A 57,671-nucleotide genomic window follows, 5' to 3' on the forward strand; every position below is an offset into this window, starting at 1 on the left:
CCAGATGGTCTATGTCTTGTACGTCTATCTCTGGCATTTGGCTATTTTGATTGCTCTTTATTAAAAATACCTTATTTCAAATTTAACCTGCTGAATCTAGGATATATTCCAATTCCAAATTATTAAAGTTCACTTTCCCGCACCTACAGATAACTTTTACCCCTTGTCCTATAGATCAAGTTACCCATTTTTCGGAGATTTAAACCTCTCCAAAATATTCCAAAATATTAAGAATTCTCGTTTTTAGATTGATCACATCTCGCGCATTACAAAACACATTAGTCTTGAGACGGCGATCGCTACATAGCCCAATCACTAAAACATTAATATGCTCAATATATGCAGCATTAAGAGCAGCCTTGCCCACCTCATACACAAGCGGGATACCTGGTTGAATGATGGCGAGTTTTTGAAAAAATTGATTGGTACTAGCAAAACAACGATCTATGTATTGACTTAGCAAATTAAAATCCACATCGGTCTTGCCTTGAATATCGCCGAGGGTGTAGGCAATCATGTCAATTGGGGTGCGATCGCTAATAAAAGGGCTAGCCGATTCTTGCCAAACCTGCTCGGCAGCATCCAAAACATGATTCTGCACAAACAGTCTTGTTTGAAAGTCCATTGGTTCGGCAGGATCTAAGCCAAGCTGGGCAAAAACTTGGCTGGTCGTAGTGCGGACAAAGGGGATATTTAGGTGCGAGGATATCGCGATCGCTAATGTTGTTTTGCCAGTCCGATGTGCGCCACAGAGTCCCAGATTGCCTTCAAGTTTAAACATCGTCTGGATCGATACCTAAAGCTCGTAAACGCTCAGCAAGACGATTAGCACGTAGGCTTTCCTGCTTAGCACGTAGACTTTCTTGCTCAGCGCGTAGGCTTTCTTGCTCAGCGCGTAGACTTTCCTGCTCAGCACGTAGGCTTTCTTGCTCAGCACGTAGACTTTCTTGTTCAGCGCGTTGCTGTTGTGTTTCCGCACGTCTACGCTCTTGGGCGGTGCGTTGCTGTTCTTGCCAGACTTGGATTTCTGATTGCTGCAAACGTTGGCTTAGTTCCACAGGCGACAAAAATCTCTGACCGTCGGGACGCGAGATAATTAAATCCTGTCCCATTGCCCAATCAAATCTAATTCCTAACAATGGACTGACCCAATTCAGCATTGATGGAATTTGGACGAGGCGATCGCCAACTCGCTGCCAGCCTTCTAAGATCAAATCATCAGGATCGTAAATGTAATATTCCTGAACCCCATAGGTTTGATAAAAGTCAAACTTATCTTCAAGGGAATCTTGCCCACGCCGATCTTTATTACTGGGTGACAGGATCTCAAAAACTACTTGTGGCGCAATATTATCCTCTAGCCATTGTTTATAAGAGCCTCTGCGACCTTTGGGACGACCTAGCGCCACCATCACATCAGGTGCAACTCGTTTTTGAGTACGGCGCACAGGATACCAAAGTAAATCTCCCGCTACAAATACATTTGGGTCTTCGGCATACATGATCTCTAGATTTTCTTTGATGATCACAATCCAGCGATATTGTTCGGTATTGTCAGCCATAGGATTGCCGTCACTGTCAGGATAATCGATCTCTGGAGCGATCTCTTCTTCAGATGTTAGAGGTTGCAGAGTCATGGATTTACCCTCACCGAAACCTGTGCATGATTTATCCATTAAAACATAATCGCTAAACATGAAAGACGATGTTTTGTCGCCTTTCATGTTTAGCGTTAAGCACCCAATACCCGCTTAGCTCTGGCTAAATAGGACTGACGATCAGCTAAGCCATTTGTGCCGCCGTTGATGATACGGGTAATAGTAAGGACATCATCGCGATCAGCATGTCCATTAAGTTTCCGAGTATCCCAAAACCAGCCTGCACTGAGACAGGCTAGATCGAAATCTCCTAAACGCTGAGGATTGTTGATCAAATCCACGCCCAAGGCTCGACCACAATCAAGATAGTTGGCTCTTCCAGTAACTTGGATCAAGCCACGCCCCTTAAACCTCACACCGTCACCAGCCTGAGTATTACCAAGATCCCTCCTTCCTTCATAGGCTGCACCAGAGGCATATTCCTCGTTAGTGTTAAATCCATCGCTTTCATGACCCAATTGAGCGAGGAAATGCGCTTTACGCAGGGGTGTCGTGATTGCATAACGCTGCATTGTGTTATTCAAGTGGGGCAGGAGCTTCTCAAGGCGATCGCGTCGGGAATAGGGGGCGATCGCACTCAGTTGTTCTTGAGTAATCAACCCAGAAGCTTTAGTTAGATTGGTCTCAGTAGTTCGGGGATATAAGCCCTCATATGGCTCTTGATCGAGACGACGTGGAGGCAGATTATTGAGAATCCGAATCGTGCTATCAACTAGTACATCCTTGGGGTTGAAATCATCTTTAAGTCCAGTAATCAATTGATCTAAGCGCCGCGCTGCTAATTTGCGGTGCTCAGTCAGATTTGGCGCTTGGTAAAGCCCTTCATAGGGCTTTCGTAAGATAGGGCGCAAAGTTAAGCCACTCATCACCCTGATTAAGTCATCAATTCGACCATCAGCACTATTATGTTTTGGATCGGTGATCTGACCGATCGCTGCTACTAAGGTCTGAGCCGCTTGTTTGCGCCATGTTGATAAATCCGCCGCAGGGAAAAGTCCCGCATAGGGCGATCGCCCTGTCGGACGTGCGGGTAAATTACGTAAAAAACGGATCAAATCATCGATCGCCCCATCAAAAACGCTACCTTCAACATCGGGAATCTTGGGCACGGAAGCCTGAAGAGTTAATGCCGCCCGACTGCGCCATGTTGGTAAATCGGCCGCAGGAAGAATACCTGCATAGGGCTGACGAGTTTCTGGACGTGCGGGTAAGTTGTTTAAAACGCGCACTAGATCGTCTACCAGTCCATCTTTTTCATTGATCGTACTGCCAACAATTTTGGGAACCAGAAATCCAAGGGTTGCGGCTGCTTGCGATCGCCAAATCTCAACTTGTTTCATTGCCTTGATCGGGTAATTTCCACTTTGCGTAACACCATCATCTTATGAAACGCCCAAAAATCAATTTAACGAAGAAAGGATAACGGAAAAAGATTTTGCCTAATCCACTGACAATCCATTGGCGTAAACTAATGATCGCCACAGGCAAATATGGCTCTACTAAAGACTCAAGGGTAACGATGAAGCTATTTGCCCTTGCCTCGATAGGTATAGCAACTCTGATCGTAATCCAACAAAAAATTAAAATGATAACTACCGCGATCGCCACCAGTTGAAAAACTTTACTTTCTAGAAGACCGAGTAAATTTGTGAAAAATTTCTGGCTAGATTTTGGTAGCGATGGCAAGGTCAGATTGAGTTTGGAATAAATCCACCAAATCATTAAGACCACAATCGGAGCAGCGCTCGCCATCGCCCAGCATTGATTAGATAAATAAGCAGTTAAATCGGCTGAGAAACTAAATCTTTTCCCCAGATTTTGCAACGGATCACACCATGTGATTGTTGTTGTAAAAGATACAGTGGCGATCGCAAATGGACGTAATTTTTGCTCAACATAATCAGTGATCGCAGTTAAAAATTGCCGCGAAATTTGACTAACCACAAAACTATGGGTCATTAAAATGCGATCAGCGCGAGGATGATACAAGATCTCTTCACAAACCTTTTGACTAAGATCGCCATCTATATGTATCAAAGTCCGCAATATGAGTGAATCTGTCTCTGTCGTAGACAAATTACCCAAACTACCAATTTTATCTGTGTAATAAGTCCAAATGGCGATCGCCCCTTGTCGTTTTGCTGCCATGCCCACACTAGAGGCTAATACTTTTAGTAAGTCCCGACTATTAACTCTATAAATAATCTCATTAGCCTTAGCTAAACCCTTTGTATCCAGATAAATCTGGTCAATAACAGTGGGATTTAGCCACAAACTAATTTCGTCATCAATAACAGCCAACCAATCAGGCATAGCCACCTTAACTATAAATTATCTGAATTTATAAAGCTTCGTCTCATGGGGACGTAACTTTATAAATTTGAGTTTGGAATTAATTATGTTTATCTACTTACTTAACGGCGCAAAGCGTTGCCACATGATTATTTTGGTCGAAATTGCATCAAGTCTTTGACCAGACTGACGCAAGTTAGGATCAATCCTGACCATTGTTTCTCCGCATTTTCGACCGCTTGATGGTGCAAATCAAAAACCAACTTTGCCATCTTTGGATCAATTTTGCTTCTAGCTGGTACAAATAAATCATCCAAAAATCGATTGGTCAAATCACCATCAAGTTGAAACCTAGTCTGAGCATAGACACGTTCACCATTCAAAATTGATTGCTCAAATTCCCATAACTTGCGGAAGTAACGAATCATTGGCGCATCAGGAATTATTCTTCCTTCGGCATCCTTAGCAATATCTAATTGCAATACCTTGTCCGCTAGTTCCTCATAACAAGCTTGTTCAATCTCAAATTGTTCCTTTTGCCTAGGATCAGTCAAATTTTGACGATTGTTAAAAGATCGCTCTGCTCGTTTATAAATTTCTAAATCACGGTTATATCGATCAAGTTCAGTCTGAGAAGCTGCCGATCCTTGCTTTTGCAGTTCCTTACTACGGTCAAGGAGAGATCTTCTGATGTCTTGCAGCCCCTCCTCTGTTTTGTACATGATGTTTTCAAGCAGATCAGAGTAAAACTGTCTTGCATCAAATCTGGTGATTGGAATGTGGCTGACAATCATGGTGTTGACTTCCAACACCGTAATTTCTTCTAAAACATCTTTGATCGTTTCTCGAAATTTATTAAGGGTAGTACTTTCACCAGCACCATCTTTCTTTGTCGGTGTTGCAGGCTCATTATTGTTAGCAAGTTTTACGCGCCCAGATTTGATCCGAGTCGGTTCATTTTCGGCATTAACTTTGTTGTTTGTAGCCAGATCTTGCATACAGATTCCCTTAGCGACAGGTCGAATAAATTAGACAGGACTAGACTCGACTGAGAAAGCGATCGCTGCTACTGAAATCAACCGCATCTTCTGTCTCTGGCTCACTTTCTCCATTTAACAAACCTGTTACCTTTTGTCCAATATCGACTAGAGTTTTGAGATTATTGGCGATCGTCTCTGCACCCTTCTCCACTTGAATCTCATGGAAGCCACGTAGCTCTGCATAGGGAGAACCCTGCAAAAAGTCTGCTCCCAACTCATTTTCAATATCACCATCAATCAGATTAATCGTTGTTTTTAAGCGATTACCTGCTCTATGGGTCATATCACCTTCATGGGCTACCCAAGTCACAATTTCTAACTGTACAAGGTCAGAGAATATCTCTACCAAAGCATCACCGAAGTTTTTGGTTTCTTTGAGCTTACTTTGAAAACGTACTGACGCTGTGGCTGTAACGGATACCGAAGAACTTGCATACGTCATAACTAATACCTATAAGAATTTGAATGATTTCTGAGTCAAGGCAAATGGCTAGCTAAAATATTAATCACTTAAACAATAAACTTTATTCACAATAAAGTATTTTATAAATCAATTTTTATAAATATCTTATAAATTAGTTTGAGCCAAAGTAACTTAAGCCACTTGAATTTAATATTCATTAAACAGGCATTAAAGCAAGTTTAATGATAATCAGATAGCTCTATTAATTCCATTGGGACAAAGCTCTCTTGTGGTAGCAAAATCAGTTGGGAGTAAATAAGTTTGCCAGTCATATCTATGCGATTGATCGCTATGCCCATCGGACGTGGCAGTTGTGCTGCATAGGAATCAGCATAGTAGCGATAAATCTGCTTCGCAGCTCTGATAATCATGGGATCGACTTTTTTAGCTACAGGTTCTGACTGTCGCTCTGGATATTCGAGGCGTTGGGCGGCATATGACACAATGTAAACCCCTTAAATTTGACTGTTCTTTTGCCTTATAAAAAGCTGCATCAGGACTTTAGCTGACTTTGTTTTTTTTAGCAAGATTTGAGCTTAGGATTATACATGAGTTGATATTTTTTGGGTTGCTATATGAGCAAAAATTAGTAAAAAATTTAATTGCCTTCAGCACTAGCTAATTTGAGTCGAAATAACTTGCTGTAAAAAATTTGTGGAAAATCGACATAGCCTTTGTCGCGAATATTGGAGACAACATCAATTAAATAGCCAACAAATTCTGAATTTTCTAATGTCATTTCATAGCTCATGTCAGCATCACCCTCAAAGGTTAAGCGACATAAAGCCAGATCCGAGGGCAAGTTTGCCACGCGCCATACTGCCATAAAAGAAACCGCTGGACTTCCTTCGATATGCCGTTCACCCGTGATTTCGCCTTGTTTGTATAGGGAAATAGCATAGGGGAGAGCTTGACGCTTGTTTGGCTCTCGGTAATAGGGCATGTAGATGGAAACTTCTTGTGGAGCAGCAGCTTTAAGTTCGATCGCCATAGATATTGCGTCTCTATATGTTAGGTAAAGGCGGAGATTTTTACAGAAAGATTAGCAGATTTTTTGTCTAAATTTAGAGAGAGCGCAAAGCGACCTCTCTAATTTAGTTGATAGTTATACCAAAACACAAAATGGCATAGCCATTTTGTGTTTTTAAAACCCTTTCTGGGTTTGGTTTTTAATTCATAAAAGTGTGACAACACTTTTGTGAATTGGTATTAAGGAGAAACGCGATCAATTACAGTGATTTTGCCGTCAGGTTGGACTTCCCAAACGTCATAGCTGCCTTTAACATCGCCATATTCATCTAGATCAACGTTGCCGCTTGCACCTTGATAGTCAATGTCTGTGCCAGCTTTGACTAGCTTGATCGCTTCACAAACATCACTGACTTCTTGCCCTGGGGCATTGGCTACTTCACGGATTTTACTCTTGATACCATCGCCAGTGCCATCTTTGGCAGCTTCAGCAGCGATCGCCACTAGAGCTGCTGCGTCATAGGAATGAGGTACAAAAGCGCCTAGATCTTGACCTGTCTTTTCTTTGAATCGCTTGGTAAATGTGTCAAGTGATTTTCCATCAGCACCAGGAACCGTACCGATCGCACCTGCCAAAATCAATTTACCTTCAGGGGTACTACCAATTAACTTAGGAAAGTCCTCGGTTTTTACACCATCGGTGAGCAAAATCTTCACATCTTTGGTTAAGCCCTGTTCAAAAGCTGCCTTAATTACCGCACCGCCAGAATCGGGATAGAGAATTGCAGCAACTGCATCAGGTTTACTACCAAATGCGCCTTTAGCCTCAGCTTCAAAAGTGGTTGCCTTAGGATCGTAGCGAGTTGGGTTGCCTTTGTTGACAATTGTGCCGCCGAGTTTTTCAAAGGCTTCGACAAAAGCTTTTTCAAAACCTACGCCATAGTCGTTGTTAATGACGAGGGTGGCAACTTTTCGCGCACCTTTTTTATAGGCAAGATTTGCTAGAGCTAAAGCTTGATAGGTATCAGGGGGAGCGGTGCGATACCAGTAGCCATTAAATTCGCCTTTTTTCGCACGTTCGGTAAAGACGGGACTAGTACTACCTGGAGAAATCATCACGACTTTATTAGGAACAGCGATCGCTAGAGCCGCCGTAGAAACACTGCTAGCAAACGCGCCAACCACCGCACCGACGTTATCAACCTTCACCAGTTTTGTCATGGCTTCAGCACCTGCGGGTGGATCGGTGCGATCATCTTCCTTAAAGAAAGAGATGGGTTTGCCTAGTACACCGCCACATTGATTGACGGTTTCCACCAGAAAATCAATGGATTTGATCATCGGTGCGCCTATTGATGATAGGTCGCCTGTTGCAGGCAGAACTGCGCCTAAACGGAGAGTATCTTTAACGCCACCAGATCCTGAACCTGTTACGGGTGCTGTGGTATTAGCAGTGGGTTTAGAGTCTGTAACTGTAGTACTGGGCTGACAAGCCACAATCCAAATCGTTGTCACTGTTGCCAGCAAGGCTAGGCAGAGTGTAGAGAAAAACCTTTTAGTCATGGTTACGATGGACTACGATCATATTTACAAAGTTGCTGTAATTGTATCCGTAACTGTAATTTTAAGACAGACAAGGGGCTTAAGCCCCTTGTTACTAAATCTCGTTAAAAAGTCTCATGTCATCTACCATTGATCCACGTCGTCAAAGAGAGTTAGTCCGTTTGTTAGAACAGATGGGACTAGAACAATCAAAACTAGAGAGGATTAATCCTCAAGGTTTTGATTGGCTATTGATTGATCAATCTTTGGTACATCCCAGTTTTTCCAATACCTACAACAATGATCAGTTGGAGTTTGTGGGCGATAGTGTGCTGCGTTTATCAGTGAGTTTGTTTTTACAAGAAAGATATGGCGATCGCAAGGTGGGTGACTTAGCGGCTCTGCGATCGCATCTAGTCAGTGACAAAACCCTAGCCGAAATCGCAGGGATTTACGATCTCCAAAAATATGTTGTGGTTTCTAATGCCGCTCGTAATGACTCGCAAGCTCTGCGATCTCTATTAGCGGATGCCCTAGAAGCTTTAATGGCAGCACTATACATTAATACTCAAGATTTAGCTTTCATCCGTAAATGGCTCGATCCACATATGCAGCGTTTTGCTGAGGCTTTGTTGGCGATTCCTGCGCTGGGTAATTACAAAGTGGCTTTGCAAGAATTGACTCAAGGACGATGGAAACGTTTACCTGAATATCGCAATGTTGACACAGCCGCCAACAATCCCAGCAACCTCTTTTCCGTAGAAGTATGGTTTGACGATCGCTGCTGGGGTAAAGGACAAGGCAAAAGCATTAAAGCGGCTCAACAGGAGGCGGCGGCGATCGCCCTTCAAGCAATGTCTCAGCTATGAACAAAATAGGGGCGCAAAGCGCCCCTATTTTGTTTTTTTTTTAAGATTTACGGAATAGGTGTATAAATACTTAGCGTCAAATCGTAAATTTTTCTACAAATACAGGATAAGCGTCGTAATATTTCTTAGTGTACTAATTTCGTTCGTCTGATCAATTTTTAAGATTAGTGCTTCGTGTGGTAAGAAGGAGTCAAGAGTCATTCTGATACTAATATCGATCCTAGCCGCCCTAAATGCTGTGGCAGCAATGTGGCTATTACTTTATGGGCTAAATGCTTATTGGCTCACTGCTGTCCATAAGCCTAAGCTTTCTCTACGGAAAAAACTTGTTTTTCCGCAACTTAATCCTGCACGAGAATACCAAGTTGCTCAAGCCGCAACATCATCACCCAGTTCAGGTGCGATTGCTGTCAATAATTTTGATAACTTCGATCAATTTCGCCTCGACAAACCGCTAATCAATAGCTTTTCCAGTTATGTGTTGGCAGTCGATCCATCTGAGTATCATGCGATCGCCTTAGAAGATTTACCAATTGTCACCATCCAGTTACCAATTTTTAATGAGCGCTATGTTTCGCGCCGATTGGTAGATGCAGTTTGTCAGATGGACTACCCACGCGATCGAATGCAAATTCAAGTACTTGATGACTCCATTGACGACACTCAAGCGATTCTCAGCGAAACTGTCCAAGAATACCAAAATCAGGGCTTTTGGATTGAATACGTCCATCGTGTCAACCGCTCTGGATTTAAAGCAGGCGCTTTGCAAGATGCAATGCCACTCGTTCAGGGAAATTATATTGCCATTTTTGATGCGGATTTCATCCCTTCAGCAAACTGGCTCAAGGATACAATTCGTCATTATGTAGAAAATCCCGATGCTAAGGTTGCCGTTGTCCAAACCCGTTGGGGACATATCAATTCTGAATATTCGTTACTTACCAAGTTGCAATCGACTGGGATTGACGGACATTTTGCGATCGAGCAGCAAGCTCGATCGCAAAATGGCTATTTCCTAAATTTCAACGGGACTGCGGGTATTTGGAATCGTCAGGCAATTATTGATGCTGGTGGCTGGCACGCTGACACCTTAGCCGAAGACATGGACTTAAGTTATCGCGCTCAACTTAAAGGCTGGCAGGTTGTTTATGACAATAATATTGTCGCGCCTGCGGAGTTACCTGTTGCTATGCTTGCCTTCAAATTGCAGCAATTTCGCTGGGCTAAGGGCAGCATTCAATGTGCAAAGAAGTTAGTTGCTCAAATCTGGAAAGCTGATCTGAGTCTGGCTGTAAAATTTCAAGCCACCATGCATTTGACGGGATATTCGGCACATCCTTTAATGCTGCTCTTGGTTTTGCTCTCAATTCCCTTGATGCTGCTTACGCCTGTTCATGCGAACGCCATGCGGATTTCCTTTGAGAGCATTTGGGTGATTTTTATGCTCCCTGCCACCTTTGGCCCCCCATTTCTGTATTTCCATGCACAGCGCGAGTTATATCCTAAGTCTTGGCAGCGCCGCCTTGGTCGGATTTTCCTATTAGCTGTCCTTGGTACTGGTATTTCTTGGAGCAATAGCCGTGCAGTATTTGCTGGTTTATCCAATACAGGAGCAAATTTTCGACGCACACCCAAGTTTGATATTAAGCATAAAAGCGATCGCTGGGAAAATAAGGCTTATAAGATCCCCCTTGATGCCACTGCTGCGATCGAGATTTGCCTATCTGTTTACAGTACGATCGCCGCAATATTGGCACTTAGCAAAGGGCTTTATATAACCCTTCCATTTATGGTTTTGTATGCATTGAGTTATGCCTATGTTGGCGGACTTACTCTCTGGCAATCTTGGCAACAATCCCGTAATTAAAAGAAAAGGACGCGCAAGCGTTCTTTTTTAGTTAAAAAGTAGAGGACGCTTAGCGTCCTCTACTTTTATAATGATCAGTATGTGGTCAATTGTTATCCCAACTTATAATCGCTTACCAATCTTGCAGAAATGTTTGCAAGCTATGGAAGCACAAAACTTTACTCAATCCTATGAGATTGTGGTGGTTGATGATGGCTCTACCGATGGCACGGTAGAATTTTTGCAAAGCCATGCTGATGAATTTCCTCACGTTCGTTTATTTCTGCAAAACCATGAAGGGGCGGCGATCGCTAGAAATACAGGTATAGACTTAGCAAAAGGTGACACCATCGTATTTATTGATAGCGATCTTGTCGTTACGCCAGTATTTTTGTCAGCCCATGCTAAAGCTTTAGAAAAAGCTTCTAAAAGTGGTGATCGCGCCTTTACTTACGGGCTAGTAATCAATACCAGCAACTTTGACAATCCCACCTCTGAGAAAATTAAAATTCAAGATATTTCCACTGCTTTTTTTGCAACGGGTAATGTGGCGATCGCTAAGCATTGGTTACTTGAAGCAGGGAAGTTTGACACTAGCTTCCGTCAGTATGGCTGGGAAGATCTAGAGCTAGGTGTGCGCCTCAAAAAATTGGGATTAAAACTAATTAAGTGTCCTGAAGCCGTTGGTTATCATTGGCATCCCGCCTTTACGATTGAGCAATTACCACGCCTTGTTGATGTCGAAGCCCAACGCGGACGAATGGGGGTCGTCTTTTATCAAAAACATCCAACATGGCAAGTCAGGTTGATGATTCAGATGACATGGCTCCATGTCATGCTTTGGGGCGTATTGTCGTTAGGTGGTCTGCTGAATGAGCGATCGCTACGTCCCTTACTTACATGGCTAATCTCACAAGGCAAGCCCCAACTCGCCCTCGAAATCGCTAGAATTTTCTTAAATTGGTACAACGTCAAAGGCGTATACGCCGCCTATCGAGAGGCACAGCACAGCCTATGAAAGTTTCCCTCGAGTTTCTTTATCACTTTCATTGCGATCGCTGTCGTAAATGGTGGAGTCGTGCGGACATCGAGCCACAAGTTGGTGAACAGGTTTATTGTCCCTACTGCGGTCATGTGAATACTGTCGAAGTTGTGCAAACTTTTCGCAATGCGGCGCGTGGTGGTAGTTGCCTGAGTCAACGCCCTGACGAAAAGTAATATATAAAAAGTGCAAAACACTTTTTATATATTCGAGTATACATTTTGGGCTTTATATGACTACTACCAATATTATTCTGGCGGGATATCTTGCAGGTGCATCTGATTACATACCGATCGCTAAGAAATTAGAAAAGAAGAATTTAGCGGCTACCGTCGTACCCTTGAAATGGTGGGACTGGGTTCCGACGGTGGGCGGTCGGTCAATTGCCCCTATCTTAGAGAAGCTTGACCAAACTGTAAATCTAGAATTAGAAAAATCAGGTGCATCGAAAGTAAATATCATTGCTCATTCCGCAGGGGGCTGGCTCTCACGGATTTATCTAGGCGATCGCCCCTATTACGACAAAGTTTGGAATGCGCGTTCTAAGGTAGCCAAGCTCGTTTGCCTAGGAACTCCCCAACGTAGCCTCGAACCTTGGTCACTGCCAAATTTAGGCTTTGTTAATGACAATTATCCTGATGCCTTTTACGACGATATTGAATATATTTGTGTCGCGGGAAATGCGGTGCAGGGCAAAAAATATACACCAAAAAAATGGCTTGCCTATAGTAGTTATGAACTCACCATCGGTCAAGGGGATGTATGGGGCGATGGCATAATTCCGATTGAGGCTGCTTATTTGGATGGAGCGAAGAATATGGCGATCGATGGTGTGTATCATTCACCGCGATCGGGTAAATGGTATGGCTCACAAGAAGTAGTTGATATCTGGGCAGAGTATCTATAGCAAAGCAAGGTTTGGTTAGGACATAAACCCAGAAGATGAGTTGCGGCGCTTCGCGCCGCAACTCATCTTCTGGGTTTGGGTTTGTACTGGCTAATACCAATTCACGAGAGTGTTGTCACACTTTTGTGGATTGAAAACCAAACCCAGCAAAGGTTTTAAAGCTCAACATGACGTAGCCATTTTGTGCTTTTGTAGAATTTAGAGCGCTATTTGATGATCGCTGATTAAAAAAAATCGCCAGAGAGAATTAATCAAGTATTTCCATTACCTGTAGGCAATAAGATAAGATCCTCGATCGCCTCAAACAAAACTAGCGGCGTAAAGCATTGCCCCAATTAGTCCAACTTCAGGATTAAGCACAATATGGATGGGAATATCTTCTAAAACCGAGCTAACTCTTCCCTTGTTTTTCAGTACCTGTAAAAACGTTCCCTCCTGTAATAAAGGCAATATTTTGGGAGCAATACCACCCGCAATATATAAGCCCCCATTAGGAATTAGTTTCAATCCTAAATTGCCAACTTCGGCAGCATAAGCCTCTACAAACATTTGCATCGTTTGCGTGGCTAGGTGATCAATATTAGTCTCACTATTAACTCCACAATTTGTTAATGCTGCCTCGGCGATCACAGAAGCTGCACCAGAGGTGAGATCCCCTGCTTCCCATAGGCGCACCTTCTCAGCAATTTCTGCCGACTCGGGCGGAGAAACTTGGCGATCGCGTAAAAACTGATAAATCGCCACAATTCCTGTCCCTGAAGCCACGCGCTCTACTGATACTCGATCATGGCGCTTGAGCAGATATTGCAATAATTCAATTTCTAGCGCATTCCTTGGGGCAAAATCAGTATGTCCACCTTCAGTGGGATACACCTCATAGCGATCGCCATTCCATCCCAAATATGCCTCGCCCAAACCTGTACCTGCACCAATCACCCCAATCGGCGCTCTCTCTTTTACTTTCCCTTCTTGCAAAGTATATAAATCATGGGGATGTAATCCTAAAACCCCATAACCAACTGCCACAAAGTCATTAATTAAACTTACTTTGTCAATCTTGAGTTCCTCGGCAAGGCGATCACTATCAAAAAACCAACCGAGGTTAGTTAATTGCGATCGGCGATCGTTCACGGGGCCAGCAATCCCAAAACAAGCTGCTGTTATCTCTAGCCCTACACCTAAATTTATTTTGGCAGTTTCATTAAATTCGCGTAAAACATCTGAGAAATTAGCATAATTAGCACTAGCAAAGCGTTGTTCATATAAAACTCTAAATCCGTCAGCATTTTTTTCAGCAACCCGCACAAGGGTTTTTGTACCGCCAATATCTCCAGCCAAAATTATCGTCATTGCTTATTATTTCCTTGCCTAGTCATCTGAGCGTTCTGCTATTTAATTTTAAAGAACCAAATTTTTAGTAGCGCGGTTTTGCCGCGCTACTAAAAATTTGGTTCTTTATTTTAGGACTTACGCAAAAGGACTTGAAGCTCTCATTTTATCGTAGGTGCAATTCATGAATTGCACCTACGATAAAATGATTTTGCGTAAGTTCTTTATTTTACGAATCGGCTGTAAAGCAATAAATTAAACCGCTTTACAGTTTCTGTACTAATTAGTTGCCAACTGATCGATCGCATATTGAGCTGCTGCTGCTACCTGTGGATGGGCATCTTTAACTAAATAGTTCAAAGCAGAGAGGCTCTTTTCACAATTCAGATGTCCTAAAGCTTCCGCCAAACGTTGTCTGGTTAGCCAATCATCAGACTGGGCAAACCGCAAAATTTGATCGACACAGCGTAAATCGCCTACTTCACCTAAAGCCGCGATCGCTGCTTGATGCAGCATAGTCTCAGGACTATCCAATGCTTGCATTAGAGCATCATAGGCTCGCACATCCCCCAAATTTCCCAATGACACAGCCGCACTAAAACGGACTAGCCACTCAGTGTCTTCATAAAAAGCGCGTAACAATGGCTCAACGGCTCGATTATCTTGCAAATAACCCATTGCTCCAGCCGCATCAGCCCGAATCCCATAGTCATTCTCAGTTTCTAGAATCCTTGCCAACACAGGGAAGCAGTCTTCTGTATGCTTTAAACCTAGCGCAAATACCGCCATCGAGCGAATCTGTAAGTTTTCATCATCAATTACCTTTAAAATCAATGGCACTGCTTCGTCAGGCGACAAATCTCGTAAAGATACCAAGGCGCGAAGGCGATCTCGTGAGTTTTCACTATCCAACTGTTGAGCGATATTGCTTAAATCTGGGATTTGATTGGAGGAAGACATAAAAAGCTCGTATTAAAATTCTAAGTATAGCGATCGCCCTTAACCAAAAGTAACAGAATCCTCCAAAACATTGCTAAAGAATAGCTTGCTGTCAAGATAGCCCGATCGGATGACAAAATATTTAAACTAAGTATGCTAGGATACATTCAGATTGGAATTTTATGTAGCTAATCTAGCAGTATCTAAAGCGATAGACAGTTATTTTGGGTAAGATCGATCCCATGTATCTGCCAAAGTTGTATAGAATTGTATAGACTATAATCGATAGCGTAAGGGTCGATAAACTCTACACTAACTGCATAAGCCAAACACACAAACTTAAAATTTACTCTCGTGAGGAGTGGAATAATGAAAAAAGTATCTTTGAATCTAGCTGGCAGCCTAAGTCTCTTAGGTGTTATTGGTGCAGTCGCCGCAACCCCTGCATTCGCAGAAACCACTACAAGTGTTTCTCAAGTTAGCCAAGCTATGAGCAGCGATCCAGTTGCTCAAAATGTAACTTCAGTATCTCAACTTAGCGATGTTCGCCCTACTGACTGGGCTTTCACCGCATTACAATCCTTAGTAGAGCGTTACGGTTGTATCGCTGGATATCCTGATAGCACTTTCCGTGGTAGACAAGCAACTAGCCGCTTTGAATTTGCTGCTGGTTTGAATGCTTGCTTAGACAAGATCAACGAAATCATCTCCGCAGGTTTGGCAGACAAGGTATCCAAAGAAGACCTCGCCACCTTGCAAAAGCTACAAGAAGAGTTTGCTGCTGAACTCGCAACCCTTCGTGGTCGTGTAGATGCTCTTGATGCTAAGACCGCTAAGCTCGAAGCTCAACAGTTCTCCACCACCACTAAGCTTTCTGGCGAAGCAATCATGTCCGTACAGGGTGCTAGTGGTAATCCTGGCACTCCTAGCAGCTCCAATGTTTTTGTCTCTAGTCGTGTTCGTTTAGACCTCAACACCAGCTTCACAGGTAGCGATCTGTTGAAAACAAGACTAGAAGTCGGTAATGGCGGTTCTAGTATTCCCACTGCTTTCGGTGCTGGTTCAACTACTCAAAATAGCTTTGCAGGTAATCCTAATTCGAGCAATATTGGCTTCCAAACCTATGGACAAGATTACACTGGCTTAGGTTCAACCTTTACACTTGCTAAATTGCGTTATGACTTTAACCTTGGCGATGCTCGTATCTCTGTTGGTCCCGTAATGCACGCTTACGACCACATTGATACCAATAGCTACGCTAACAACGAAGCTGTTGATTTCGCATCTACATTCTTTATCAACAATCCTCTGATGGTTTTGGTGAATGGTCAAACAGGTGGTGCGGGTGCAGCTTTTGATTGGAATCTTGGCAAGAGCGCATTCAGTGTACGTGGTCTTTATTTAGCTGCTAGTGGCAACCAACCTACCGCTATTAATGGAGTTAACCGTGGTCTATTTGGTGATGCTTATCAAGCTTCAGCCGAATTAGAATTCGCTCCTAAGAACGATGCTGGTGAAAAGCCTCTTGCAATCAAGCTTCAGTACACCAATGGTGCTGTCAACAACGCCAACATTAATGCAGGTGGTGTAAACGTTGAGTGGAAGTTTGCTAAGGGTATCGCCATCTTTGGTCGCTATGGCTTTGGTACAATTGATAACCGTGGTGTTGTTCCTGGTGCCTTCACAAGCGGACTATTTGGTGCTGCTCCAGCTACAGCAGGCAACTTGAGCCCTCAAACTTGGATGGCTGGTTTTGCTTTCCCTGATTTGTTTAAGGAAGGAGCAATGGCAGCAGTTGCTGTTGGTCAACCTTTTATTGATCGCTTTGTTGGCAACGCAACTCAAACCAACTTGGAATTGTTCTACAACTTCCCAGTTACCAACAATATCCGTATCACTCCTGATGTTCAATTTATTTTCAATCCTAACAATACAACTGGAAGCACCATCTTCGTTGGTACTTTGAGAACTGTATTCTCGTTCTAAGCTCGTAAAAAAGAGGTGTTGCAAAAGTAACACCTCTTAAAAAAATAAGGCTAGCGCATTGCGCTAGCCTTATTTTTTTATCTGATACCAATTAGTGATTTTGCCATTGGGAAATAGGTCGCCCATATTTTAGGATCAGGACGACTTGCCCAGTCGCGACGGGAGACAATCAGTTGCAAGATAATTGCAGCTTGATCCTGATTTAGATTTTGAGCAGTAACTTTGATCGATACATCCGAAACTAATACCTCACGATCAAATGTACGCTGCGCCGCTGATCGTGCCAGTATTTCAGCCTTACGGGTCATTACTGTAAACCCCTCATCTTGGTTGACAAGTAACCGAATATCGACCTCACGACGCTCTGCAACAGCACTACCAGCGATCGCTATGGTTGTTAAAGTAGCGATCGCTGAAACAAGTAAGTAGTTAGTTAATCGACGAAATGGCTGAACCATCGAAAAAGTCGGAGAAACATGCGATTTGTTTTTCATAGTCATCTTCGCCAGAAACTCACAAAAAAATTTATAGAAAATCGCCAAGATATTAGCAAAAAACTGGGAAAGATGTGTGCTATTGTCTGCTAACAAATTTGGCTTTAGAGTGTAGCTCATTTGAGAGTCAATTTGCCCACCAATTTTCGTGATCTTGGGATTTACGTACCTCAGCATAATTAAAAAACAGACCTAAGAGCTATGCCGACCACGCATCAGCCTGCAAGGCTTTTGGGTTTTATGTTTAGTTTTTTTGCTTACCTACTTACTAATCCTCAAGATCATCCCTTATCTATTGCTATGGAGGTCTTACAGGGGGCGCTATGTCAAAAGTTCTGATTACTAATTTGATCGATCAAATCAATACATTGCTGAGCCGTCCTGTGGGATCAGTATCGAGGAAACCATCCCCAGATACCATTCACCAGAGAGAGCAGCTAAAACAGTTGCGATCGCACCTTGAGAGCCTAGCTGATGACTCACTTCTAGGTAATTTAGAGCAGCAGTATCAAGCTTTAGTAACGCGCTTACAAGGACAAAATCACCCCAATAATGATCTAAGCAATCATCAGGGTAACGAACAGTCTCATCAAAATGACTTAAAAACAAAAGAAGTCAATACAGACAATTTTAAAACGGATAAACTAGAGACATTGCCACCCCTATTAGTTAGCCCAGTAAGCAACTTATTTGGCGCTGAATCTTACTTGACAAAGGAGACTAGCACAATGACGAATGGCACACCTGAACCCAACTCTACATTTGTCAACGATCGCATGATTGCTTCGCTCCAGCAAGCAATTCAACAGACATTGCAGCAGGTTGTCAAAGATTCAGTACAGCAATCCGTGCAGCAGGTGGTCAGCCAAACTCTCGCTGTCGAAAGAGCGCTCATGGTAGGAGAAATTTCGGCGAGTTTAAATAAAATTGTTGAATCTCAGCAGCGATCGCAAATAAGTCAAGAATTAATTACTCTAAATCAACAAAAGCAAAAGTTAAATGCTGAAATCTCTCAGCTAGAATCCGATCGCGCGACTTGGATGAGACAATTTCAAGAGTTTCAAACTACTCAACAAGAAGCTTTAGATCGATCATTAAGCTCGGTAAATAACTATGTGCGAGATCAAATTTCTGACTCGTTACAACAAACAGTACAGCAAACTATGGCAGGAACAGTTGCCGATAGTGTCAATCAAACCGTGGTACAGACGCTCCAAGACAACTTAGCCAATCTTTCTGCGAGTAATTCAGGGCTCTCTAACTTAGAGCCACCACAAGAAGAGTTTGTAAATAAAGTACAAGAACAAACTGATCGCTTTTTGCTACATCTTGATGAAATGTTTAGTACTACATTTCGATCGCTAGAGCAGGAAATCCAAGAATATCAGACATCGATCGCCGCCAAACTTGGTCATATGGAAACCCTTGAACAAAAGGGAGAGGCGTTAATTAACGCTTTAGTTAATCGGATTAGTCAACAAACTCCCGAAGCACCAACAAGCTCAGATGAAGTAACTTCATCGTCTGCCAACATATTGCCTGAATTACCAGATGATATTCCAATCCGCTATCTAGAGACTTTTACAGAACCTGCTGATGAAAATTTGATCAATGCTTTGTTAGCGGGTAATGAGTTCGGTGAAGCGATCGCTGAGGTTCAAACACCCGAAGCCCAAATTATTGAAGTCGAGATAAGTCCTTTAGAGGTACAAACTGATAGTGAAGATTTAGTCCTATCAGCCGCTAAAGCAGAGGATCATACTGAAAGTAATTTAGATGCAAATGCCCTAAATAACACCGAAGAGTCTATAGACTTAAGAGTTTCTGATCTGGAAAGTATATTAGGAGCGTCTGCTGACAGCCTATTTGAAGAAACAGTTGCAGAAGAAATACAGGCTAATCCATTAAGTGATTTAGCTGGTTTCGGCACAAGCATCATTCTCGATCCTCAAAGTGCGCTCGCGGCTCGTGAGTTAAATCCTGATTTTGATTTAGAAGCTGCTACTCAAATCGTCGAGATATTTGATACGCCGCAGGAGCGAATGGAAGAAACTGGAGAAGAAGATAATCCTCTTGAATTACTATCATTAAATTTTCCTGTATCAGAGCAAGTCAGCGAATCTGGCGAACTAATTGATGATCCTGAACTTTTAAAATGGCTAGAGGAGAGTAACAATCGCCCTAGCCCAACCACAAATATTGCTGATGTTTCCCCCGATGAGGATTTATTGTCATGGTTAGGCAATGAAGCTCTGGACATGGCTAAACTACCTACCCAAAGAGAAGAGCAATCCTCCTCAATGTTCAACAGTTCACCATCTGAGCTAGAAGTTTTTAATCCTTCTCAGATTGCTCCTATGATTGCCTCAGCTAATATCAGTTCGCAGGCAAATTCGGACAATCCAGATAGTATAGAGTCCAAAATTGAACAGTTTTTAAATAGCTCTCATAGTGATCAAGCTGTTGATTCTGACGAATCACTAATTCTACTTACTAGTAAAAGTTCTGACGATTTTGCATTTCCAGAATGGGAAGATTCATTAGTTGATGATCTTAATTCGGATTTAGACCGCCTTGATGCTGGGGTTGCCTCAGATCCGCAAATAGCGGCTAAACTTGATCAATTTATTCGCAATACTCCCTATGCCCTAACCAATTGGGAGACTGAAGAATCTCAAGCTTATCCTACGATCATTGAGGTGTCAGCTCAATCATCAAGCAGCAAAAAAGTTAGTCCACCCTCAGAAATCGATGAATTAGAAGTTCCACAGATTATTGAGAACCCCAACACCTTATTTATTGATCGATTTGCTGATTCTTTTACTGATCATGACGAACAGTCAGAAATTGCCGTAAATAACGTTGACTTACAGCAATCTCCCTTTACAACTGAAGTCAATGATATTCCTGAGATTTTTGATGACGAGGATTCGCTATTTGATATAAAACCAGAGGATCAGATTTCAGAAATAGATTTACCTCGATCTTCTACATCTTCATCCAAATCGTCCTCATCAAAGATTGATGAAATGGATGCAATTTTTGCAGAAGTAATTGCCGAAAATGCTGCTAAATATTCTCAACCAACTCCATTTGCAGCTAGTGATGAACTGGACGAACTGTTTGAAAAATCTCCCCAAGTCAGTAAGCAGGAAATAAGTAGCAATCCAAATCCAGATCTAAATTTAGACGATGAAAGCGATCTTGATACACTTCTATTTGGTTTTGATCCTGCAACTGAATTAGAAGAACCAGATACAGTTATGCAAGTTCTACCACAAGTAGACCATAGCAAAATTGACTTTCGTAGAGATACTATCAAGGAGCCTGTTGCTCTCCCAGAAACAAGTTCATCTATCGAAGAACAATTAGATACGATTATGCAAGGCTTTGTTCAGGAAGAGTCGTTCGATACTTCAGCAGTAACTGGGGTTGCAGAAATCGAAAAAGTCCCCACAATATTAGAAGGTTCAAATGTTACTCCAGCAGAAGATGATGATTGGAATATAGCTCTAGAAAAGCTTGAATCTAAGCTATTACAGCCAATTGATAGTAAAGATAATAGTTTTAATACTGAATCTTTAGAGTTGTCTGCTGATGAATTTTTTGCTTCTTTAGAATACGACAAATTGAATAGCTTCGCAGATACCAGCGAAAAGGCTACGCTACCAAAATTGTCAGAGAAAGGAACATCTGAAGCGATCGCTGATTTTATTGATTTAGAAAATAATGCTGAGATTGAGGAAGAAGAATTATTACTCAATGAGTTTGCCGATGCTCAAGGTGATGCTCCTAGTAATGTTACTGATAATGAGTGGGATAATTTACTCAAGAATTTGAACTCATTTAATTTTAATAATCCTTTACTTGATGATCGGCGAGAGCAACTTGGGCTGTCATCGGTAGCACCGATTAGCGACACCAGTGAAAATGTTTTCGATATAGACTCGCTCGTATTGGAATCACGAAGCATGGCGCTAATTCCCGCTCCACCTGAGAAAGAAGTCTATAGCCTCGATGATACTTGGGTCTTAGGGATTGATTTTGGAAGTACTGCTATTAGAGCTAGCTTACTAAATGCTGATACTGGTCGCGTGTATGCTCTGTATCTTGATGATGTTGAGGAAATGCCATGCAAAGTCGTGTGGACTGAGGATCATCATAGTCTGGATGACCCGATCGCTAAAGATATTAGGATTCTTACTAAGCGATCGCAAAATGCTGGGCTTGAAACTGGTGAAGTAGCTTTTGTCCATTTCAAACAGTTCCTTAAACTGGGCTTACCCTATCGCGGTGTGAGTGCTTGGCAGCCAATTATTCAATGGTCAGATTCTCGTCAAGTGAGTCTGAGGTGGTTAATTGCAGCTCTCAAAAATTTACTAGAGCAGATCCAAACTAGGGCAAATCATCCCAAACTTCCCGATGTTGGTTTGATTTTACTGAAGTTGAGTGGCGTTGTATTTGGATATCCTGCTGACTGGTCAGACACTTATATTCTCAATGTCCGTGAAGCTATTCTTAAGGCAGGATTAGTTAATCAAGCTGAGCAGGTAATGGCTGTCGATCAGGCGATCGCGCCAGTTTTGTCGCTGCTTCATGATCAAAAAATTTCTCAGGAAATCACGCTTTTAATTGATGCAGGTGCGGTCACTACCAATCTCTGTCTGACTAAGGGACTGAGTGAGACAAAAGATCGATCCAAGCTTCATATTCGCAGCCTTGACTATGCGGGTGTCAGCATCAGTCAAGATATTGTTGTCCAACTGTTCTATCCACACTGGCAGCTAATCACCAATCCTAACCGCCATCTCTGTAATTTCGAGCATCTCAGTTTGCCAGAGATTGGAGCTTCTGCACCTCAGCAACGGATTCTCCTTCAGCAATATTTATTGAGTTCCCATCTTGGACAACAAATGTTGGAACTAGCTGATCGCGTCAAAGTCACATTTGGTAGCGATGTGGGCGTAGATAGTTGGAATGAAGAGTTGATGGGACAACCAATAGTCGTCCTGCGACGGGAATTGGAGAACTTGATTTTGCAACCATTTATCCAACGCCTCAATCGTGAACTCAATACCATCCTCAGTAATGCGGGCATTCTTGGTGAAGATGTACACCAAGTTTTGCTACTCGGTAGCACGATGCATATTCCCTTACTATCGCGTTGGCTAGCCCAAAAGCTCCCTAATGCCAAGATCGATCCCTTAGCTACTTCGGTGGTAGCCAATGGCTTAGCTGTATCGCCGCTCTATCCCAATTTACAAGATGTCGCACGTCAGCAATACTCTGATTACTTCCTCTTACAAGAGATTTGCCGACTCAACCTGACTAAGGCTATTAATCCCAATCAACTGCTTCAACAATTACAAATGCGTGGCATTAATATCAAAACCTGTCGCGATCGCATTTTGAGCATTTTACAAGGTGATTTACCTGAAGGGTTATTTCCTTGGCAAGAACCAGAAAGCTCAGTAATTTTAGAAGATCCGACTCTCAGTAGTGATTTATTTGCAGGTAGATTATTTGAACTGGAAACTGATGGCACGTATCAGCCCAATGTGACCAAGTTCCAGCAATTACGTGTGTATCTACAGGCGATTATTGGCAACATGAGTCAAACTCTGAACGAGCCACTAGTTTTTCCTGAGATTAAAACTATGGCGATGTCTAAATAAACAAAAGGAGTGCTTAGCACTCCTTTTGTTTTCAAAGCCTTGCTTTGCAAGGCTTTGAAAACAACCTAAGTTTGCGTAAGGCTCAAAGCGCTGTAAAATATTCTCTCTTGCTGTGATTGTGGAAAAATTAAAGAGCTTATGCTAGCGAAACGCATTTTGCCTTGTCTAGATGTGAAAGCAGGTCGAGTCGTCAAAGGGATCAACTTTGTTGATCTTAAGGATGCTGGCGATCCTGTCGAACTAGCACAGGCTTATAATCTCGCAGGAGCCGATGAATTAGTATTTCTAGACATCACTGCTACCCATGAAGATCGCGGTACTATTTTGGATGTGGTCTATCGCACTGCCGAGCAAGTATTTATTCCGCTTACAGTGGGCGGCGGTGTCCGCAATGTAGACAATATTCGTGAGCTTTTGCGGGCTGGAGCAGATAAGGTAAGCATGAATTCCGCAGCAGTGCATGATCCAGATTTGATTAATCGCAGTAGCGATCGCTTTGGCAATCAGTGCATTGTGGTGGCGATCGATGCTCGACGTAGAAATGATCCTCAAAATAGCGGCTGGGATGTATATGTACGAGGAGGTCGAGAAAATACTGGTATTGATGCCCTCTGGTGGGCGCAGGAAGTGGTCAAACGTGGTGCTGGCGAAATTTTACTGACAAGTATGGATGCTGATGGCACAAAGGCTGGCTACGATCTGGAGCTAACCCGTCAAGTTGCGGATTTAGTTGAAGTTCCTGTGATTGCTTCGGGTGGTGCGGGAAATTGCGAACATATTTTGCAAGCAGTGACTGAAGGTAGAGCGGAAGCAGCGTTGCTGGCTTCTTTACTGCATTATGGCGAACTGACGATCGCAGAAATTAAGGATTATCTCTCTGCAAACCAAGTCCCTGTGCGATCGCTGACTTCCTCAAATAAGTGCTAATTACAAAACCGTAAAGTTGCGCCCCGCAGGGGCGCAACTTTACGGTTTTGTAATTAATTATGTCCATTCTTGCCAAAATTTCAAAAGAGATAGAAAAACTTTATGATCCATAATTTCCCAAATACTAAAGTAAGTAAACGAACTCAACCCGATGATTGGCTGTACGATCGCTCAGTTTTAGGATGGATACTCAATCCAAATCTGAGGAAGCAATTACCATTTCTATATCGCATCTTTGGTTGGTACTGCAAATTGTATTTCAGTCTCACTGGCAAGAGCTACCTCATCGGTGGACGAGAGTTATTTAGATTTCTATCAAATATTTTCTATCGACTTTCACCTGATCAATATCTAGAACTCCAACTATCGGGCTATCAAGTATTTTTGAATCCGACAGATATGCGACTTTTTCAAGTTGTTAATGAACTAGCTAGTGAAGAAACCGACACGCGAGTTTTATCAGGATTACTGTCTGAGGGTGATACTTTCCTCGATGTTGGCGCAAATCATGGGAGCTTTGCGATCGTGGCAAGCAAGATGGTTGGCGAGAAAGGTTTTGTCCTCGCGGTGGAGCCACAGCCTCGTTTAGCCAAGGCTTTAGAAAAATCCCTAACTGCCAATGCAATCTGCAAATTCCAGATTTATAATCTTGCCGTTGGTGATACTGACGGTGAAATAGAGCTATTAGTACCCATTGGTACATCTGGCTCAGCAGGTATATTTCCAGAACATTCCGCAACCCATCAATACAAGACCTTCACAGTTCCACTCAAACGGTTTGATGAATTGGTCGATTGGCAAAATTTTACTGGCAAAGTTGTACTAAAACTGGATGTGGAAGGTAGTGAATGTGCTTTTCTCTCAGGGGCTAGGAAAATGATTACGGCTTTAAAACCAACTCTGATCATTGAAGTCCATCCCACCAGTCTTAGAGCCGCAGGAGCAACGGGAGATCAACTTAAGAAACTATTGCAAGAGCTTGGTTATAAATACTATGCAGAGATAGCCGATCGCGATCGCACTTTTGCTCTAGAAGACTTAAACACCAATATCCAACGAAATGTAGTGATGATGATGGCATAGTTAAAAAAAAGAGCGCTTAGCGCTCTTTTTTTATCTGTACAGAATTTATTCTTGACTACTCAACTATTCCCAAAAGAGTTTGAGGCTTGGGGTGAAATAGCTTTGGAGCAAGCAAACCTGATGAGTAAAGATGTGGATTAGTCTGAGCAACTAAACTAAAAGCTCCACGCGCTTGTTCAGTTACCGCTACAGTTTTTACATCATAGGTCTGAGTTGCTAATTTCGGATAAAGCCCGATCGCAACAATCGGCACAAGTAAGCAAGCGGCAATAAATACTTCGCGAGGTTTAGCATCGCTGACGTACTTATCAAAGTGCAAAGCAGGGTTTGGCTGACCGTAGAAGACTTGACGCAAAGTTGAGAGTAGATAAATTGGCGTGATAATTACGCCAACGGCGGCTAAACCAATCATCACAACCTTGAAATTAGCGGCATAGACATCACTGGTGGTAATGCCAAGGAAAATCTTCAACTCACTCACAAATCCACTCATTCCAGGTAGAGCTAAAGAAGCCATAGCCGAAGCGGTCATCAAAGCGAAAGCCTTAGGCATGATTTTAGCAATACCGCCCATTTCATCCATCATTAAAGTATGGGTGCGATCGTAGGTAACCCCTGCTAAAAAGAATAGAGCTGCGGCAATCAAGCCGTGAGATAGCATTTGTAAAACCGCCCCACTTACTCCCAAATCATTGAATGACGCTAATCCCACCAGAATAAAGCCCATGTGTGAAATCGAAGAATAGGCTAAGCGACGTTTGAGATTTTGTTGCGCGAAAGCTGCCATTGCTCCATAAACAATGCCGACTACACCGAGAACTGCTAATAAAGGCGCAAAGTAAACATGGGCATTGGGCAACATTTCAATATTGAAACGGATTAAGGCATATCCACCCATTTTCAATAAGACACCAGCTAGTACCATCGATACTGGCGCAGAGGCTTCCCCGTGAGCATCTGGTAACCATGTATGTAAAGGGAAAATCGGCAATTTCACACCAAAGGCAATCAAGAAACCAGCATAGGCAAGTAGCTCAAAAGCGATTGGGTACTGCTTCATTCCCAGTTCTGCCATATTAAAGGTAGTGGTATCCCCGTAAAAAGCCATCGCTAACCCAGCGACAAGGATAAAAATTGAACCTAATGCTGTGTAGAGAATAAACTTGGTTGCTGCGTAAAGACGCTTTGGTCCACCCCAAATCGAAATCAACAGATAAACGGGAATCAGTTCTAATTCCCACATAAAAAAGAATAGTAATAAATCTTGAGCTGCAAATACGCCAATCTGAGCGCTATATAAGCAAAGCATCAAGAAATAAAATAGACGGGACTTATGCTTTACATTCCAACTAGCGAAAATTGCTAAGGTGGTGATTAAGCCTGTCAATAAAATAAGCGGCATTGACAATCCGTCAACCGCTAATGACCAGTTCAATCCAAGCTGAGGAATCCAAGCGTATGTCTCTGCCATTTGAAACGATGCTTCATGCAAATTGTATTGACTCCAAAATGCATAGATCATTAATGACAATTCAATAAAACCTACTGCCATCGAATACGATCGCACATTCTTAGCATTACCGTATTTGTCAGGAATAAAAGGAATTGCGAAAGCTGCTACAAGGGGTAACAAAAGAATTGTGGTAAGCCAAGGAAATTCTGCAACAGACATGATGAGGATAAATACTTACTCGTTGATCCAATTGTATTAAGAATTTGTAAACTTGTGTTAAGTCTTTTGATATAAAAGTTAACAAATTGTCAAATCATCAAGATAGGCTCAATTCTATATCCACACTTGTTTTCTGGGATTTAGATTGATATGCATCTATAAATTGTCATCCAAATAATGAATATCATCGCTTTATTACTATCGTTAAACCTTAAAACTAGAAACAACACTTTGTCCTCTTGCTAGTTTCTTGATCGCAAGTGCGATCGCGAGACAATTTCTATTAAGATCGAATTTCTATAACAACACCAGTTGAGTTGTTGTAGCGTAGCTACAACAACTACATCCATTCACCCTTATACGTTCTCACAACACAAATGAAGACTTGGCTCAAACCTGCTCAACGACTAGGAAAACTACCTCCATACGTTTTTGCACGTCTAGATGAGTTGAAGTTACGAGCGAAAGAGCAAGGTCTCGATTTGATCGATCTGGGGATGGGCAATCCTGATGGACCTACCCCTGAACCCGTAGTTGAAGCAGCGATCGCTGCTTTAAAAAACCCCAAAAATCATGGCTATCCTCCCTTTGAAGGCACGGCAAGTTTTCGTCGCGCGATTACGGATTGGTACAAACGCCGTTACAATGTCCAGCTTGACTCTGAAGGTGAAGCATTACCTTTAATTGGCTCTAAGGAAGGTTTAGGACATTTAGCGATCGCCTATATCGATCCCGGTGATCTTGTGCTTGTACCAAGTCCCGCCTATCCCGCCCATTTTCGAGGTCCCTTGCTAGCTGGTGGCGAAATCTATGAAATGATCCTTAGTCCAGAAAAGGACTGGCTAATTGATTTAGATGCGATTCCCGAAGATGTGGCAAAACGTGCCAAGGTGATGTATTTCAATTACCCAGCCAATCCCACAGGAGCGATCGCTCCCCGTGAATTTTTTGAAGAAGTAGTTGCCTTTGCTAAGAAATACGAGATTTTATTAGTTCACGATCTCTGCTACGCCGAGCTTGCCTTTGATGGCTATACACCTACCAGTTTGCTAGAAATCGAAGGCGGCAAAGATGTGGGTGTAGAATTTCATACCCTTTCCAAAACCTATAATATGGCGGGCTGGCGTGTGGGCTTTGTAGTCGGCAATCGTCATGTGATTCAAGGTTTACGCACCCTCAAAACTAACCTCGATTATGGGATCTTCTCCGCAATTCAAGTAGCTGCCGAGACTGCCCTGCAACTGCCAGACAAATATCTTGAAGAAGTCTGCGATCGCTACAAAGAGCGACGTGATTTCTTGATATCAGGATTAGGCGAACTAGGTTGGAATATTCCCAAAACCTATGCCACGATGTATCTCTGGATTCCTGTACCTGTAGGCATGACTTCCGCCGACTTTGCTCTTAAAGTATTGGAGAGTACAGGCGTAGTATTTACTCCTGGTAGTGCCTTTGGACAAGGCGGTGAAGGCTATGTCAGAATCAGTTTGATCGCGGACTGCGATCGCTTGGGCGAGGCACTGAATCGTCTTAAGCAAGCAGGAATAAGGTTCAAGTAAAAAGGAAAAAGGAAAAAGTGTTTAATCTGTTGCCTCTTGCTTTTGAATTTACATCTCCAGGTCCGATCGCCTTTGAGATTGGACCACTTTCGATCCGTTGGTATGGACTGTTGATTGCCTCGGCAATTATTTTGGGGACTGTTTTGGCGCAGACTCTAGCCCAAAAACGTAATGTTGATCCTGAGCTAGTTGGCGATTTGGCGATTTGGCTCGTAGTTGGAGCGATTCCCTGCGCCCGTTTTTACTATGTCCTATTTGAATGGCATCGCTTTCAGACTCAAGAATGGTACAAAGTTTTTGCGATCTGGGAAGGTGGGATTGCGATCCATGGAGCCATTATCGGTGGGGCGATCGCCGCAACCATCTTTTGTAAGCGTCAAAAAATTTCCACATGGATGATGGCTGATATCATCATGCCTGCGGTAATTTTGGGACAAGCGATCGGGCGTTGGGGCAACTTTTTTAATTCTGAAGCTTTTGGTAGTCCCACGGATTTACCTTGGAAATTATTTATTCCGATCAATCGTCGCCCCCCTAAATTGGTAAATGAGGCATACTTTCATCCCACATTTTTATATGAATCCCTGTGGAATCTTGGTGTGTTTGCAATTTTAATCTTTGCCTTCTTGCGATTTCCGAAACTGAGGACTGGCACGATTACGATGATCTACGCGATCGCCTATAGTCTCGGTCGATTTTGGATTGAGGGTTTACGCACTGATAGTTTAATGGTGGGCGGGCTTCGTACAGCCCAGATGATTAGTCTTGCCGCGATCGCCGCAGGTATTTTTGGTTTAGTGTGGCTATACGGATTGCGTCGGCGTTTTCCTGATACCACCCCCAAAGAAATCCCGTCCGAAAATCTATGACCAAATTGCCCCATACCGATCCGCGTGAAATGGTAGAAACTGCATTTCTGGCAAGTACTACCGCCATGTTGTTTTTAATTAACTTTTACTTTCCTTTGGGTCCGTTACTACGAATGCTATTTCCTTTGCCCACAGCTTTAGCCTACCTACGGTGGAATAGTCGGGCTGCATGGATGGCGATGGTTGTAACCGCCCTGCTTTTGGCAATTCTGATGGGACCAACCCGCAGCATTCAGTATATTGTTCCCCATGGTTTAGTCGGAGTGACATTGGGATATTTATGGAAACGGGATTTTCCTTGGTCGGGTTCTCTGAGCATTGCGACGATGATTGGCTCAATTGGTACAGCTTTTCAATTTGCTTTTTTATCAATTTTATTAGGTGAAAATGTTTGGAATTATTCAATTGTGCAGGTTACAGGACTACTCAATTGGCTACTACAACTTTTTGGTTCATTAGAACAACCAGATTTTGCTGCCATCCAAACCTTTGCGATCGCCGCAATTATCTTTAGTAATTTTGCATATCAATTACTTGTGCATCTAGTGGCTTGGATTGTGCTAGATCGACTTGGCAATCCTATACCCAGTCCCCCAAAATGGATCGAATCTTTGTTAGCTTGATCTAAACCCAATAGAGAGTTGCGGCGCTTCGCGCCACAATTCTCTATTGGGTTTGACTGACTACAGCTATAAAATAACCACTTAAACGATTTTTTATTCCATGCATGAGCATAGCTAAGACAATCTTGGGAAAAACTTAATTAATTGACACAATCTCGAATAAGAAATTATACTCATTAGTTAACCGCCAGAATGAGTATAATTCTGAAATATTGGCGCAAATCATCTTCGTTACCATGACCAACCCTGCCGAATCAAATCAAACTGTAATTACAAATTCATCAATTGCTCTATCTGAAAGAGAATTGCAAGTGATTGAACTAGTAGCTGCGGGCTTAACCAATCAAGATATCGCTGTCAAACTAGCGATCAGCAAACGTACTGTCGATAATCACATCAGCAATATTCTCACTAAAACTAAAACTGACAATCGAGTTTCCTTAGTACGTTGGGCTTTGCAATGGGGAAAGGTATGCATTGACGAAGTTAATTGCTGCATTCTCGGCACTCATGTAGTCGGTAATGTTTTAGAAGCAAAAGATTTAGAACAGGAATTAGAAAGTGCCTAGTGGTAACTTAGAGCTTAATCGCTACAGGATTGTTTACAGTCCCGATATTGCTTTAGCTATGTATCGAGAGTTAGCATCCCATCTCGAACAAATTGACGAAAATATTAATGCTGAATTATTTTGGCAAGAAAGTACTGAATTTAGTTACTTAGGTAGTCAAATTGGAGGATTGTGGCTTACATACCCGCAATCTTTTCCTGAACAATTCCAAGTTTTAATCAAAAAAATTTTGAACCACTATGGGGTTTGGGTTTCTGAACCAAATTTAGCTATTAACTCTTAAAAGCCAATAATTAATACTGCGCTTCGCGCATTATTAATTATTGGCTTTTAAGTTATTTTTAAAACTATGAAAAAACGCATATTTACTGATTTCGACGGTCCAATCATGGACGTATCAGAGCGCTATTACCAAGTTTATTTATATTGCTTAGACAAAATCCGCAAACCTCACCAAGTAGTTACAACCTTACCTAAAACTGAATTTTGGGAATTAAAGCGATCGCAAGTCCCAGAAAAAGAAATTGCTAAAATCTCAGGCTTTGCAGATGAGAAGCAATCCATTGCCTTTGCTCACCTGCGTCGTGCCACAGTCCATACAGATCCATATTTTGAGCATGATCAGCTCATCGAAAGTGCCATACCAGCCCTAGAAAAAGCTAAACAGTCAGGAGTCGATCTTGCGGTCATGACCATGCGTCGCCGTCGCGAGCTAGAACCTGTTCTAGATAAATACGATTTAAGACGCTTTTTTGCCAGCGATCGCATTTTTTGCCTTGATGACGACTACATAAAAACTGTCGATACTCAAGACAAGCCCAAATTAATGAAGCTTGCTCAAGCTAATCTGCCAGAAGTCCAGCAACAATGGATGATTGGCGATACTGAAGCGGATATTATCGCAGCCCAAACCTATGATGTTCCTGTAATTGGTGTTTTAAGTGGCATTCGTAATCAAGCACAATTAGAAAAGTACAAACCTAATCAAATACTTCCTAACTTACTATCATCAATAACCAAGATTCTAAACCCATAAATCATAGAAAAGCCGCGCAATGCGCGGCTTTTCTATGATTTATGGGTTTCAGATTACATTCCCCCTAAAAACTCTTGCTTAGCAATTTTCACCATAACAGCTTGTTGACCAAGATAAAGCATGTGCAACTCAGTGAGGAGTTGCTTAGCTGCATCCAGATCTATGTTTTGGATCTGCTGGCAAAACATCATGTGGGTAAATTGCTTCTCGATAGGTAAGTCACTCATAAGTACCTCTTTTACGAATCAACCAATGACACTAAACTATGACAATAACTAAGGCATTGAAGTTGCTTAACAGTAGATATTAGTCACCGTGTCAACATAACGTAACAATACTTTAAAGTTATTAAAAAAACTGTATCATGATAAACATTTTTTCTAGATATACCCAAAGAAACATTTTCGACAAAAAGTCATAAAAGTATTCCTTATGACAATCATAAGCAAATCCCCAAACAAAAAAGGCTCGCTTAGCGAGCCTTTTTTGTTTGGGGATAAGAAAAAAACTAAAGTAAGCCAGTATTTGTGCCTTGCTTGCCCGTAGCTAGTTCAACTTTTACAATCTTGCCACCCATTTTCATAATGCGTTGCTGTTCAGCGAACCAGTTGTCATAGGACACTAACTTCGTGAAATAGGTATTTTGCAACTCTCGTTGTGTACGAATGCGAGTTTGGCTAGGTACACAAGCAGTGATTTTAAAAGTCCGCATAGCGGCGATCTCCTTCAGAGCCAGTTATTTAAAGATTAATTAGAAGTTAATTTCAAAGAAATATTTCTAGACTGATATAAGCGTTGGCGGCGAGATAGGAAGCTCAAGCTAACCTACCTCCGCCGCCTTAGTAAATATTAATTAATTTAGAAATTGAATTAATAAATAGATAGCAACCAACGCTATATCGGTAATTAGCTCAAGCCAGAGCTGATGTAATCGAGGTATACACCCAATTCCTTACCAGCGTCAGAACCAACGATGCTAGCAGCAACTTCTTTGATTGCTTGGATAGCTTGAATGGTGGAAACTACAGGTACTCCAAGGGAGTTGTAGGTTTCTTTCAAGCCATTGAGTACGCGCTCATCAAGGATCGAAGCATCACCAGCAAGCATTGCATAGGTTGCATAGCGAAGGTAGTAGTCGAGGTCGCGGATACATGCAGCATAACGACGGGTGGTGTACATGTTGCCGCCGGGACGGGTAACATCTGAGTACAACAAGGACTTAGCAACAGCTTCTTTAACGATGGTTGCAGAGTTAGCAGCGATCGCAGCAGAAGCACGAACGCGAAGTTCGCCAGTTGCAAAGTAGCTCTTTAGCTTTTCTAGAGAAGCGGCATCAAGGTACTTGCCTTGAACGTCAGAAGAATTGATGACGGAAGTAATTGCGTCTTGCATTTTTGTATATCTTTTAGGTTTGCAATTAGTTTTTTGAATTACGGATTCAGAATTCTGAATAGCTTAAATTCTGTTTTTAAATACAATCGATTTGAGAACAATCCGATAACAATCTAAGAGAGTTCGGAAATCGCCTTACTGCATTGCACCGATGACGTAGTCAAAGTAGTAACCAGCTTCGGCTGCATCTTCACCAGACAACAAGGAAGCTGCTGCATTCTTAAGACCACGAACACCTTCAACAACACCAGGAATAGGAGTGCCTAAAGAGTTGTACATTTCCTTAACGCCAACTAGACCGATTTCTTCGATAGGGGTGACATCACCAGATACAACTCCGTAGGTTACTAGGCGGAGGTAGTAGTCGAGGTCACGTAGGCAAGTTGCGGTCATTTGTTCACCGTATGCATTTCCACCAGGAGAAACAACATCAGGACGCTTTTGGAAAAGTTGATCGCCAGCTTGCTTAACGATGCGCTCGCGGGATTCGGTCAAAGTTTGGGCAATGCGAAGACGGCGCTCGCCAGAGCTTACAAAGCCCTTAATGCGATCTAGTTCACCAGGGCTGAGGTAACGTGCTTCAGCATCTGCATTCACGATGGACTTCGTGACTACGCTCATTTAATTTTTTCTCCAATCAAAAATGTGAATAAAAACGATTGATGTGATGCCGTACCATGCAGAAATTCCTTTGCTTTAGCTATGTCCTAGGGACAATTACTAAAAGGTTGGGGCTGATCTGACATGGAGGGTTTCTTTGTCAAAGCAATGATTACCAAAACATTTTGAAGCATTGCGTTGTCCACAAGCTTTTCTTCATCACACTTCTTAACATTTCATATGTTATCACTAGAGGTGAAAACCGAGATCAATTAGGCTGAAAGTATTGCTACTCCAAGGGTTGTGACACCTCCAAGGATCATTAAGCCTGCTGGCATAAATTTTTTGGTTTTGATGAGCCGCACGATGAAGACGATCACTAGCAAAACTGTGATGGCCATGCCAGTTATTTTTCCCCACTCTTGGTTTTGCGCGGCGGCGGTTCCTGCGACAAGTAATCCAAGCCCGCTAATACTGCCTGAGATGATCGATGCTTTGCTTTGACTTTTGGCAAAACCGATGATGCCGCCAACAATCGCGATAACTCCATAAATAAATAGGGCAATGGTGCTTGGGGAAAAGGTCATAGTTATGTTTAATAAGTTTTCAAACTAATGAATTACAGCAGCTACTGAGCAACAACCCAAGTAATTTTGTGAAAGTGTTGCTTTGCAACACTTTCACAAAATTGCTTGGGTTGAGTTTGAGCGCAAAGCGTTGTAAGAAATATTAAAAACCATGCTAGCGAAATGCATTTCTGGATGATCGCTGACACAAAACTTTAGTTACATACCGTTACAATCAAAAAAGGAGGGGATGCGCTTAGCGCATCCCCTCCTTTTTTAAAACTTACATTGCCATGTTTGCTTAAAGCGCAAATAAATTAGTCATAGAAGCAGCAATCCGATTGAGATATGGGGCTGGGTCAAGAGCTACCCAACCATCTCCTGATGAGACCATGATCTCAAAGTGCAGATGAGGCCCAGTAGAGCGTCCTGTTGAACCGACAATGCCTAGTTGCTGACCTTGAGCAACACTTTGACCTTGATAAACGTAAATGGCTTCTAGGTGGGCATACCTTGTGCCTGTAGAGCCATGATCGAGTTCAATAAGATTGCCATAACCATCGCCCCAGCCTGCATATTCGACACGACCTGATTTGGCGGCGAGTACGGGAGTGCCAAAAGGTGCGCCGAGGTCAATGCCGCTATGAAAAGACCAAATACCTGTTACAGGATTAATGCGCCAGCCATAGTTGGAGGTAACGGGCACGGCGTAGGGTAAGGGATATCCTCCTGTCTGGAAGATAACATCGGGATTGCCTGAGCCTCTAGAAGCGATCGCAGGATTGAAAGGAACTGGATCGGGCTTCCAGATTGCCCCAGGAACGAATACAACTTTGGGCTTACGTTGACAGCCATTACGCTCGAACAGGACATCAGCACGAATCTTAAATTTTTTAGCAACAGTGGTGTAGTTCTCGTCATTTTGGAAACGATAGGTCAAGCCATCTAGAGGCGGAATTGATAGGGTTTGACCAACCTTGACTTCACCATTACGAACTTCGGGGTTCAGCCCCATCAGGGTTGCAGTTTTAAGTTCGTATTGCTTGGCGATCGCTTCAAGAGTCTCACCTTGCTTAACCTTGTGCTGAGACAGATCGTCAAGGGTTGGCTTGCCACAAAGTTCTTCCGCCTCTTTCGCATTGGATTGATCAATGGGGGTAGATGGGGGTGAGGTAGTTGCGTGTACGACTGAGGGAAATAAACTAGCGATCGCACTGGCGATTAGGACTGGGAGCAGGGATATTTTCCAAGACGGCTTCATGGAGTGTTACTTGAGAGATATGTGAGATATATGTGGGACAGTAAGAGGCTAAATTTGTGATTTGATAAAAAAGTAACAAAAGATGAAGAATTGCGACAAGAATCTTCACAAAAGAAATGCTTAGATATTCTCGCAGCGATCGTCCCCTTATAGACACCACCGATCTGGTGAAATTACAGCAATTACCGATCAAACAAACCAAGATTTTCTTGGAAAGAGTTGCAAAGCAGTACCTCCCAAAAATTTCTTGGTTCAGGTTTGAGCGTAATGCGCTGTAGATAGTTATGTATCATTCGCTAATTTTCTGGATTGGCGACATGAATGCTCACAATTACAAGTCTAATCTTTATCTGAAATTACTCAAACAACACACTTTTTAAGATCATGACAAATTCACTGGCTTCTGTTAGTAAAGAGCAACTACAAACATTCTTAGATATTGCTACTGAAGCAGCTTGTGCAGGAGGCGCAATTCTAAGATCCTATTGGGGAAATCTTAAAGAAATCGAAGAAAAACGCCCAGGGGATTTGGTGACGATCGCTGACAAAGAATCAGAAGCAATAGTTCTCTCTATTTTGCAAAGACATTTTCCTGATCACGGAATTTTGGCAGAAGAATCGGGTGTATTGGGAAATACCGAAAGTCGATATTTATGGGCGATCGATCCTTTGGATGGCACAACTAACTATGCTCATCAATATCCATTTTCATCGGTGTCGATCGCTTTATTGATTGATGGAATTCCTGCCGTAGGTGCGATTTATGATCCTTTTCGTGATGAAATATTTCGAGCAGCCACAGGCTTAGGCGCAACTCGTAACCGTTTACCAATTCATGTTTCTAGAACCACAGAACTTAGTCGGAGTTTGCTCGTAACTGGTTTTGCTTATGATCGAACTCTCGTTGAGGATAATAACTATGCGGAGTTCTGCCATTTCACGCACATCACTCAAGGTGTGAGGCGTGGAGGCTCGGCGGCGATGGACTTAGCCTATGTAGCATGTGGTCGTTTAGATGGCTATTGGGAGCGTGGTTTATCGCTATGGGACTTGGCGGCGGGTGTGGTGATTGTGCGTGAGGCTGGTGGAGTTGTCACTGCTTACGATGGCAGTGAGCATATTCCCAAGTCTGGAAGGTTACTTGCCACCAATGGTCATTTGCATGAACAAATGATTGCAGAGTTAGCATTAATCAAGCCTTTACCATTTAAGTTTCCCTTTGGACGTTAGCTTTATAGCGCTGTGCGCTCTAAAAAAACAGAATAAAAAAGCTGGTGCTTTGCACCAGCCTTTTTATTCTGGGGTTGGGAAACGTTCCATCAAATAACAGAGGCAATCTTGACGCACAATGTCAGTATTGAGAGTGAGCATTGACGGCATTACAGGCGCTTTTAAAAGAATTTCGCCATTTTCGATTTGGAAATAGCGATCGCCTTTTTCTTCACCCTCTTCGCTCACAGCAGATAAATAGGCTTTCTCCGTTTTCGCTATACCGAAGTTTGTGCCACTTGGTAATTCGCAGAAATTCAAACAATCCATCTCGGTAGGAAAAGTGATGTCATCGTCAGGTTCACCAGTGAAGCTGAAATTAATCTGTTCGGGGACTTTAACGATCGCCACTGTGTGAAACAAATCAATATCGGCGATCGCCGAATCAGGCAAATCATCAAAACTATCGAGATTCAAACAAGTCTCTACATATTCCAGTGCATGAGCCGTGCCATCGGGCATGTCAGGCTGTCCACATTCCAAAACGATTGCAGGGCAAAATTTACTAAAGGCAAAGGATTGCACTGTTTTGGGATTGGTGTAGTACACCACCGTTTTATTGAATAGCCGCGCTAAGTGTCGAGAATGCTTATCTAACTGAGTAATACAGCCATAGTGAGGATTTTTGCCCGTATTGTTGTGAATATCGATGCTGGCGAATACTCCCCGCGATCGCATTTCAGCAATTACCTTTTGCGCCATGATTTGCTCTGGTAATGGCTCAGATGCATCCCCAATTTGCCAGATGCGATTGTAGTCAGGCTGATGAGCCAAATGCCTTTGGCGATATCTCGCACCTTCAATATTGCCAATAAACAAAGAAAGCGATCGCGGCAGCTTTTTGTGTTGATATTTGCGAAGTAACTCGCGCATCGCTAACCAACTAGTTGTTTCATTGCCATGTAACAAAATCGAAACAAATAATGCTGGTTGGCGATCGCCTTCTAGGTGGATCAGTGTGGGGCGATCGAGTAATTGCCAAAGTTGCGTAGATTCAAGCTCTAGTAAGCCATTGGGTAGGTAGTCAAAAATATCAAGCATAAAAATATTCATATAGAGACGGCGCGTAGCGCCGTCTCTATTAAACCAAAAGGCACGCATAGCGTGCCTTTTGGTTTTTTAAAACAATTTAGGCGCACCAATTGGTACGCCTAAATCTAAATGCAGGATAAAGAATAATTGCACTTAATGAAAAATAAACAAGAATCTTATCTAACTAAAAATAATTATAAAAACTATAAAATTAGTAGGTAAGACCCATGCTGCGGCTGGTTTCAGCACCAAGATAGACACGGACGCTTAGGAAGTCAGTGGGGCAAGCAGTTTCGCAACGTTTGCAACCAATGCAGTCCTCGGTACGGGGAGAAGAAGCGATTTGAGCCGCTTTGCATCCATCCCAAGGAACCATTTCCAAAACATCACAAGGACAGGCACGCACGCATTGTGTGCAGCCGATACAGGTGTCATAAATTTTGACTGCATGCGACATATTGCTATTGCTCCAATCAATATATGTACCTATTTAGGCACGGGATGTTTAAAACCAAGTTTATCGTAGAGGTTTACATTCGACGCTTAGATTGTGAGATAACTTAAAACAAATTAATATTTGAGCCTAGGATCAAGTTTTTGTCACAATTTCATATAACTGGAACCAAAATATAAAAAGTTGGGGCAGCGCATCGCGCTGCCCCAACTTTTTATATTTTGATCGCGATCGCTCAAAAAACTATGCAAGACTTTGACTATTAAATAATCAATATTAATAAGCTTCATCCTATGAAACGCATTACCCTGCTTGGCTCCACTGGCTCAATTGGCACACAAACATTGGATATCGTCGCGGAGTATCCTGACAAATTTCAGGTTGTGGGAATGACATCAGGGGGAAATATTGATCTTTTGGCAAAACAAATTCGCCAGTTTCAACCTGAGATTGTGGCGATCGCTAGCGAAAAAAAGCTTTCTGAACTAAAAGAGGCGATCGCCGATCTAGCCGTAAAGCCAATCATGTTAGCTGGAGCCGAGGGCGTAGAAACTGTGGCAGCCTATGGAGACTCGGAGGCAGTGGTGACGGGAATTGTTGGCTGTGCAGGATTATTACCAACAATTGCAGCAATTAAAGCAGGTAAAAATATTGCATTGGCAAATAAAGAGACTTTGATTGCAGGTGGTGAAGTGGTTGTGCCATTGGTGAAAAAACATGGCGTGAAGTTATTGCCTGCGGATTCTGAACATTCAGCAATTTTTCAATGCTTACAAGGTGTTCCTGAAGGCGGACTACGACGGATTATTCTCACGGCTTCAGGTGGTGCATTTCGCGATCGCCCAACAGAGGAGCTAGCATCTGTCACCGTCGCCGATGCACTCAAGCATCCTAATTGGGCAATGGGTAAGAAGATCACAATCGACTCAGCAACCCTGATGAATAAGGGATTGGAAGTCATCGAAGCCCATTATCTCTTTGGTGTGGATTATGACCAGATCGAGATTGTGATTCATCCCCAAAGTATTATTCATTCTCTAATTGAATTGGAAGATACTTCTGTACTCGCGCAACTAGGGCTTCCTGATATGCGCTTGCCCCTGCTCTATTCCCTCTCCTATCCCGATCGCATTCCTACCCAATGGGAACGCCTTGACCTTGTGAAATGTGGCACTCTCACCTTCCGAGCTCCCGATCATCAGAAATACCCCTGCATGGAGCTAGCCTATGCCGCAGGTCGTGCAGGTGGAACTATGCCTGCGGTACTAAATGCAGCCAATGAGCAAGTAGTGGAACTATTCCTCCAAGAGAGAATTCGGTATGTCCAGATTGCGGATTTGATTAAATATGTATGCGATCAGCATAAATGCGTTTCTAAGCCAGAGCTTGAAGATATTCTCGAAGCTGATAAATGGGCGAGAAATGCAGTAATTGAGCAAGTAATGCTTAAGGTCTAGATAACTTGAGGTTCAATATATTGCTGACACAGGTAAGATATTAGCAATAAGTATTGATTTGGGGCGCATATCCTGTCTATGACTGACAAAGAACAAATGAGCCTGTTTGATCTGACTCCATCGGAGGTTCCTTTGGTGGATCTTCCCCACGCCGAGGGAACTACCGATGCTCCACCTGCGAAAAAAACTGCGCGTTCTGCTAAAAATGCTACCCCCCTACCTGCCGCCACTGTACCAGTAAGTGAGCAGTTTGCCAGTCTTGATGCATTGCGCGAAGTTGCTTGCAGTTGTCAAAAATGTCCCCTTGCCCCAACGCGGACTAATGTGGTGGTCGAAAGAGGCGATCGCAACGCCAAAATCCTGATCATCGGTGAAGCCCCTGGGGAGCAGGAAGATCTATCAGGATTACCCTTTGTCGGTAAATCAGGGCAGCTTTTAGACAAAATCTTAGAATCAGTGGGATTTGACACGAGCAAAGATGTTTACATTTGCAATACGGTCAAATGCCGTCCGCCCAATAATCGTGTTCCTACCGAAGTAGAAACAACAACCTGTAAGCCTTACTTGCTGGAACAAATTCGTCTCGTTGATCCTAAAATTATTTTGTTGACGGGAGCCACATCACTCAAGTCAATATTGGGTGAAAAATTAGGCATTACTAAAGTACGTGGTAAATGGTACGAGTGGGAAGGGCGATTAGTGATGCCAATATTCCACCCTTCTTATTTATTGCGAAATCAAAGCCGCGAACAGGGCAGTCCGAAGTGGTTAACATGGCAAGATGTTAAAGCTATCAAAGCTAAGTACCTAGAAATTATCGGTACTGATAACGTAATTGGTGATGACGAGGAATTTTAGTGAGTAATTCAAGAAAAGATTTAGAAGAAATGGTTGATGTAGCGCAGTGGGAATGGTTGTCCCCCCATGCAGCTAGAGCTAGAGTAATTTTGGTTGGGGCAAAGCTGGATCTTGTCGATGTGGGGATTGCGCTGACTGAGGACAATACGAAGTTAGTACAGTCATGGATCGAAGATGGTTGGTTGCGTCATCCGACCGCAGATGAGCTTAGCGCTTGGAATGCCAATAAAGAAAAAGAATTTACTAGTCTTGTTGTGCCACCCTTTGTTCTTGCAAGGATAGACTAATAAGCAAAGTACTCGCACTGCGAGTGTTTTGCTTACAAATGTGTACAAAAAAAGAGAGATCAGCTTTTAACTGATCTCTCTTTTTTATTAACAGTAACCAAAAGAAAAAGCCTAGGTTACTTTCCCTGTTTCGTTCCTAGGCTTTTTCTTTTGTTCGCTCCTCACACCTCTATACTATACATCCCTCTTTCTAAAATGTCTACTAGTTTGTCGAGCAATATTGGGATTTTTCGTAAGCCTTTTGGCTGATGTTTGCACTTTTATTCGTTGTTTATCGCGATCGCTACCCATTTAGGTGAGGCGCAAAGCCTTAATTTGTATAGTGATCCGCAGGAGTAACCTCAATAGACCTCCCTTTATACCAATTCACAAAAGTGTTGCCACACTTTCGTGAATTGGTATCTAAACCCCTTAGGACAAATCAAAACCACAAAGATGAATGGCGACGCTTCGCGCCGCCATTCATCTTTGTGGTTTTGATTTGTCCTAGCTATCTCTTGCGTTGCTGTAGGCTTTTGGACTCTTACATTTTTTTAGCTTTTAAAACGCACTTGGTTCCATAATTAAAGCTGCTATTGCTTACCTGTAAAAATGGAAATTTTTTGGTTGCTTGTCGGAATTGCCATTGGCGCGATCGCTACTAGTGCTTGCTGGTTTAGTTGGAACTATGCCAAGCTAAGAAACAATCACCGATTTCGTAAGCGATCGCGTCATGTGTTTAAAGCAAAATCAATCCACAGTCTCAAATCTTGGGCGCAGAAAGTTCAACAAAATATACGCCAAGAAGTTACTGAATCCATAGAGGAAGGTAGCGAACGCTTACTTTGGGGGAAAATTGTCGAATTATCTCCCATTGGTTATATTCAAGTCGATCAAGATAATCGTTTAGCTGTATGTAATCAAAAAGCCGCCACCATGATGGGGATCGCTAACCACCAACAGGGATTAATCCGTAAGCCCTTTTTGTTACAGCTAATCCGTTCCTATGAACTTGATCACTTAGTCGAACAAACACGAACACGTAAACAAGGCTCTCAAGTAGATTGGGTCTTTCATCCTGCAATTCCTGATCCTGTCGATCCTGTACCACAGATTGGGAGACCGACTAGAGCCTATAGTATCTACCTAGGAATGGGGCAGATTGGCATTTTTTTGGTAGATCGTCAAGAGGCGGTAACGATCACCCAACAACGCGATCGCTGGACATCGGACATTGCCCATGAGTTGAAAACACCACTAACCTCGATTCGTCTGGTTGCGGAGACCCTCGAACCCCGCGTTGAGCCTGCGGCAAGAATATGGGTAGAACGTCTACTGGGCGAAATAGAGCGGATTACCAAACTTGTCCAAGACTTGCTGGAATTAGGTCAGATGGATGTGGGCATAGAGTCAGTTCTGCACCTAAGTGAAGTAAATGTTGCGTCAATAGTGCGATCTGTTGAGGCAACCCTTGAGCCGTTAGCCAATCGCAAACAAGTCAAGCTTAAACATATCGGTGATGAACAATTAATTTGGCAGCTTGATGAGTCACGCATTTATCGGCTTTTGCTTAACTTATTGGACAATAGTATTAAGCACAGTCCATCACTTCAGTCGATTACAATCAAAACCAGCGTGGTAGACTCAAATTTACAAATAGAAACAATTGACGCTGGAGAAGGTTTTCCTGAAGAAGCTTTACCCCATGTTTTTGATCGCTTTTATCAAATCGATCCATCACGGACAAGATCGGGACTTGATCGTGGTGGTAGCGGCCTAGGATTAGCGATCGCCCGTCAGATCGTCACACTTCATAAAGGAGCGATCGCAGCCAGAAATCATCCTGAAACTGGCGGAGCATGGATTACGATCACCTTACCTTATCCAAATCCTGCAACAGAAAAATTGCAAGGCTCTGAGCAACTTCGTAACTAAACCATGAGCGCAGAAAAACTCCTGAAAGACTATGCTGCTGGTCGGCGTGACTTTGCTAGCTTAAATCTAGCTAATGCCAATTTGTTTAACAGCGATTTAATCGGCGTAAACTTGACCAAGGCTGACCTGCGGCGGACTAATCTTGTCTTTGCTTACCTCAACAAAGTCACCTTTAATCATGCCAATTTATCAGGTGCAAAACTTGGTGGAGCAACTCTGAACCAATCAATCATGATGAGTGCAAACCTGAGTGAGGCAGACTTGCATGGAGCTATGTTGCAGAGGGTAAATCTCTTCGGCTCAAATCTTTCCTTTTCTAACTTAATGGATGCTAACCTGACGGAAGCAGATTTACGCAGTGTCAATCTCCGTGGCGCAAATTTACGCTGTGCGATCTTGAGTGCTACGCTCATGCGAGAGGAGCGCGGCTATCCACCCACAACAATGAGTGGGGCAAATTTACGTAAAGCTGATTTGCGCGGCTCAAATTTGAGCGGTGCTGATCTTACAGGAGTTGATCTTTCTGGCGCAAATCTGAGTGAAGCGACTCTCTCAAGGGTGAACTTACAGGGAGCCAATCTGAGTGGCGCGATCGCGATCGGTACAATTTTTACTGAAGCAAATCTGGGTAATGTTAATCTCACAGAAGCTAATCTCAAAGGTGCAAACCTAACTAAGGCTGATCTCAAAAACGCCAATTTGCGACTTGCAAACTTATTTGGAGCGAATCTAACTAAAGCGAATATGACTATGACAACTTTAAGTAACGCAGGCTTAATTCAAGCCATACTTAATGGCAGTGATTTATCGCGATCGCTACTAGATAAAGCAAATCTGAGTCAGGCTAGTTTAGTTGATGCTTATTTAGTCAGAGCTAATCTGGATGGAGCCGATCTCAGTGATGCGGTGTTAACCAGAGCTGAAATGAGCGGAGCTAGCACTATTGGCACAATTTTTAGTGGCGCAACTATGCCTGATGGCAAATATCACTCGTAAACTCAAAAAGCATGTTCCGCCCTCTACACGCGCGGAACATGCTTTTTGAGTTTACTTACTGCCTTAGATCAATTCACTGAAGTGTGTCAAGATTTTTGTGAACTAAAAAATAAAGTAAGAATTTTATAGCAATGCAAAAGTTAGATAGGATAAATCAAAACCCAAAATACAAGTAGCGGTGCGAAGCACCGCTACTTGTATTTTGGGTTTGATTTCCTAAACAAACTTTTGTTGGCTATAAAAACACAAAATGGCCACGCCATTTTGTGTTTTGGCATTAATCTTGACTTAGACTGCCTTCATCAATCAATATGACAACTGAGCATTGCAGCGCCTAACAAAAATATGGAAGATTTAAATCTTCTAGAGGAAGTTATAGATAGTTTGGAGCAAGACAGCAATGTACTTCGCATCAAACGACTGATCCTCTTTACCTGTCATGATTCTTGGTCAAATGATGTCAACGAAGTTAAAGCGTTACAGATACGTCAGCTTGTTCGTGACTTAATGATCATGTTTCCTGATCTCAATACGCTCAAACACAAGTTAAACAGTCAAGTCAAGCAACTTAGTAAACAGTCTGACTATCTCCTTGCTGCGGATAACATTATTGATAGTCTTGGGTTTCTCTATACTTTGCGCGATGAAGGAAAGCTACCCCATAGCTTTTTAAATGGAGATAATCCACAGTCTTCTGCGCCTAGCAATGATGTATATGAGAGAACCGAAAGTGATACGATTCCCCACAAACATAACCTCAAATATTTAACTAATCTATTTGATTTACGAGCTGATATTTCGAGGAACATTAGTCCTCTTCATGCCAAGATCCTGCTGTTTTCTAGTCTAAATTATCGTTTTAGTCCCCAAGAACGTGACTGGTCAGCACTTTATACCTACGATATTGATGATTTGATTCAGCTTATCTTCCAAACTTACGAAACTGTCGAAGCTCTAGAAGCAAGGTTAACTGAAGTCAGCCTAACGCTAGATCAACCCGAAGATGCTAAACGTGCTTCAGCTGTAATTTTACAGGCTATAAGACCTTTCTACTAAAGATCAAAAGCCTTGCTTAGCAAGGCTTTTGATCTTTAGTAATGCAAGTTTTCCTTCAGACATAAAGCCCAGATATAGCTGTCGCCATTTGTAAACCCAAGACGTGAGTAGCGGCGCTTTGCGCCGCCACTCGCATCTTGGGTTTGTATCCTAACAAGACTGGCGACAGCTATAAATAGAGGCGGCAGAGGCGGCGGCGCTTTGCGCCGCCGCCTCTATTTATCTGGGTTTGGTTTTTAAAAACACAAAAGAGTGTAGCTATTTTGTGTTTTGGTATAGAAGTACAAAATGTCTGAGTCATATGACTCAGACTTTTTGTACTTTAGTATGACTGTTAAACTTCGAGGCACAATGACTAGTCCGCAAAATGAAGAAGTAAATATGGGACTTGTTTATGGGTTTCTTGGAGTAGTAATTTTTAGCGTCACTTTGCCTGCAACCCGTATTGCTCTAACTGCTTTCGATCCTGTATTTGTGGGGCTAGGTCGAGCGGTAATTGCCTCTGGCTTGTCATTGATTTTATTAATTGCCACTAAGCAGTCGATTCCATCTTGGCGGTTTCTCCCCAGCTTTGCTATGGTCGTAATTGGTGCTGTGATTGGCTTCCCGTTGTTATCTACGCTAGCAATGCGTGACGCTTCTGCATCCTATGGAGCCGTCATCATTGGTTTATTGCCCTTAGCAACGGCTCTGTTTGGAGTTTTGCGAGCAGGTGAACGACCGTCATTGATATTTTGGATTTGCGCGATCGCGGGTAGTAGTTTAGTAGTTGCTTTTGCGCTGATATCGGGAACGGGAAGTATGAGTTTTGCAGATTTGGCGCTACTAGGAGCAGTGGTCGCCGCGAGCTTGAGCTATACAGAGGGGACAATTTTGGCGCGTACTTTTGGTTCGTGGCAGGTGGTTTGTTGGGCTTTAGTACTGTCTTTTCCGATGATATTGCCGATTGTATTGCAACATCTGCCTTCTTCCTTCACAACTATTTCTAGCAATGCTTGGCTCAGCTTTTTGTATATCAGTTGTTTCAGTATGTTCTTAGGCTTTTTTGCTTGGTATCGAGGTTTGTTTTTGGGTGGGATCGCTCGAATTGGACAACTGCAACTTTTTCAGCCATTTCTGACAATTCTTGCCTCAGCGATATTGCTAGGAGAGCCAATGACTTTTACTACCTTGGGTTTTGCTTTCGGTGTATTAGTTTGTGTAGCTTTAGGTAGGAGTGCCCAATTTAAAGCTAATTCCTAGGAATAAGGGCTTCGCTGTAATATAAGGAACCGATTTTTGATGGCGTGGCTTTGCTGCGCCATCAAAAATCAAAAAACCATAAGTGGTGGCGCTTCGCGCCGCCACTTATGGTTTAAATTTTTGAAAGCAAGCCTGCGGCTTGCTTTCAAAAATCTGATTGTGAGGATTGCTATTTGTGATGCTGAAGATTGGCTATTTTTACATAAATCAAGATAAGCTTCTACAAACATTAGTTTGCATTTTATAGAAAAGCAATGGCAGCTACTTCTTCTCGACAGCCTAAAATTATTGTGCTTGATGACGATCCGACAGGCTCACAAACTGTACATAGCTGCCTATTGTTGACTAAGTGGGATACAGACACACTGCGGATTGGACTTGCCGATCCTTCGCCGATTATGTTTGTGTTGACGAATACCCGATCGCTTACGCCTGAAGATGCAACCAGTGTGACTCGTGAAGTTTGTCGCAATCTCAAACCTGCGATCGCCGCCGAAGGTATTCAAGAATTTATGATCGTTAGTCGCTCCGACTCGACGCTGCGTGGACATTATCCCGTCGAGACAGATGCGATCGCTGAGGAGTTAGGTGATTTTGACGCGCATTTCCTTGTGCCAGCTTTTTTTGAAGGGGGACGCTTTACCAAGTCGAGTGTGCATTATTTAGTCGTTAATGGCGTGCCAACCCCAGTCCATGAAACCGAATTTGCTAAGGATTCAGTTTTTGGCTATACCCACAGCTATTTGCCTGATTATGTCGAAGAAAAAACGAAAGGGAGAATCCTTGCTGAAAATGTACAGCGTTTTTTGTTAGGCGATATTCGGGCGGGCGTGCGTCAGCGCTTAGCAAGAATGCATGACAATCAATGTGGTGTGGTCGATGCCGAGAACCAAGCCGATCTCAATCAGTTTGCCTCTGATATTTTGGCAGTTGCTTCCACGGGCAAAAGATTTTTATTCCGTAGTGCGGCGAGTTTGCTGACTGCCCTTGCTAAGCTCCCACCCCAACCGATCGCGGCAGAGGACATGTCGAAATATATGCGATCGCACAAAGCAGGGGTCGCGATCGTTGGTTCTCACGTCAAAAAAACCACTGAGCAATTAGAACACCTACTCAAAGCACCTAATACTTGCCCCGTAGAGATCGATGTTTCTCGCCTCTTAAGTGATGCCGAAGCTCAATCAGCAATTCTTAAACAGGAAGCTCTAGCACAGGTGTATCAAGCCCACGGGCTAGGTCAAACCGCCGTAGTGTTTACCAGTCGTAAAGAACTGGAATTTGCGGACATCTCCACGCGCCTTGCCTTTGGGCAGGCTGTGTCAGCTCTATTAATGGCGATCGTGCAGGAATTACCCACAGATATTGGTTTTTTAATTAGTAAAGGTGGTATTACTTCCAACGATGTGTTAAGCACAGGTTTAAATTTGCCTACAGCTAGATTGCTAGGGCAAATTCTCGCTGGTTGCTCCGTCGTGCGTACCCCCGAAGATCATCCCCGTTTCCCCGATTTACCCGTAGTCCTATTCCCTGGTAATGTCGGCGATGCCAATGCTCTAGCAACTGTATATACAAGGCTAGCGATCGGTATCGAAGAATAAAGAGTTTTTTGTGGTGCGGCTTTGCTGCTCCGCAAACCATGGCTAACCATTTTTTATAAATTTCTCTAATCCTAGTAACTAGCGTTGTTTAGGGTTGTGCCATCTAGCAGGGCATATTCAAAGTTACTTTTGAGAAGATTGGCATTGTCTAGATTTGCCTCGGTCAGATTGGTATGTTTGAGATTGGCATAACTCAGATTACAGCCAAAGCAGTTTGCGCCTGTCAAATCTGCACCTTCTAGATTGGCAAATTCTAGGCTAGCATTGCTCAAATTTGCCCCTCGTAAATTGGCATTTTGGAGAATTGTACCTCTCAGAATTGCCCCACTCAAGTCTGCTCCCCCCAGATTTGCTCCTTTTAAATTAGCATTGCTCAAATCGGTATTAGTCAAATTTGTAAAACTAAGGGTCGATCGCTCTAGATTTGCGCCCCGCAGGTCAGACTCACTCAAGTCAGTTAGGTCAAGATCGGCATTTCGTAAATCTGAGCTAGTCAGATTGATAGCTGACAGCTTACAGCAAGACAATTTCAGCCCCGAAAAATTTTCTGAATCAAAATCTTTGCGCCCCAGCTCATACATTTTTTTGAGAGCCATTCCCATTGCAAGGGCATTAGTTGTAGGAGAGTGATGAAGGTTAGGGTTTTGAGTGGACATCATGACGATCGCTCTCTAGCTTAGACACGTAGCTGTTTGTAGCTATTGATTTAAATATAAGGCGATCGCCCTTGATTCTACTTCACCCTAATGGATTGCATAGGATGCTTGCTATTATCAAGAGACTTTCTAAAAATAAAGAAGGAACGCAAAGCGTCCCTTCTTTATTTTTAGGTTCGATATCTTAACAAGAATAGTAATCTCTGTAACGATGAAGTTTTTCAAAAAAGAAATTCAATTTAATTTAATTTTTTATAATAAACTCATGTTGTATTGCTTAAGGGATGAAGATCACAGATTATTTAGAATTAAGGTAGAATAATAGTGATCAGCAGGATTAAATATTGCTGATTCTCGCTTGTTATCGGCACTGGAGGAAATAATGTCTAAAGAACAAAAGGGCAATAAAGAGGCTAAAAAGCCCAAGAAAGATCCTTCTGAGAAAAAAGAGAAAAAAGACCCTAAAAGATACAATTAATTTCAACTTTACTCCGTAAAGAAACTAAGACTTTCTATAAAGCAAGATTGACTTAATTAGTTACAAATCCCTAACTGTAAAGTTATACCAATTCCTGAAAGTGTTGTCTCACTTTCAGGAATTAAAAAACAACCCCAGTCAGGGTTTTAAAAACACAAAATGGCTATGCTGTTTTGTGTTTTGCCATTTTGTGTTTTCGTATTACGTTCCTGCGAGGTAAAGCTTTAAAGTTGGGGATAATTCATTTTGGACAATTACTTACCCAAAGGTTAATGCTAGCGTTGGGTAGTACTGCTAGCATTAACTTTAAAGTATTAAACTAGACCAATGCTCAGAAAATGCCATGTCAACCGAAACTTTAAGTAAAAGTAACAACAAAGATATTACTGAATACGAGCCTCAAATATTGCAAAGAGCCGAAGTAGCGCTAAGATGTGCGCCCTTTACGACTAAGTTATTCGCGGATATGGCAACACAAGGCGTAAACCTGAGAGCGATCGCAGGTAATGAGGGCATCAAAAACCAATATTTGACTAGTTCCACAAATTTGATCATTACGGAAAATGCTTTACTATGGCTGATCCAAGTAGGCGTTCTGCGCCGCGAGGTGGATGGACAGGGTATTACTGATAGTTTTCGGCTGACCCCGATGGGACATTTGTTATTAAATAAATGGCGATCTCAACCAAGATTTCCGATCGCGAGTTTAGGCGATCGCCTGCAAAATTTCTGGGCACAGATTCAAATATCACGCTTTCTTTGAAATTTTTGTATAGTCATCCAAATTTTTAGAGAAGGACAGTGCTTCGCGCTGCCCTTCTCTATTTGATCAGACAACAAAGGCGAACCTAATGGTCGCCTTTGTTGTTGTAATGGAACAAAAAACTTAGTAGATCGTCTTTTCTAAGAGACTTCTTTGCCTAATATCGGGACACTATTGTGCGCCTAGCGTGCCATGCGTTACCAATCATAGGTTGACTCTAGCAAATCATGCAGTAAATCGAGCTAGGAACAAATAATAATGAACATTTTGCGTAAAAGTTTTCAGAAGACATCTCTATGTCTTCTCGCAGCAACTCTGACTACTGCTTCTTTTCTGAATACTATAGAAGCGATCGCGGCTCCATCTGTTCCTCAAATCGTCGCCCAAGCCCCACAAGGCTGGCAAACAGGTGTGCAGTTATTGCGCTTGCTTGACAACTCTGGCAACCTTTCAAGTATTGGCATTTTATTAGACATTGCCAATAAGCCTTCGACAACCTACGCGAATGCGGTATATCAACTTTATGTCAGACGTGCTGGAGAATGGCGCGAAGTTTATACCAACTCAGGTGCAAGACTACTTTCCAAAAATGCAGGACGACAATCCGCTTTTGTGGAAGTGATTCCTTTACGCCTGTTGAGCGAAAAAATTTCGCTTGACGATATCTATAATGGCGATCTTAAGGCAGTGACTAGCGTGCGCTACGATCAGTCCAATGGCTTAAAAGATGCCAGATTTGAGATCGAAGAAATCAGATCCTTTACTTCAATTATCACAGCTAGCGCTTCTGAGGTAAGTTCTGGACGTATTTCTTCGATATACATTAATACATCGAATAATTCCTCAAATAACTCATCGAACAATTCCTCGAATAACTCATCGAACAATTCCTCGAATAACTCATCAAACAACTCCTCAAACAATTCAGGACTTTCTGATCGCGATTTGGGAATTACAACTTCTTCTCAATCAACAAGTTCACAGTCTAGCCAAACCGTAGTTGTGCAAACTACCAATGTCCAGACTGGTAGCTCTGTTAAACCGATGAAGCCTATCGTTGTCTCTAGAAAAGATGACGATGACGACGACGATGATGATGATCGCCGCTCGAATCGTCAAGATCGCAAGGATCGTGATGACGATGAAGATGATGATTATGATGACGATCGCCGCTCAGATCGGAAGGATCGCAAGGAACGTGATGGCGTTGAGCTATCAAGAAAGAATCCTCATCGTGGGCATTTCAGTCTCGCTGTTTTGCAAAATCAGCCCCGTTTGTCTCAGGTGATTACACGTCTTTCGATCAGATCAAAGCGTTCTAATGGATTTCTCACAGAGCGATTCGTCGGTGATTATCGCTTTAATATTAATCAGCGTGCGACCTTTATCCGTGGTCTCAATCCAGGCGATCGCCTAATTGTGCGTTTATTCGATTTGAATAATCGTCCCCTAGGCTATAGCGAAGTGCAATTGCTCAAAGACTTCTCAGCTATCAGCTTGATTTTACCCAGCGATCCATCCGCCTATGGAACGTTAAGAACTGTATGTGGTATTGATTCTAAGCGTGTTGGTAAGATCGATAAGAATGTCAAAGTCTATGACTACTTCACTCAAATCCAATCGACCAATGTTCTCAATCAAACAGTTGCTCGTTTTCTGACAACATCGCAAGGTATCCCCATTGGGTTGTTTAATGTTGCTGGGCTACCTCAAGCAACTAATCAATTCACCTATACCAACGCTTTTTCCAAGGGGACTTACTCGCTAATTAATCGCACGATTAATATGTTCACTCAGGATATGCCTCCTGTGATGCAAGTGTTACCAGGGCAGTTAGCTTCTATCATTCCGATTACTAACTCGCAGTCTACATTTGATGTAGTTCGCAAGATTCTAGATTACAAAGATTTGCGTCCAAACGGTATTTCTACCTTGTTTTAACTAAAAAAGGGGCGCGAAGCGCCCCTTTTTTAGTTTTATAGCTGTCGCTTTACGCATAAAGCCAAAATAAAAAAAGCTGCGCTTCGCGCAGCTTTTTTTATTTTGGCTTTATGTTTTGGTGTTAAGCATTGTAGCGATCGCTACACAAAATCAACATAATCGCCTTGAAAGTGTCAAGATTAAATTTTAAGGATAGACAGTGCTTTGCGCGGTAAGAAAGCCCTTTAAAATCCTGCCCTCTTTAGCACTACCTAAAAATTTAATAATATGAAAAAGATTTTTGTGCTGGACACCAATGTATTGCTATACGATCCCACAGCCATGAGACGCTTTGAGGATAATGAGGTCGTCTTACCCATGACCATTATTGAAGAACTCGATCGCTTTAAAAAGCAACCTGAGATGATCGGACGCAATGCGCGACAAGTTTCGCGAGACTTAGACGAATTACGAAGTCAGGGGAATATCATCCAAGGGATTGAGTTGGAAAGTGGGGGATTGCTGCGAGTAGCACTGTGCGATCGCGAAACGTTAAAAACTCTGCCCATTGAACTAGAAGGCGATCGCAATGACAATGCCATTCTCGCAGTCGCACTCGAACTTAAACGTGGTTGTCAATGTCGGGTGGTCATGGTCAGCAAAGACACCAATCTACGGATCAAAGCTGATGCCCTAGGACTGGAAGCTCAAGATTATGAGACGAATAAGGTTGATGTTTCTGAACTTTATACAGGTATTACAGAAGTAATCGTCGATGCAGAAAAGATCGATCTGCTTTTTAAGAATGGCGCGATTTCTATTGATGGTGAACTTTGCCCAAATCAAGCGGTGATGCTGATCGATCAGTTCAATCCTTCCCATACGGCTTTAGCGATCGCCAGTAGTAGCAACCAAGACTCCACAAAACTAGTCGCCATCAATAAGCTCGTCAATTCAGGGGTTGTGGGAATCAATGCACGCAATCGCGAACAAAAATTTGCCCTCGATCTTTTGCTGAATGATGCTATTCCCCTAGTTACCCTCGTTGGCAAAGCTGGCACTGGCAAAACTTTGTTAGCGATCGCGGTGGGATTGCATAAGGTTGCCGATGAGCGCGTATATACTAGGCTGCTAATTTCACGCCCCGTAATCCCTATGGGTAAAGACATTGGCTTTCTGCCTGGGGATATTAAGGAAAAACTTACACCTTGGATGCAACCCATTTACGATAATTTCGATCTGATTTTTGGCTCTCAATCCCCCAAAGATCCAAAAGAAAAGCGGAGTATGCATTCACATACTCGGCGAGGACATGAGGACTTAATGGAACGAGGTTTACTTCAGATTGAACCGCTTACCTACATTCGAGGTCGGACTATTCCTCAACAATTTCTGATTGTGGATGAAGCTCAAAACCTTACTCCCCATGAGGTGAAAACTATTCTTACCCGCGCTGGTGAAGGTACAAAAGTGATTCTAACTGGTGATCCAGAACAAATTGATAATCCCTACATTGATGCAGCAAGTAATGGCTTAACCTATGTGGTAGAAAGGTTTAAAAATGACCCATTGGCTGGACATATTACTCTCAGTAAGGGGGAACGCTCGAAGCTAGCAGAACGTTCTACGGAACTCCTCTAAATTCCAAAAATGAGAGTGGGTGCGAAGCACCCACTCTCATTTTTGGAATTTTCTTTAGTGGCAGATGTGACTTGTGAAAAAGCTAAACTACAGTAGTGGCAATTCATGAATTGCCACTACTGTAAAATAAGAGTTTTAAGTAACTAGGCATAAGTAAACTAAAAACCTAGAAAGCTGTCCCGCCCGCGCAGCGGGCGGGACAGCTTCTGGTTTTAGGTTTTAATTATGGTGAGCTACTTAAGGCATTTTTGCGTAAGTCCTAAATTTATTTCCAATGCCCCAATCAATATCCTTGTGTAAATCTTCATGAGCTATCTCGAAACTACCGCCGAATTTTATACGGAAGCAGCAAAAACACCACAGGTTGGGCTGTGCTGCATTAGTACGCCACCACTGCAATTCCCTAATCTCAAAATACCTAAAATCATTGAGCAGATGAACTATGGCTGTGGAACAACCATCCATCCTACAGAATTACGTGGTAGTCCAACGGTTTTGTATATTGGGGTTGGCGGTGGTTTAGAAGCTCTGCAATTTGCTTACTTCTGTCGTCGTAAAGGTAGCGTTATTGCCGTTGATCCAGTAGCCGCCATGCGTGAAGTTGCTAGTCATAATTTGAAATTAGCGGCTCAAGAGAATGATTGGTTTGATCCTGAATTTGTGAACATTTTAGAAGGAGATGCCTTTGCATTGCCTGTTCCTGATGCTTCGGTTGATGTAGTTGCTCAGAATTGTCTATTTAATATTTTTGAGCCTCAAGACTTACAAAGAGCTTTAAAAGAAGTCTATCGAGTTCTCAAACCTAAAGGCAGATTGATTATGAGTGATCCGATCGCTACTCGTCCTATTCCTGCAAATCTACAAGCGGATGAGCGACTACGTGCTATGTGCCTATCAGGAGCCATGACCTATGACGAGTATATTCATTACCTAATTGCCGCAGGATTTGGACAAATAGAAGTCCGCGCCCGTCGTCCCTATCGCTTGCTGGATACCCATAGCTTTGATTTGGATACGCCGCTGATGTTAGAGAGTTTAGATTCTGTATCATTCAAGGTTCCCATTCCCAGTGATGGAGCTTGTGTATTTACAGGCAAAACCGCTGTTTATAGTGGGCTGGAGTCATCTCTAGATGATCAAGCAGGGCATGTTTTGCAGCGTGGTAATCCGACATCCGTATGTGATAAAACTGCGGCAAAACTTGCTGATAAGTTTCCGCAAGATGTGCTGATCACAGATTCTACTTGGCACTATAACGGTGGTGGATGTTGCTGATGTATAAGAATCCCCCCACCCCTAGCCCCTCTCCCACTAGGAGAAGTGAACAACAGTTTTATATATCTTCTTACTTAATGCGCTTACTTTTTGGAGCGATCGCCTTTTTAGCAATCAATGCCATCCTAGTTAATCCTGCCTTTGCTCAAGAAACAGCCCCGATCACCAGTTTCAATCCTCAAGAACTACTTCGCTCATCCTTGAAATGGGTGGAAAGCTTAGGTTACATCGGTGGGCTTGCTTTTATGCTCATCTATATTGTTGCGACCGTCGCCTTTATCCCAGGTTCCATCTTGACCTTAGGTGCAGGTGTGGTATTTGGTGTTGTCCTAGGTTCTCTCTATGTATTCATCGGTGCAACCTTAGGGGCGATCGCTGCTTTTTTAGTTGGGCGGTATTTAGCCCGTGATTGGGTTGGTAAAAAGATTGAAGGTAATCAAAACTTTGCAGCGATCGATCAGGCTGTTACACATGCAGGATTCAAAATTGTTCTGTTAACGAGACTGTCACCAATATTTCCATTTAATTTACTTAATTATGCTTTTGGAATTACTGGAGTTACGCTCAAAGACTATGCAATGGCTTCCGTTGGCATGTTTCCTGGGACAGTGATGTATGTCTATATTGGTTCTCTAGCTGGAGATATTGCCCGTATCGGTAGCGAGAGTCAACCCACAGATGCCACTATTCAATGGGTCATTCGGATTGTTGGTTTTATAGCTACAGTTGCTGTAACGCTATATATTACAAGCATTGCCCGTAAGGCGATCGCCGAAATTAGCAATTAGCAAATCCCAAGAGTGAGGGCGGCGTGAAGCGCCGCCCTCACTCTTGGAGATCTATTTTAATTGTGCTTGCAGTAATAAAGTCGCTTCATGGGCAGGCACAGGGCGGCTAAATAGATAACCCTGCACTGCGTCACAATTATGCGATCGCAAAAATTCCAATTGCTCTTTCCGCTCTACACCTTCAGCGATCGCTGTAAGATTGAGATTATGAGCCATCGCAATAATTGCTGATGTAATGGCGGCATCATCCTTATTTTGAGGAGTTTCGCGAATAAAGCTAGCATCAATTTTGACCTTACTTACAGGCAAGAGTCTTAAATAACTCAACGAAGAATAACCAGTTCCAAAATCATCAATCGATACACTCATGCCCCTTGTCTGTAACTGTTTCAGCATCGCAATTGTTGTATTTTGGTCTTGCATCACCAAGCTTTCAGTAATTTCCAATTCTAAATATTGTGGGTCTAAATCGGTTTCCACAAGAATTTGCATAATGCGATCGCAAAGATCGACAACTTGAAACTGTTTTGCAGAGAAATTTACAGCCATCCGAATCGGAGGTAAGCCTTCTCTTTGCCATAACCGATTTTGGGTACAAGCTGTTCTCAATATCCATTCACCCAAGCGCACAATCAACCCATGCTCCTCGGCTGCTGGAATAAATTGATTAGGTGGAACCCATCCTAATTCAGGATGTAGCCAACGTGCTAACGCCTCCATACAGTCAATCTCGCCTGTAACTAGATTAATTTGCGGCTGATAGAACACCTGAAACTCTGAGCGATCTAGAGCTTGGCGAATCCCATTCTCGATCGCTACATATTCTTTCACTTTTGCGCCGATCGCATGGTTGTAGAGTTGATAATGGTTACGACCACGTTCTTTGGCGCGAAACATTGCGGTATCAGCATTTTTCATCAAAGTCTCTTCATCCATACCATCATTGGGATAAAGACTAATACCGATACTCGTACCAATATAAAGAGCCATCTCTTCAACAAAGAAAGGACTTTCAAAGGATTGTAAAATTAGTTGAGCAAATTGTTGAATTGATTCTACACTCTGCAATTCAGGCACAAAGATCATAAATTCATCTCCACCCATCCTTGCTAAAAAGGTATTTTCAATCATGCACTCACTCAACCTTTTAGCAACTTCAATTAGGAGGCGATCGCCTGCGGCATGTCCCATGGTGTCGTTTACTAGCTTAAAGCGATCTAAATCCAAAAATAGCACCGCTAGTAATGGTGGGATTGCTTTGATTTCAGCGAAGTCATGGTGATCGAGATAGATTTGGAGTTGTACTGATGCATTGACTAAAGCCGTTGACAGGCGATCTCGAAACAGCACACGATTCGGTAAATCTGTTAAAGAATCATGAAAAGCAAGATGTTCAATTTCAGCTTTAGCCCGTTTACCCGCTGTAATATCTTCAACTGTTCCCTCAAAATAAAGAATATGACCAGCTATATCGTAAATTGCATGAACATTTTCCGAAGTCCAAATGATGGAGCCATCTTTTCGATAAACTTCAGATTCAAAGAATTTAACTTCCTCTTGTGCTTCTAAAAGTTTGATTAATTCCCAACGACACTGGGGATCGACATACAATTGCTCTTTGATATCAGTAAGATTAGCAATCAAATCTTCAGGAGAATCATATCCATAAATTTTGGCGAGCATCGGATTTGACATCAAGAACTTACCATCAACGGTTGATTGAAAAATTCCTTCAATCGCATTCTCAAAAATACTGCGATACTTAGCTTCAGCGCGTTTCAGAGCTTCTTCAGCCTGCATTTTTTTGGTGATATCATTGATCAAAATCAGTTCGCACTTATGATTTTGATAGTCAAGGGTATGGGCTGAAACTTCTACAAAGATCTGTGTGCCATCTTTTTTGCGATGTCTCCATACTTCAGGTACGCTAAATCCTAGGGATACTTTGGAGAGAGCCTCCAAAAGCATTGGAATATCTTCGGCAGGACGAATATCCTGTAAGGTCATTGATAGAAATTCTTCTTCGCTATAGCCATAATGATTTATGGCAGCCTGATTCACTGCCAAAAACTTTAGTGTTGCGAGATCATAAATCCACATCGGATTAGGGTTGTTCTCAAATAGATAGCGAGTTCGGCTCTCAAAATCTTGCTTGTTTTTCGCTGTCTGTTCCCAATCAGTAATATCTTCAAATCGATTCACAAAGTGAGGTTCCTTTGAGCCTCCAACATCAAGATCAGTACTTTGAAGCACTTGAACAATTTGTCCATCTTCGCGAATATAACGCACATTGATATAACAATGATCGATTTCTCCTGACAGTAATCTCTCTTTGAGAAAATAATACGCAGACAAGTCATCGGGATGGCAAATCTGCTGATACTTGAGTTGGCAGACTTGCTCAGCGCTGTATCCTAACAAATCACAAAAAGATACGCTAATCCCCCGAATTTGATCATCTAGAGTTGTTTCAAAAATACCAACTGTACTATTTTCAATGCATTTAGCTATTCGCATTAAGTTTTTAAGACGCTCTTGTTTAAGAATGTCTTGATATATGGGATTAAGATTGTGATATCTTTCAGCCAACTTTTTTTACCTTGTCGGTCTTATGGAAATTACAGCGCTGAGGTACTTAGAACTTTTGGGCAGGTCAAAATGTAAAACACATGATGATTTAGCTCTAAATCTTATAACAATCTGTCGAACATCAGCTAAATGAGTTTTAATGCTAAATCTACAATCTGCTCATTCGATAATGGTACAGGTAACTGCTGAA

54 protein-coding genes (1 of these 54 running past the window's edge) are annotated in these 57,671 nt (G+C 42.5%); 30 read left to right on the top strand and 24 right to left on the bottom strand.

Translation table 11 applies throughout. From position 1 onward, the window contains the following. Positions 1-199: 199 nt before the first annotated feature. The 9 genes from H6G05_RS14750 to H6G05_RS14790 form a co-directional block, all read right to left on the bottom strand. Positions 200-781, bottom strand: a complete 582-nt coding sequence (locus H6G05_RS14750; protein WP_190578903.1) for an AAA family ATPase — start codon at positions 779-781, stop codon at positions 200-202. Further along, entirely contained in the window at positions 774-1,637 is an 864-nt protein-coding gene (locus H6G05_RS14755) for a Uma2 family endonuclease (RefSeq protein ID WP_190578904.1), read from the bottom strand. Before H6G05_RS14755 ends, H6G05_RS14750 begins: the two co-directional genes overlap by 8 nt. A gap of 95 nt (positions 1,638-1,732) precedes the next feature. Beyond that, positions 1,733-2,998: a glycoside hydrolase family 19 protein gene (locus H6G05_RS25050; protein ID WP_199310555.1), complete on the bottom strand. Its 1,266-nt coding sequence runs from the start codon at positions 2,996-2,998 to the stop codon at positions 1,733-1,735. A gap of 37 nt (positions 2,999-3,035) precedes the next feature. After that, a complete protein-coding gene (locus tag H6G05_RS14765; RefSeq protein WP_190578905.1) occupies positions 3,036-3,971 on the bottom strand; it encodes a hypothetical protein in 936 nt (311 codons plus the stop codon). A gap of 128 nt (positions 3,972-4,099) precedes the next feature. Further along, complete coding sequence (locus H6G05_RS14770) at positions 4,100-4,948, bottom strand: hypothetical protein (protein ID WP_190578906.1); 849 nt, start codon at positions 4,946-4,948, stop codon at positions 4,100-4,102. Between the two features lie 40 nt (positions 4,949-4,988). Beyond that, positions 4,989-5,432, bottom strand: a complete 444-nt coding sequence (locus H6G05_RS14775; protein ID WP_190578907.1) for a hypothetical protein — start codon at positions 5,430-5,432, stop codon at positions 4,989-4,991. A gap of 200 nt (positions 5,433-5,632) precedes the next feature. Further along, entirely contained in the window at positions 5,633-5,896 is a 264-nt protein-coding gene (locus tag H6G05_RS14780; RefSeq protein WP_190578908.1) for a hypothetical protein, read from the bottom strand. A gap of 155 nt (positions 5,897-6,051) precedes the next feature. After that, complete coding sequence (gene ebsA, locus H6G05_RS14785) at positions 6,052-6,444, bottom strand: type IV pilus biogenesis protein EbsA (protein WP_094535607.1); 393 nt, start codon at positions 6,442-6,444, stop codon at positions 6,052-6,054. 218 nt (positions 6,445-6,662) lie between these two features. Then, a complete protein-coding gene (locus H6G05_RS14790; RefSeq protein WP_190578909.1) occupies positions 6,663-7,985 on the bottom strand; it encodes an ABC transporter substrate-binding protein in 1,323 nt (440 codons plus the stop codon). Positions 7,986-8,101: 116 nt separating this feature from the next. On the opposite strand from H6G05_RS14790, the gene rnc reads away from it, so the two are divergent. From rnc to H6G05_RS14815, 5 genes are all read left to right on the top strand, one after another. Further along, the gene (gene rnc / locus H6G05_RS14795) at positions 8,102-8,833 is read left to right on the top strand and encodes a ribonuclease III (RefSeq protein WP_190578910.1); all 732 of its coding nucleotides are present in this window, start codon (positions 8,102-8,104) and stop codon (positions 8,831-8,833) included. A 247-nt stretch (positions 8,834-9,080) separates the two neighbouring features. Further along, complete coding sequence (locus tag H6G05_RS14800; protein WP_190578911.1) at positions 9,081-10,700, top strand: glycosyltransferase; 1,620 nt, start codon at positions 9,081-9,083, stop codon at positions 10,698-10,700. A gap of 79 nt (positions 10,701-10,779) precedes the next feature. Beyond that, positions 10,780-11,697, top strand: a complete 918-nt coding sequence (locus H6G05_RS14805; protein WP_408962478.1) for a glycosyltransferase family 2 protein — start codon at positions 10,780-10,782, stop codon at positions 11,695-11,697. Beyond that, on the top strand, positions 11,694-11,897 hold the full coding sequence (locus tag H6G05_RS14810) for a hypothetical protein (RefSeq protein WP_126384628.1): 204 nt from the start codon (positions 11,694-11,696) through the stop codon (positions 11,895-11,897). Before H6G05_RS14805 ends, H6G05_RS14810 begins: the two co-directional genes overlap by 4 nt. Before the next feature lie 56 nt (positions 11,898-11,953). Beyond that, on the top strand, positions 11,954-12,628 hold the full coding sequence (locus H6G05_RS14815) for an esterase/lipase family protein (protein ID WP_190578913.1): 675 nt from the start codon (positions 11,954-11,956) through the stop codon (positions 12,626-12,628). Between the two features lie 300 nt (positions 12,629-12,928). Here the strand turns inward: H6G05_RS14815 and H6G05_RS14820 are convergent, their stop codons facing one another. Continuing rightward, entirely contained in the window at positions 12,929-13,978 is a 1,050-nt protein-coding gene (locus H6G05_RS14820) for a glucokinase (RefSeq protein ID WP_190578914.1), read from the bottom strand. Between the two features lie 258 nt (positions 13,979-14,236). Beyond that, the gene (locus H6G05_RS14825; protein ID WP_190578915.1) at positions 14,237-14,917 is read right to left on the bottom strand and encodes a HEAT repeat domain-containing protein; all 681 of its coding nucleotides are present in this window, start codon (positions 14,915-14,917) and stop codon (positions 14,237-14,239) included. A 348-nt stretch (positions 14,918-15,265) separates the two neighbouring features. Between H6G05_RS14825 and H6G05_RS14830 the strand changes: the two genes are divergently transcribed. Further along, positions 15,266-16,882: an iron uptake porin gene (locus tag H6G05_RS14830; protein WP_190578916.1), complete on the top strand. Its 1,617-nt coding sequence runs from the start codon at positions 15,266-15,268 to the stop codon at positions 16,880-16,882. 77 nt (positions 16,883-16,959) lie between these two features. Here H6G05_RS14830 and H6G05_RS14835 read toward each other — a convergent pair whose 3' ends face one another. After that, positions 16,960-17,376, bottom strand: a complete 417-nt coding sequence (locus H6G05_RS14835; RefSeq protein WP_242025524.1) for a hypothetical protein — start codon at positions 17,374-17,376, stop codon at positions 16,960-16,962. A 323-nt stretch (positions 17,377-17,699) separates the two neighbouring features. Here H6G05_RS14835 and H6G05_RS14840 point away from each other — a divergent pair, with 323 nt between their 5' ends. The 3 genes from H6G05_RS14840 (at position 17,700) to H6G05_RS14850 (ending at position 25,061) form a co-directional block, all read left to right on the top strand. Beyond that, complete coding sequence (locus H6G05_RS14840) at positions 17,700-23,051, top strand: acetate and sugar kinases/Hsc70/actin family protein (RefSeq protein WP_190578917.1); 5,352 nt, start codon at positions 17,700-17,702, stop codon at positions 23,049-23,051. Positions 23,052-23,189: 138 nt separating this feature from the next. After that, a complete protein-coding gene (hisF, locus tag H6G05_RS14845) occupies positions 23,190-23,978 on the top strand; it encodes an imidazole glycerol phosphate synthase subunit HisF (RefSeq protein ID WP_190578918.1) in 789 nt (262 codons plus the stop codon). A gap of 102 nt (positions 23,979-24,080) precedes the next feature. Further along, on the top strand, positions 24,081-25,061 hold the full coding sequence (locus tag H6G05_RS14850) for an FkbM family methyltransferase (protein WP_190578919.1): 981 nt from the start codon (positions 24,081-24,083) through the stop codon (positions 25,059-25,061). A 55-nt stretch (positions 25,062-25,116) separates the two neighbouring features. On the opposite strand, the gene H6G05_RS14855 is transcribed toward H6G05_RS14850, so the two are convergent. Continuing rightward, the gene (locus tag H6G05_RS14855; RefSeq protein WP_190578920.1) at positions 25,117-26,733 is read right to left on the bottom strand and encodes an NAD(P)H-quinone oxidoreductase subunit 4; all 1,617 of its coding nucleotides are present in this window, start codon (positions 26,731-26,733) and stop codon (positions 25,117-25,119) included. 377 nt (positions 26,734-27,110) lie between these two features. Here H6G05_RS14855 and H6G05_RS14860 point away from each other — a divergent pair, with 377 nt between their 5' ends. The 6 genes from H6G05_RS14860 (at position 27,111) to H6G05_RS14885 (ending at position 31,389) form a co-directional block, all read left to right on the top strand. Beyond that, positions 27,111-28,292, top strand: a complete 1,182-nt coding sequence (locus H6G05_RS14860; protein WP_094536165.1) for an aspartate aminotransferase — start codon at positions 27,111-27,113, stop codon at positions 28,290-28,292. Positions 28,293-28,309: 17 nt separating this feature from the next. Further along, positions 28,310-29,161 carry a prolipoprotein diacylglyceryl transferase gene (gene lgt, locus H6G05_RS14865; RefSeq protein WP_190578921.1) on the top strand — a complete coding sequence of 284 codons (852 nt, stop codon included), beginning with the start codon at positions 28,310-28,312 and terminating at the stop codon, positions 29,159-29,161. Next, positions 29,158-29,784, top strand: coding sequence for a DUF2232 domain-containing protein (locus H6G05_RS14870; protein ID WP_094536167.1), 627 nt, complete (start codon positions 29,158-29,160; stop codon positions 29,782-29,784). Before lgt ends, H6G05_RS14870 begins: the two co-directional genes overlap by 4 nt. 236 nt (positions 29,785-30,020) lie before the next feature. Continuing rightward, the gene (pedR, locus tag H6G05_RS14875; protein ID WP_190578922.1) at positions 30,021-30,353 is read left to right on the top strand and encodes a photosynthetic electron transport-dependent transcriptional regulator PedR; all 333 of its coding nucleotides are present in this window, start codon (positions 30,021-30,023) and stop codon (positions 30,351-30,353) included. Continuing rightward, complete coding sequence (locus H6G05_RS14880) at positions 30,346-30,636, top strand: hypothetical protein (RefSeq protein ID WP_190578923.1); 291 nt, start codon at positions 30,346-30,348, stop codon at positions 30,634-30,636. The genes pedR and H6G05_RS14880 overlap by 8 nt, the downstream gene beginning before the upstream one ends. Before the next feature lie 66 nt (positions 30,637-30,702). Then, complete coding sequence (locus H6G05_RS14885) at positions 30,703-31,389, top strand: HAD family hydrolase (protein ID WP_190578924.1); 687 nt, start codon at positions 30,703-30,705, stop codon at positions 31,387-31,389. 53 nt (positions 31,390-31,442) lie between these two features. On the opposite strand, the gene H6G05_RS14890 is transcribed toward H6G05_RS14885, so the two are convergent. The 6 genes from H6G05_RS14890 to H6G05_RS14915 form a co-directional block, all read right to left on the bottom strand. Further along, the gene (locus H6G05_RS14890; RefSeq protein ID WP_176453353.1) at positions 31,443-31,616 is read right to left on the bottom strand and encodes a hypothetical protein; all 174 of its coding nucleotides are present in this window, start codon (positions 31,614-31,616) and stop codon (positions 31,443-31,445) included. A gap of 281 nt (positions 31,617-31,897) precedes the next feature. After that, on the bottom strand, positions 31,898-32,101 hold the full coding sequence (locus tag H6G05_RS14895) for a phycobilisome linker polypeptide (protein ID WP_094536171.1): 204 nt from the start codon (positions 32,099-32,101) through the stop codon (positions 31,898-31,900). A 194-nt stretch (positions 32,102-32,295) separates the two neighbouring features. After that, complete coding sequence (apcB, locus tag H6G05_RS14900; RefSeq protein WP_094536172.1) at positions 32,296-32,781, bottom strand: allophycocyanin subunit beta; 486 nt, start codon at positions 32,779-32,781, stop codon at positions 32,296-32,298. Positions 32,782-32,916: 135 nt separating this feature from the next. Beyond that, a complete protein-coding gene (apcA, locus tag H6G05_RS14905; RefSeq protein WP_094536173.1) occupies positions 32,917-33,402 on the bottom strand; it encodes an allophycocyanin subunit alpha in 486 nt (161 codons plus the stop codon). 251 nt (positions 33,403-33,653) lie between these two features. Continuing rightward, positions 33,654-33,968: a TMEM14 family protein gene (locus H6G05_RS14910; protein ID WP_190578925.1), complete on the bottom strand. Its 315-nt coding sequence runs from the start codon at positions 33,966-33,968 to the stop codon at positions 33,654-33,656. A gap of 280 nt (positions 33,969-34,248) precedes the next feature. Continuing rightward, complete coding sequence (locus tag H6G05_RS14915; RefSeq protein WP_190578926.1) at positions 34,249-35,208, bottom strand: peptidoglycan DD-metalloendopeptidase family protein; 960 nt, start codon at positions 35,206-35,208, stop codon at positions 34,249-34,251. Between the two features lie 116 nt (positions 35,209-35,324). On the opposite strand from H6G05_RS14915, the gene H6G05_RS14920 reads away from it, so the two are divergent. Beyond that, on the top strand, positions 35,325-35,486 hold the full coding sequence (locus tag H6G05_RS14920) for a hypothetical protein (protein WP_190578927.1): 162 nt from the start codon (positions 35,325-35,327) through the stop codon (positions 35,484-35,486). A 106-nt stretch (positions 35,487-35,592) separates the two neighbouring features. Beyond that, positions 35,593-36,438: an inositol monophosphatase family protein gene (locus tag H6G05_RS14925; RefSeq protein ID WP_190578928.1), complete on the top strand. Its 846-nt coding sequence runs from the start codon at positions 35,593-35,595 to the stop codon at positions 36,436-36,438. Between the two features lie 63 nt (positions 36,439-36,501). Here H6G05_RS14925 and H6G05_RS14930 read toward each other — a convergent pair whose 3' ends face one another. Both H6G05_RS14930 and psaC read right to left on the bottom strand, forming a co-directional pair. After that, positions 36,502-37,530 carry a M14 family metallopeptidase gene (locus H6G05_RS14930; protein WP_242025526.1) on the bottom strand — a complete coding sequence of 343 codons (1,029 nt, stop codon included), beginning with the start codon at positions 37,528-37,530 and terminating at the stop codon, positions 36,502-36,504. A gap of 190 nt (positions 37,531-37,720) precedes the next feature. Then, positions 37,721-37,966 (bottom strand): photosystem I iron-sulfur center protein PsaC, encoded by a 246-nt coding sequence (psaC, locus tag H6G05_RS14935; protein WP_009628656.1) that lies wholly within the window; start codon positions 37,964-37,966, stop codon positions 37,721-37,723. A 290-nt stretch (positions 37,967-38,256) separates the two neighbouring features. Between psaC and H6G05_RS14940 the strand changes: the two genes are divergently transcribed. From H6G05_RS14940 to H6G05_RS14975, 8 genes are all read left to right on the top strand, one after another. Then, positions 38,257-39,420 carry a 1-deoxy-D-xylulose-5-phosphate reductoisomerase gene (locus tag H6G05_RS14940; RefSeq protein ID WP_190578929.1) on the top strand — a complete coding sequence of 388 codons (1,164 nt, stop codon included), beginning with the start codon at positions 38,257-38,259 and terminating at the stop codon, positions 39,418-39,420. A 78-nt stretch (positions 39,421-39,498) separates the two neighbouring features. Next, the gene (locus H6G05_RS14945; RefSeq protein ID WP_190578930.1) at positions 39,499-40,278 is read left to right on the top strand and encodes a uracil-DNA glycosylase; all 780 of its coding nucleotides are present in this window, start codon (positions 39,499-39,501) and stop codon (positions 40,276-40,278) included. Then, positions 40,278-40,565, top strand: a complete 288-nt coding sequence (locus tag H6G05_RS14950; RefSeq protein WP_190578931.1) for a DUF2288 domain-containing protein — start codon at positions 40,278-40,280, stop codon at positions 40,563-40,565. The genes H6G05_RS14945 and H6G05_RS14950 overlap by 1 nt, the downstream gene beginning before the upstream one ends. Before the next feature lie 591 nt (positions 40,566-41,156). Next, on the top strand, positions 41,157-42,479 hold the full coding sequence (locus H6G05_RS14955; RefSeq protein WP_190578932.1) for a sensor histidine kinase: 1,323 nt from the start codon (positions 41,157-41,159) through the stop codon (positions 42,477-42,479). Between the two features lie 3 nt (positions 42,480-42,482). After that, positions 42,483-43,475 (top strand): pentapeptide repeat-containing protein, encoded by a 993-nt coding sequence (locus H6G05_RS14960; protein ID WP_190578933.1) that lies wholly within the window; start codon positions 42,483-42,485, stop codon positions 43,473-43,475. 345 nt (positions 43,476-43,820) lie between these two features. Next, positions 43,821-44,531, top strand: coding sequence for a hypothetical protein (locus H6G05_RS14965; RefSeq protein ID WP_190578934.1), 711 nt, complete (start codon positions 43,821-43,823; stop codon positions 44,529-44,531). Positions 44,532-44,819: 288 nt separating this feature from the next. Beyond that, positions 44,820-45,773, top strand: coding sequence for a DMT family transporter (locus tag H6G05_RS14970; protein ID WP_242025529.1), 954 nt, complete (start codon positions 44,820-44,822; stop codon positions 45,771-45,773). Positions 45,774-46,027: 254 nt separating this feature from the next. Beyond that, on the top strand, positions 46,028-47,371 hold the full coding sequence (locus H6G05_RS14975) for a four-carbon acid sugar kinase family protein (protein ID WP_190578935.1): 1,344 nt from the start codon (positions 46,028-46,030) through the stop codon (positions 47,369-47,371). 71 nt (positions 47,372-47,442) lie between these two features. On the opposite strand, the gene H6G05_RS14980 is transcribed toward H6G05_RS14975, so the two are convergent. Beyond that, positions 47,443-48,030 (bottom strand): pentapeptide repeat-containing protein, encoded by a 588-nt coding sequence (locus H6G05_RS14980; protein ID WP_190578936.1) that lies wholly within the window; start codon positions 48,028-48,030, stop codon positions 47,443-47,445. 818 nt (positions 48,031-48,848) lie between these two features. Between H6G05_RS14980 and H6G05_RS14985 the strand changes: the two genes are divergently transcribed. From H6G05_RS14985 to H6G05_RS15005, 5 genes are all read left to right on the top strand, one after another. Continuing rightward, entirely contained in the window at positions 48,849-49,268 is a 420-nt protein-coding gene (locus tag H6G05_RS14985; protein ID WP_190578937.1) for an Npun_F0494 family protein, read from the top strand. Positions 49,269-49,526: 258 nt separating this feature from the next. Further along, positions 49,527-51,209, top strand: coding sequence for a hypothetical protein (locus H6G05_RS26120; protein ID WP_190578938.1), 1,683 nt, complete (start codon positions 49,527-49,529; stop codon positions 51,207-51,209). Between the two features lie 267 nt (positions 51,210-51,476). Then, positions 51,477-52,829 carry a PhoH family protein gene (locus H6G05_RS14995; protein ID WP_190578939.1) on the top strand — a complete coding sequence of 451 codons (1,353 nt, stop codon included), beginning with the start codon at positions 51,477-51,479 and terminating at the stop codon, positions 52,827-52,829. A gap of 306 nt (positions 52,830-53,135) precedes the next feature. After that, positions 53,136-54,104, top strand: coding sequence for an arsenosugar biosynthesis arsenite methyltransferase ArsM (gene arsM / locus H6G05_RS15000; protein WP_190578940.1), 969 nt, complete (start codon positions 53,136-53,138; stop codon positions 54,102-54,104). 77 nt (positions 54,105-54,181) lie between these two features. Next, positions 54,182-54,892 (top strand): TVP38/TMEM64 family protein, encoded by a 711-nt coding sequence (locus H6G05_RS15005; protein ID WP_190578961.1) that lies wholly within the window; start codon positions 54,182-54,184, stop codon positions 54,890-54,892. Between the two features lie 51 nt (positions 54,893-54,943). On the opposite strand, the gene H6G05_RS15010 is transcribed toward H6G05_RS15005, so the two are convergent. Together H6G05_RS15010 and H6G05_RS15015 are read right to left on the bottom strand one after the other, a co-directional pair. Further along, the gene (locus H6G05_RS15010; RefSeq protein ID WP_190578941.1) at positions 54,944-57,409 is read right to left on the bottom strand and encodes a sensor domain-containing protein; all 2,466 of its coding nucleotides are present in this window, start codon (positions 57,407-57,409) and stop codon (positions 54,944-54,946) included. A 197-nt stretch (positions 57,410-57,606) separates the two neighbouring features. Further along, positions 57,607-57,671 carry the 3' end of a sirohydrochlorin chelatase gene (locus H6G05_RS15015; RefSeq protein WP_190578942.1) on the bottom strand. 706 nt of this gene lie beyond the right edge of the window, so only the last 65 of its 771 coding nucleotides appear in the window; the start codon falls outside the window, past its right edge; the stop codon is at positions 57,607-57,609.

Source organism: Phormidium tenue FACHB-1050, assembly GCF_014696925.1.
Classification (GTDB): domain Bacteria; phylum Cyanobacteriota; class Cyanobacteriia; order Pseudanabaenales; family Pseudanabaenaceae; genus Pseudanabaena.

Excerpts from the sequence above, each read along its gene's own strand:
- H6G05_RS14960 (WP_190578933.1), top strand. The coding sequence starts at position 42,483 with ATGAGCGCAGAAAAACTCCTGAAAGACTATGCTGCTGGTCGGCGTGAC.
- H6G05_RS14770 (WP_190578906.1), bottom strand. The coding sequence starts at position 4,948 with ATGCAAGATCTGGCTACAAACAACAAAGTTAATGCCGAAAATGAACCG.
- arsM (WP_190578940.1), top strand. The coding sequence starts at position 53,136 with ATGAGCTATCTCGAAACTACCGCCGAATTTTATACGGAAGCAGCAAAA.
- H6G05_RS14930 (WP_242025526.1), bottom strand. The coding sequence starts at position 37,530 with ATGAATATTTTTATGCTTGATATTTTTGACTACCTACCCAATGGCTTA.
- H6G05_RS14765 (WP_190578905.1), bottom strand. The coding sequence starts at position 3,971 with ATGCCTGATTGGTTGGCTGTTATTGATGACGAAATTAGTTTGTGGCTA.
- rnc (WP_190578910.1), top strand. The coding sequence starts at position 8,102 with ATGTCATCTACCATTGATCCACGTCGTCAAAGAGAGTTAGTCCGTTTG.
- H6G05_RS14940 (WP_190578929.1), top strand. The coding sequence starts at position 38,257 with ATGAAACGCATTACCCTGCTTGGCTCCACTGGCTCAATTGGCACACAA.
- H6G05_RS14980 (WP_190578936.1), bottom strand. The coding sequence starts at position 48,030 with ATGATGTCCACTCAAAACCCTAACCTTCATCACTCTCCTACAACTAAT.
- H6G05_RS14810 (WP_126384628.1), top strand. The coding sequence starts at position 11,694 with ATGAAAGTTTCCCTCGAGTTTCTTTATCACTTTCATTGCGATCGCTGT.
- H6G05_RS15010 (WP_190578941.1), bottom strand. The coding sequence starts at position 57,409 with ATGCGAATAGCTAAATGCATTGAAAATAGTACAGTTGGTATTTTTGAA.
- apcA (WP_094536173.1), bottom strand. The coding sequence starts at position 33,402 with ATGAGCGTAGTCACGAAGTCCATCGTGAATGCAGATGCTGAAGCACGT.
- H6G05_RS25050 (WP_199310555.1), bottom strand. The coding sequence starts at position 2,998 with ATGAAACAAGTTGAGATTTGGCGATCGCAAGCAGCCGCAACCCTTGGA.
- H6G05_RS14830 (WP_190578916.1), top strand. The coding sequence starts at position 15,266 with ATGAAAAAAGTATCTTTGAATCTAGCTGGCAGCCTAAGTCTCTTAGGT.
- H6G05_RS14850 (WP_190578919.1), top strand. The coding sequence starts at position 24,081 with ATGATCCATAATTTCCCAAATACTAAAGTAAGTAAACGAACTCAACCC.
- hisF (WP_190578918.1), top strand. The coding sequence starts at position 23,190 with ATGCTAGCGAAACGCATTTTGCCTTGTCTAGATGTGAAAGCAGGTCGA.
- H6G05_RS14975 (WP_190578935.1), top strand. The coding sequence starts at position 46,028 with ATGGCAGCTACTTCTTCTCGACAGCCTAAAATTATTGTGCTTGATGAC.
- pedR (WP_190578922.1), top strand. The coding sequence starts at position 30,021 with ATGACCAACCCTGCCGAATCAAATCAAACTGTAATTACAAATTCATCA.
- H6G05_RS14835 (WP_242025524.1), bottom strand. The coding sequence starts at position 17,376 with ATGAAAAACAAATCGCATGTTTCTCCGACTTTTTCGATGGTTCAGCCA.
- H6G05_RS26120 (WP_190578938.1), top strand. The coding sequence starts at position 49,527 with ATGAACATTTTGCGTAAAAGTTTTCAGAAGACATCTCTATGTCTTCTC.
- H6G05_RS14815 (WP_190578913.1), top strand. The coding sequence starts at position 11,954 with ATGACTACTACCAATATTATTCTGGCGGGATATCTTGCAGGTGCATCT.
- H6G05_RS14870 (WP_094536167.1), top strand. The coding sequence starts at position 29,158 with ATGACCAAATTGCCCCATACCGATCCGCGTGAAATGGTAGAAACTGCA.
- H6G05_RS14985 (WP_190578937.1), top strand. The coding sequence starts at position 48,849 with ATGTCAACCGAAACTTTAAGTAAAAGTAACAACAAAGATATTACTGAA.
- H6G05_RS14915 (WP_190578926.1), bottom strand. The coding sequence starts at position 35,208 with ATGAAGCCGTCTTGGAAAATATCCCTGCTCCCAGTCCTAATCGCCAGT.
- H6G05_RS14820 (WP_190578914.1), bottom strand. The coding sequence starts at position 13,978 with ATGACGATAATTTTGGCTGGAGATATTGGCGGTACAAAAACCCTTGTG.
- H6G05_RS14755 (WP_190578904.1), bottom strand. The coding sequence starts at position 1,637 with ATGACTCTGCAACCTCTAACATCTGAAGAAGAGATCGCTCCAGAGATC.
- H6G05_RS14920 (WP_190578927.1), top strand. The coding sequence starts at position 35,325 with ATGCTTAGATATTCTCGCAGCGATCGTCCCCTTATAGACACCACCGAT.
- H6G05_RS14775 (WP_190578907.1), bottom strand. The coding sequence starts at position 5,432 with ATGACGTATGCAAGTTCTTCGGTATCCGTTACAGCCACAGCGTCAGTA.
- H6G05_RS14895 (WP_094536171.1), bottom strand. The coding sequence starts at position 32,101 with ATGCGGACTTTTAAAATCACTGCTTGTGTACCTAGCCAAACTCGCATT.
- H6G05_RS14955 (WP_190578932.1), top strand. The coding sequence starts at position 41,157 with ATGGAAATTTTTTGGTTGCTTGTCGGAATTGCCATTGGCGCGATCGCT.
- H6G05_RS14925 (WP_190578928.1), top strand. The coding sequence starts at position 35,593 with ATGACAAATTCACTGGCTTCTGTTAGTAAAGAGCAACTACAAACATTC.
- H6G05_RS14800 (WP_190578911.1), top strand. The coding sequence starts at position 9,081 with ATGTGGCTATTACTTTATGGGCTAAATGCTTATTGGCTCACTGCTGTC.
- H6G05_RS14965 (WP_190578934.1), top strand. The coding sequence starts at position 43,821 with ATGGAAGATTTAAATCTTCTAGAGGAAGTTATAGATAGTTTGGAGCAA.
- H6G05_RS14885 (WP_190578924.1), top strand. The coding sequence starts at position 30,703 with ATGAAAAAACGCATATTTACTGATTTCGACGGTCCAATCATGGACGTA.
- H6G05_RS14860 (WP_094536165.1), top strand. The coding sequence starts at position 27,111 with ATGAAGACTTGGCTCAAACCTGCTCAACGACTAGGAAAACTACCTCCA.
- H6G05_RS14890 (WP_176453353.1), bottom strand. The coding sequence starts at position 31,616 with ATGAGTGACTTACCTATCGAGAAGCAATTTACCCACATGATGTTTTGC.
- ebsA (WP_094535607.1), bottom strand. The coding sequence starts at position 6,444 with ATGGCGATCGAACTTAAAGCTGCTGCTCCACAAGAAGTTTCCATCTAC.
- H6G05_RS15005 (WP_190578961.1), top strand. The coding sequence starts at position 54,182 with ATGCGCTTACTTTTTGGAGCGATCGCCTTTTTAGCAATCAATGCCATC.
- H6G05_RS14995 (WP_190578939.1), top strand. The coding sequence starts at position 51,477 with ATGAAAAAGATTTTTGTGCTGGACACCAATGTATTGCTATACGATCCC.
- H6G05_RS14855 (WP_190578920.1), bottom strand. The coding sequence starts at position 26,733 with ATGTCTGTTGCAGAATTTCCTTGGCTTACCACAATTCTTTTGTTACCC.
- psaC (WP_009628656.1), bottom strand. The coding sequence starts at position 37,966 with ATGTCGCATGCAGTCAAAATTTATGACACCTGTATCGGCTGCACACAA.
- H6G05_RS14910 (WP_190578925.1), bottom strand. The coding sequence starts at position 33,968 with ATGACCTTTTCCCCAAGCACCATTGCCCTATTTATTTATGGAGTTATC.
- H6G05_RS14840 (WP_190578917.1), top strand. The coding sequence starts at position 17,700 with ATGTCAAAAGTTCTGATTACTAATTTGATCGATCAAATCAATACATTG.
- H6G05_RS14945 (WP_190578930.1), top strand. The coding sequence starts at position 39,499 with ATGACTGACAAAGAACAAATGAGCCTGTTTGATCTGACTCCATCGGAG.
- H6G05_RS14805 (WP_408962478.1), top strand. The coding sequence starts at position 10,780 with ATGTGGTCAATTGTTATCCCAACTTATAATCGCTTACCAATCTTGCAG.
- H6G05_RS14790 (WP_190578909.1), bottom strand. The coding sequence starts at position 7,985 with ATGACTAAAAGGTTTTTCTCTACACTCTGCCTAGCCTTGCTGGCAACA.
- H6G05_RS14750 (WP_190578903.1), bottom strand. The coding sequence starts at position 781 with ATGTTTAAACTTGAAGGCAATCTGGGACTCTGTGGCGCACATCGGACT.
- H6G05_RS14825 (WP_190578915.1), bottom strand. The coding sequence starts at position 14,917 with ATGTCTTCCTCCAATCAAATCCCAGATTTAAGCAATATCGCTCAACAG.
- apcB (WP_094536172.1), bottom strand. The coding sequence starts at position 32,781 with ATGCAAGACGCAATTACTTCCGTCATCAATTCTTCTGACGTTCAAGGC.
- H6G05_RS14970 (WP_242025529.1), top strand. The coding sequence starts at position 44,820 with ATGTCTGAGTCATATGACTCAGACTTTTTGTACTTTAGTATGACTGTT.